This is a genomic window from Streptomyces clavuligerus, assembly GCF_005519465.1.
GTDB lineage: Bacteria > Actinomycetota > Actinomycetes > Streptomycetales > Streptomycetaceae > Streptomyces > Streptomyces clavuligerus.
Genome location: NZ_CP027858.1, coordinates 346,030 through 402,299, shown reverse-complemented (window position 1 = coordinate 402,299; position 56,270 = coordinate 346,030). Strand labels below are relative to the sequence as shown.

Below are 56,270 nucleotides of genomic sequence, written 5' to 3'. Positions count from 1 at the left end.
GCCGGATGCTGTCGGGCCTGTCCCCCCGCACCGTCGTCCTGGGCGTGGCCCTCGGCGGCGTGCTCGGGAAGTTCCTCTCCGACTCCGCGTATGTCGTCCTCATCCCGCTCGGGGCGGTCGCCTTCCGCGCCGTCGGCCGGTCCCCCCTGCTCGGCATGATCGTCGCCTTTGTCTCCATCAACGCCGCCGGGGACGCCAATCCGCTGATCGCCCCCGGCGACGCGCTCTTCGCCTCCGTCGCCACCGAGGCCGCGCAGCTCATCGACAAGGGCGCGGTGGTCCGTCCCACCGACAACATGTACTTCACGACCGTCTCGGCGTTCGTCCTGGCCGGCACCATCGCCCTGGTCGTGGACAAGATCCTTGCCAAACGCGAGCACCACCTCGTCCCCGACGCCGACCTGGAGGCCGCCGCCGCCCGCCAGGTGGTCGCCGCCCAGGTCGACGACGCCACCGAGCTGCGCGCCCTGAAGCTGACCGGAGCGGCCGTGCTCGGCTACGCCGCGCTGATCCTCCTCGCGATGCTGCCCACCGCGTCCCCGCTGCGCGGCGAGTCGGGCGCGATCGTGGAGTCCACCTTCATGAACTCCATCGCCGTCTTCCTCACCGCCTTCTTCCTCTTCATCGGCTCCGTGTACGGGCTGCTCACCGGCCAGATCAAGGGCAGCCGCGCGATACCCCAGTTCATGGCGGAGGGCGTGCGCTCCATCGCTCCGCTGCTCGTCCTCTTCTTCGCCGTGTCGCAGTTCCTCGCCCTGTTCAAGTGGACGGGCATCGCCACCGTCGTCGCGGTCGAGGGCGCCGACTTCCTCCGCGGTCTCGGCGCGCCCACGCTGCTCCTGTTCAGCCTGCTCATCGTCGTGATCGCGATGCTGAACCTGGTGATCACCTCCGGCTCGGCCCTGTGGAGCCTGATCGCCCCCGCGCTGGTGCCCATGCTGATGCTGCTCGGCACCAACCCCGCCACCACCATGGCCCTCTACCGCATCGCCGACTCCTGCACCAACTCCATCACCCCCATGAGCACCTCGTTCATGCTCTGCGTCGGCTATCTCCAGACCCTGCGCCGCTCGGCGGGCATCGGCACCCTGGTCTCCTTCACCCTCCCCGTTGCGATGATCATGCTTGTGGTCTGGACGGCGCTCTTCTTCGCCTGGTACGCCCTGGGCATCCCGCTCGGCCCGGGCGCGCCCGTGCGCTGAGCCGCGCCGTACGCTGACGGCGTGAGCATCGTCCTCGACCTCGGAGGGCTCGGCCCCGCGGATGTCGCGGCCGGGCCCTTCGCCCTGTCGGAACTGATGGCGAGCCTGCATGTGCTCGCCGAACCCGAACACCATCCGGAGGCCGCGGCCTGGACGGCCCGCGCCGCCGTCGCGGACCCCGGGCTCCGCGACGAACTGCTCGTCTTCGCGCCCCTGTGGGCCCGTTTCCGCTGCCGGCTGTTCTTCCCCCGGTCGCTGCCGCTCACCACGGGCCTGGACGAGGAGCTGACGGCGCTCGCGGAGCTGTCGGCCGACGCGTTCCTGGACCTGGTCGCGCCGGGAATCCTCGGCTCCACCGCGCAGCCGGTGCCGCCCGCCCGTGAGCTGCGCCCCTCGGCCACCGCCGCGCGGGAGTACATCCGCCGCTGCCAGCGCCGCTCATACGCCCGGGGCGAGCTGGCGGGGCAGCTCGTGGCCGCGCCGCTGGAGCTGCGCGACCGGCTCCTCGCGGTGCTCCGCGCCGCCGACGCCGCGTTCTTCGCCGAGGACTGGCGCGCCCTCCGGCCCGCTCTGGAGGAGCACTCCCGCGAGGTGCGCCGCCGGCTCGCGGTCCGTCCGCCCGCCGAGGTGCTGACCGAGCTGCTGCCCACGGCGGTCCGGGTCGGCCCCGGGGCGCGGATACGCCTCGACAAATTGCAGAACCACGAGGTCAGGGTTGCTCCCCGACCGCTCGTCCTGATTCCGTCCGCCCGGGTGCGGCCCCATCTGACCGTGAAGAACGAGCATCCGTCGTGCGTCGTGATCCAGTACGCGGCGCGTGGCACCGTCCCCGACGAGCAGCTCACCGTACGCGATCTGCACCACCGGCTCATGGCGCTCACCTCGCCCGCCCGGATGGAACTCTGCCGCCATCTGCTGGGCGAGCCCATCACCACCTCGGAGCTGGCCGCCCGCCTCGGCTCCAGCGAACCGCAGGTCTCCCGCAGTCTGCGGATTCTGCGTGAGGCGGGGCTGGTGCGCTCCACCCGGGACGGCAAGCTGGTGCGGCACCGGCTCGCCACGGATGTCATCCGGCGCCTGGGGCACGATGTGCTCGCGACCGTGGGGCGGTGAGCCGGCCCGCCCGGCGGGGCCCGGCCCTCAGGAGGACGGGCCGGACCGGGCCTCATACGGCCGGGCCTGCCGCCGGACCGGCCGGACCTCAGGGAACGCAGACGACGCCCGCGCACTGGCCGGGTTCGGCGTTGCCGCTCGCCCGGTTGCCCCCGCCGTCGGTGTTGCCCGGCCCGGCGAGGATGCCCCAGCCGTCGTTGTCGCGGGCGATGTTGTCCTGGAGGGTGTGAACGGCCTTCGCGACGTGGATGCCGTCGCCCAGGTTGGCCTCGGCGGTGTTGCGGATCAGCCGGTTGCCGGTCCCGGCCGCCGCCTCCCCGTCGACGGAGATGCCCCGTGAGCCGTTGTGACCGGCCCGGTTGAGCCGCACGGTGTTGTGGAGGGAGTCCTCCAGGGCGATGCCGTCCCCGGTGGTGCGGTCGGCGGTGTTGGACTGGATCAGATTGCGGTCGGCGTGGTTCAGCTCGATGCCGCCGGTGTTCCCGCTGACGTCGTTCCCGGTGATCGTGTTGGAGTCGGACGCCTGGAGGAAGATCCCGCTGTCGCCGTTGTCCCGGAACCTGTTGGACAGGATGCGGTTCCCCGAGGAGTCGGAGACGGTCATTCCGGCGTCCTGGTTCAGGGAGGACGTGTTGTCCTGGACGAGGTTCGCGTTCGAGCCGAGTCGGAGGACGAACGCGCCGTCGCTGCTGTTGCCGACGGTGTTGCCCAGCAGGGTGTTGCGGCTCGCGGCCTCCAGGACCAGGCCGCCGTCCCCGGTGTCGGCGATGTGGTTGCCTTCGAGGCGGTTGTTGTCGGAGTCCTCGACGAAGATGCCCTCGCCCTGGTTGGCGGTGATCGTGTTGTCGGTGATCACATTGCCACCGGCCCCGCCGGTGAGCACGATGCCCCGCTGGGCCTGCCGGTCGACGAGATTGCCGCGCACCCGGTTGTCGCCGTCGGCGCCCGCGAGTTCGACGCCCGCGAGTTCGTTGTCGTGGACGGTGAGCTTCTCGACGGCATTGCCCGACGCCCCGGGCCCGAGCCGCACCCCGTGGTCGAACTGCTCCACCCGGGCGGCGGTGGCACCGCTGTTGGTGACGGTGGTGTTGTCGAAACCGTCGTTGCGGATGCCGACGCCCAGACCGACGCCGTCGACGGTGTGGCCGTTGAGGTCGACCGTGATGCCGCCGCGGCCGATGACCAGACCGTCACCGGGGCAGTCGAGCAGATCGGCGGTGAGGACGGCGTCGGCCGTGAGGGTCTGACCGCAGGAGAGCGGCGCGGCGGCGTGTGCCGCCGCCGGGGGCACGGACAGGCCGAGCAGGGCGGCCGCTCCCGCCGCCGCGAACCACCCTGGGGAAAGCGTCCTGGAGGTATGGATCATGCCGGTTCCTTCTGTCGTGGCGTTGTCGGCCGAGCTTCGGGCCGGATGGGACCCGTGAGCCGCGACGAGACGGATGGCCCGTCCTCCCGCACAGAGTCAAGCGAAAGTCTTCCCACGGCTATGGAGCGGCAAAGAATGACTTGAGGCAGCCGGGTATTGGCCGAATTATGGATATGGGTGCTATGTCCACTCATGTGGGGCGGGCCGCGTACCGCGGGCGCCGCCGGGCTGCGCGCCCCCGGCCGTGTACCCCCGGGCTGTGTACCGACGAGCCCCTCGGCCCCGGTGCCGAACGGCTCCCCGCGTCCCCGGCCCGCGGGGGAGAGCGAACGCCCTGTCCCCGCAGGGCATCGAGGACCTGGTCGCGGACCCGGTCCGCGCCCTGGGCCGCCGCCCGGCGCCGGACGGTCCGCGGGTCCGGGCGGTACGTGGTGCCGTCACAGCTTCCAGGGTCCGTACGACCGCTCGTTCCCGCACCTCCGTGTCATGGACATCCTGCTGCGGTGCGGGCACCCGCACCGCAGCCCGCCCGACCGGCACCCCGACCACGCCGAGCGGTCCGCACCCGGACGGCCCCCCGGCGCGGGGCACCGGTGGGGGCGCCCTCCGGGCTCAGACGGTGACGGTGTGCGCGGCGGTGACGATGGCGCGGGTCACCTCGTCCGGGTGGGACACGGCGACGGCGTGGCTGGCGCCGGGGACCTCCACCACGGTCGCGCCCATCCGCCCGGCCATCCGCCGCTGCCCCGCGACGGGGATCATCAGATCGGCGTCCGCGACCACGTACCAGCTCGGCAGGGTCTCCCAGGCGGGCGCGGCGGCCGGTTCGCCGAAGACGGCGGCGGCCGTCGGGCGCTGCGCACCGTTCATGGCGGCGGCGCGCTCCTCGGCGAGGTCCGCGCCGAAGCGCTGGTGGAACACGTCCTGCTTGATGGTCAGTTCGACGTTGTACTCGTCCGGGACGTCCGGGTCGGCAGGGAGCGGGTGGGCGTCGGTGATGGTGAGGGTGGACTCGCCGTCACCGAACGAGGCGTCGAGTTCGCCGAGGCTTTCCCCGTGCGCCGGGGCGAAGGCCGCGACATAGACGAGCGCCGCCGCCTTCGGGTGTCCGGTGGCCGCCTGGCCCATCACCGCGCCGCCGTAGGAGTGGCCGACGACGACCGTCGCGCCGTCCTGCTCGTCGAGCAGGGCGCGCACCTGGGCTGCGTCGCTGCTCAGACCGCGCAGCCCCAGCTCGGCGGCGGTCACCCGATAGCCCTCGCCCGTCAGCCGCTCGGTGACCTCCTGCCAGCTTGAGCTGTCCGCGAAGGCCCCGTGGACGAGCAGGACCGAGGGCCGGGCGGCGGCGGAGGTGGCGGCGGTCTCGTGGTGCGGGGTGCTGCTGGTCATGGGGTCCTCCATCGGTGGAGAGAAGTGGACGGAACGAGTTGATGGACAGCGCAGCAGAAAGAACGGTCTGTCTACCTGCGGGAAACAACGTAGACAGACCTGTCTGTTAGTGTCAAACCCATGAGCGAGAAACCGTTGCCCGCCCGCGAGCGGATTCTCGGCGCGGCCCTTCGCCTCTTCTACAAGGAGGGCGTCCGCGCTGTCGGAGTGGACCGCCTGATCGCCGAGTCGGGGGTCACCAAGGCGACCTTCTACCGCCACTTCCCGAGCAAGGAAGAGCTGGTCGTCGCCTATGTCCAGAGCGTCGACCGGGACGCCAGGAACCTGATCGACAGCGCCCGGGCCCGGCTGTCCGCGGCTGCCGCGATCGAGGAGTTCTTCAGCGGGCCGGGCGGCCTCGGGGACAAGCTGTGCCGGCCGGGCTTCCGCGGCTGTCCCTTTCTGAACGTCGCCGCCGAGCACCCCGACCCCGAGAGCCCCGTCTCCCGTGCCATCCGCTCGCACATGGACTGGCTCCACGACCGGCTGCGCGCGCTGCTCCAGGAGGCCGGCCACCCCGCCCCCGGGCCTGCCGCCGACCGGCTGATGCTCCTGCGCCACGGCGGCATGACCCAGGTCCAGTTCATGGACCCGGTCCATGCCCGGGGCGTCCTGGAGTCGGCCGTCCGCGAGGTCCTCGCCCAGGTCTGACGGCCGCCTCGGCGGGGTCCGGGCCGGTCGGGGTCGGTCGGGGCGAGGGGGCGGCCCCGGACAGGGCTTCGAGCGGACAGAGGCGCGGGAACGCGTCCGGGCCCGGGGGAGTGCCCCGGGCCCGGTGGGCTGTCAGCGGGTCCGGTGGGCGCCGCCGTTCACATGGAGGACCTGGCCCGTGATGTGGCGCGCCCCGGGCGAGGCGAGGAAGCCGACCGCCGCCGCGATGTCCTGCGGGGTGCCCGCCCGCCCGGTCGCGGTCGCGGCCACCAGCGATTCCCGCCGGGTGTCGGAGAGCCGGTCGCGGAAGAACTCCGTCTCCCCGGTGTACCCGGGGGAGACCACGTTCGCGGTGATGTCCCGGGCGCCCAGCTCGGCCGCCAGATCCAGGTTCCAGGTGGTCAGCGCGGCCTTCGCGGCGCCGTAGGAGCCCGCGCCCTGGTCGGCGGCGATCGAGCCGATCTGGATCACCGCGCCGCCGGGGGCGAGACGGTCGCCGACCGCCCGGGTGGTCAGGACGGCGGTGAGCAGATTGGCGTCCAGATTGGCGCGGAACGCGCGGGCGCAGAGGGCCAGTTCCGCCGCCGTGCCCTCAAGGCCCGTGACGGGCCCGGGGTCGGTGAAGTCGGTGTTGCCGCCCGCGTTGTTGACCAGGACGTCGAGCGTGGCGGGCAGCTCCGCGAGGAGCGCGGTGAGCGCCACCGGATCGGTGTGGTCGCACACCGCGGCGCGGGCGCCGGTCTCCCGTGCGACGGCGGCCAGGGGACCCGGTCGGCGCCCGGTGACGACGACCCGGTCGCCCGCGTCCGCGAAGTGCCGGGCGAGGGCGCGGCCGATGCCCGTACCGCCGCCGGTGATCAGGATGTCGCGAGTCATGAGGAACCCCCAGTGCGGTATGTTCAGGTCTAAATTTAGGTCTGAATCTAACACTGGGGGAGAACGCCGTGACAGAGATTTCCGGTACGGCGGCCACAACGCCCGATGGGCGGGGCCCGGGAGCCCCCGACACCGCCGAGGACATCGCCGCGGCCTGGGAGCGCGAACGGCCCGGCACCCCGGTCTCGTCCATCGGGATCGTCACCCCCGTCTGGCAGTTGGCCAAACTCCTCGGTGACGACCGCCGCCGGGTACTGGCCCACGCGGGCGTGGACGCCGCCACCCTCGACCTGCTGAGCGTGCTGCGCCGGAGCGGCCCCCCGTACACCCTCAGCACCCGTGAGCTGGCCCGCCGCTGTCTGGTGACGGCCGGAGCGGTCTCCCAGCGGGTCGCCCGGGGCGAACGGGAGGGGCTGATCCGCCGCATACCCGGCACAGGGCGGCCCCGTACGGTCCTGGTCACGCTCACCCCGGCGGGCCACGCGCTGGTCGAGGCCACCGTCGACCGGGTGCTGCGCCGCGAGGCGGAACTGCTCGACGGGCTCGCCCCGGCGCAGCAGGACGACCTCGCCGCGCTGCTGCGGGTGCTGCTCCGCACCGTCCAGGACCGGGTGGGCGACCGGGGGCTCACCCAGGTGGGACAGGAGTGAGCCCGGCCGCCCCCCCGTCAGCCGCGGGACCTCATGGCCGGGGCCGGTATCCGCTCCAGTACCCCGCCCGCGAACACGTCGTACAACGGCAGTGTCTCCAGGTGCACATAGCCGATGTGGCAGTCGCACACCGCCAGCGGGCAGGGCCGGGGACGCAGCGCCGCGCGGAACGACCCGTCGTACAGATGGCCCAGCTCCGCGCGGACGAAGTGGCAGCGGCGGACCGTTCCGTCCCCGTCGACGGAGAGCACGGACTCCCCGGTGCGGCAGGGCAGCCCCGCGCTGCGGTGGGGGTGGCGGCTGTAGGGGAACAGCGGGTCGATGGCCGTCCACCGGGCGGCCTCGGCGTCCGTGTAGCCGTGCCCCTCGGCCGCGTTGATCCACAGGTACACCCGCTCCGGCAGCTCGGCGCGCAGCCGCCGCGCCTGCTCCAGATGGCCGGGCAGCCCGACCACGCCCACGCTGAAGCGCACCCCCCGGGCCGCGAGGTCGTGGCACTTGCCGATGAAGCGCTCATAGGGGGTCTGCCCCGGGTGGTAGGTGCACCACAGGGCGAGGGTGTCGAGGTCGGCCCCGTCGACCCAGTCGGTGCGGAAACTGAGGTTGGTCTGGATCGCCACCCGGCGCACCTGGGGCAGCAGGGACAGCCGGACCAGCGTCTGCCGGTACCAGGAGCGCACCAGGCCCTCGCCCCACGGGGTGAAGAGCACCGAGAGCCGGTCCTCCTCCTGGCACGCCACCCAGTCCGCGAAGCGCTCCAGACAGGCCCGGTCGGCGCGCAGCAGCTCGGGCGGGTCGCGCCGCTTCGCGAACGGGCAGTAGGGGCAGTCGTAGTCGCACGAGGCCAGAGGGCCCCGGTAGAGCAGGGTCAGGTCCATGTCGCCGCCCGGCTCACGTCAGGTCGTACGCGGCCATCGCGGCCCGCACCGCCGGGGAGAACAGCTCGGGACCGAGCGCGTCCGAGTGCGCCAGCCCCTCCCCGGTCAGCCGCAGCACCCCGTCGGCCCGCTCCGGTTCCAGCCAGCCCCGCGCGGCGAAGCGGGCCAGCTCCCCGGGGAAGTCCGCCGCCGGTGCGGACCCGAAGCAGGCCGTGTAGGCGCCGGTGTCCATGCCGTCCGCCCGCAGCAGCGACTGGAGGAGATGGCGGCGCCGGGCCTCGTCCCCGGTGAGTTCCCGTCCGTACTCGGCGTGGGCGAAGTCGTCGGCCGGGCGGGAGACATAGTCGTCCAGGATCTCCCGTATCCGTCCCCTGCCCACCGCGTAGTCGAAGGAGTAGTGGACCGTCCGGGTGTAGGACCGGGCCCCGCAGCCGAGCCCGATCATGCCGTCGGTCTGGCAGGTGTGGTCGTCGGCGACCTCCGGCGGCGCGTCCGCGCGCCGGAACATGCGCATCGACCGCTGCTCGTAGCCGTGCGCGCGCAGATGGTCCCGGCCGAAGCGGTACAGCCGCAGCCGCTGGGCGTCCCAGGCGGGGTCCGCCCCGGTGCCCTGGCGGCCCAGACCGGTCAGGGGGCGCACATACAGCGGATAGAGATACAGCTCCTCCGGTCGCCAGGCCAGCGCCGCGTCCAGCGACTGGCGCCAGCTCCGCTCCGTCTGCCCCTCGATGCCGTAGATGAGGTCGATGTTGAGGACGGGGATGCGGGCCGCGCGGACGCGGGCGAGCGCGGCCTCGACATCGGCGCGACGCTGCGGCCGTACCGCCGCCCGTGCCTCGGCGTCGACGAAGCTCTGGACGCCCAGACTGAGCCGGGTGGCCCCGCGCTCCGCCAGCACCGCGAGCCGGTCGGCGGTGGCCGTGGCGGGGGACGCCTCGACCGACAGCGGGACGGCCCGCAGGTCGGCGCCCATGTCCTGTTCGGCGATGTCGCACAGCCGGGTCAGCTCCCCGGCGGTGAGGAAGGTCGGTGTCCCTCCGCCGAAGGCGGCGGTCGCGAACTGCACCCGCCGCCCGTCCCCGAGGGCCCGCCGGACGGCCTTCGCCTGCCGGGCGAGCGCGTCGAGATAGGCGCCGGTGAGGCCGTCGGGGGCGCCGACACGGGTGAACAGATTGCAGAACCCGCAGCGGACCTCGCAGAACGGTATGTGCAGATAGAGCGAGAGCGCGTCCATGGGCTCGTCCGCCCACAGCTCCCGCAGCGCGCGCGGCCTGCCGAAGGCGCGGTAGGCGGTTTTATGTGGATACGCGTAGACGTAGCTCTCGTACGGGCCCGCCGCTCCGCCCTCGGCCGCGGCTGCGGACACGGGTGGGGCCAGGGGCGCGGGGGAGCTGAGCAGGGGCAGTGGCGTGCTGGTCATCGTGCCTCGTCGTCGGGGTGGTCCGGGGCATCGTCGCGATGCAGGAAGAAGTGGGCGTAGGGCACCGTCCACACCGCCTCGTGGCCGATGCGGTGCCCGGTGAAGCCGTCGTCGCCGTAGGTGGTGCCGTGGTCGGAGCAGACGATCGCGAAACAGGGGCGGCGGCTGCTCGCGGCGGCGAAGAGACGGCCGATGTGCCGGTCCACGTACTCCAGGGCGGCGGCGTGACTGGCCCGGGTGTCGCCCGACTCGGGGGCCGCGCCCGGCAGATGGAACCAGTTCGGCTGGTGCAGCGCGGAGACATTGACGAAGAGGAACAGCCGCTGCTCGCGCGGCAGCCCGGCCACGACCCGCTCCGCGCACGCCACCTGCTCCTCGAACGAGGTGGGCGAGGCCACCCCGTACCCCGGTTCCCAGTGCGCCTCGTGGAACAGGCCGGGGAGGACGGAGCCGAGCGCCCCGCGCCGGTTGAAGAAGCCGACGCCGCCGACGCACACCGTGCGATAGCCGACCGCCGCCAGCCCCGAGACCAGGTCCGCCGTCTCGTAGCGGAAGGTGCCCGGCGCGGTCGTCTCACTGCCCGCGAACGACGCGGCGAACAGCCTCGGGTGCCGCCCCGGCACGGCCGGGGTGGGCAGGAAGCCCGCGAACATCGCCTGGTGCGAGGCGTAGGTGAAGCTGCCCGGCGCGTGCCGCTTCTCCCAGCGGCCCCCCGGGAGACGGCGCGCGAGATGAGGGATGCGCCCGGCGGCGGCCAGCTCGGCCGCCACGTCGTACCGCAGGGTGTCGAGCGTGACCAGCAGCAGGTCATGCGTGCCGACGACGGCGTTCATGTCCGGTTCGGCGGCGGGCGCCCGGGGGCCCGGCGGGTCCTGCCCGGCACCGGGCGGGGCTGTGGGCGGCGGGAAGGCCGCCGACTGCGACGAAGACACGGTGGTCCCCTGTTCTGTGTGCGGTGTCCTGCGAGGGGGAACGCGGATGCCCGGTGTGCGGGCGGTCAGCGGGGCGGGTGGGGTCGCGGACGCGGGCGCGCCGGTGGGGAGCCGTCCGCCCCGGGTGCCGGTGGCGGCCGGAGCACCGCGGCGATCTGCGCCCCGTAGGTGTCGAGCCCCTCCGCCCCGGAGCCTGGCAGTCCGGTCAGCCCCGGCAGCAGATCGCCGAAGGCGTTGACCTCGCCCACGGCGAATCGCCGCCAGCCGACACCCGGCAGCAGATCGACGCCCACGCACAGGGTCCGGGGGAAACAGGCGGCGGCCCGCTCGCAGACCCGCAGCACCTCCGCCCACCGGGTGCCCGCCGCCTCCACGGCGTCCCGCGCGGCGGACAGATCCCCCCGCGCCCCGCCGAGATGGAGATTGGTCAGGGGCGTACGGCTGGTGCGTACCACCGCGTGGGTGGCCCGGCCCGCGACCACGACCACCCGAAGGTCGGCCACCCGGTCCCGCAGGGCCGCCTTCGGCAGCCACCGTTCCAGATGCAGACCGTCCGGGGCGAGCCGGTCCACGATCGCCGCCACCTCCGTCTCCCGTTCGTAGCGCCGCACCCGCAGGGAGTTGAACAGCCCCCCGTCGGTGAGTTCCACCGAGGTCGTCGCCCGGACACGGCCGCCGCTCGCCGACTCGACGGCGAGGACCCCGGAGGCCGAGGAGCCGTGCGCCGGCTTCAGGAAGACCCGGGCCATCCGGTGCTCCCGCATCAGGGCCCGGGCGTCCGCCCAGCCGTGTATCCGCGCGCCGTCGGGGCCCGAGGTCGGCGACTGCGGCACCGGGACGCCCGCCGCGCGCAGGACACCGTGGCACAGACGCTTGTCGAAGAGGACGGCCAGCTCCCCGGGGTGGTCCAGCGGCATGCCGCCCGACAGGGTCGAAACGGCCGCCGTGAACCGGCCGTACCACCGGGCCGACCCCTCGACCCGGGTGGGCTCCAGGGGTTCGGGACCCCCGCGCAGCAGCAGGTCGACCTCGGGGTCGTCGCCGGGGGAGTCCACCCGTACCGTCTCGTGCGGCGCGAACCGCGCTCCGCCGTCCCGCAGTACCTGACGCCACGGCACCACCCGCGGCGCGGGCAGCCCGGCCGCCCGCGCCGCCGCCGCGAACAGCGTGACCCGGCGGTCATCCGGATTGCCGACCACCGCGAAGCGCGGCGGCGGACCGAGGCGGCACACCGGGTCCTCGCTCATCGGGCCCTCACTCCGAGATCTCGACGTAACGGTAGGACGTGCCGTCCTCGTCGTCCTCGTCCGGCTCCGCGTCGCCGGAGTCCAGGTCCAGCCGCACCCCCGCCGGTTCCAGCGCCTCCCGCAACCGCTGCTGGAGCTCCTCCCCGATGTAGTGGTGGTGCAGGTCGAGCGCGGTCAGATGGGTCAGCGACTGCCCCGCGAGCAGCGCCTGTGCCCCTTCGTCCCCGAGGGTGCCCATCGACAGGTCGAGCACCTCCAGCCGCGCGACGACGGGCGCCGTCGCCATCGCCGCCGCGACGGCGTCCTGTATCTCGCTGTTCCGCAGCGCCAGATGACGCAGCTTCGGCATCCCGGCGCAGGTCAGATAGGGCTCCAGATCCGCCGGACCGGCCCCGGCGCCGTACTCCGTCGTCCCCAGCCACAGATCCAGGTGCTCCAGCGCGGGCAGTTCGCTCGTACCGATGGCCTGGACGACCTGGAGCGCGAGCCCGCCGGTCTCGACCGTCAGCGCGCGCAGCCGCTCATGGCGCACGGGCGAGAGCAGCAGGCCCTGACCGCCGCGCACCCCGAACTCCTCCAGCGCCGGGAAGCCGGTGAGCAGCCCGGTCACATCGGACTGGCAGATCCAGGAGATCTCGGCCTCCTCCATCACCAGGTCCCCGAGGAACAGGGCCCGCAGCTCCGGCAGCCGTTCGCGCGCGTCCAGGAGTGCCGTGACGATGTGGGACGAGTCCGTGTCGTACGACTCCTCCCACGCGCCGACGACCAGCGCGCGCACCCGGGTGGTGTCCACCGTGTCCAGGAAGCGCGCGAAGAGGTCCACCCACTTCCCGCCCTCGCCGTACGCGTCGACGCCCAGGCTCCAGGCGACGGAGCCGGGCTCGGGGAGCGCCTCCTTCTCCTCCTCGTCGGGGAAGGCGAACGTCGGCAGACCGTACAGCTCCTGAAGGTGTTGCGTGATGGTCATGCGGGTGGCTCCTGACAGGCGGAAGGCTGATTGCCGGTGTGCCAGAAGTTGTACCAAGCGCCACTGACAACGCTCCGTGCCCCCTGCCGGACACCCCTCCCACCTGCGCTGTCATCGCCGACGGCGCTGAGGGGCCCCGGACTTGGGGAGCGCCGGCCGACACGGTCCTGCGGGGTGCCGCGCCCGGCTGCGCGGTCGCCTGTCCGACCCTCGCCGTGCGGGCCGCGGCCCGCACGGGGGGAGGCCCGGGCGGCGGGGCCCCGTCCCCGCCGGGGTGAGCCGCGCCGACCGACCACGGCACCGGCACCGACCACGGCACCAGCACCGGCATTGGTGCCCGGCTCGGGGTCAGGCGGCCGGACGGCCCGGCTGGTCGTGTGTGGCGCAGTGGATTCCGCCGCCTCCCGAGGCCACGGTATCGATCGTCACCTGGACGACATCACGGTTGGGGAAGTGCTCTCGCAGAATTCCGCGAGCGCGGTCGTCGGCCTTCCGGTCGCCGAACCGGGGCAGGAAGACGGAGTCGTTGGCGATGTAGAAGTTGGCGTAGGACGCCAGGAAGTCCTCGCCATAGCCGGTGATCCTCCTCAGATCGGGCTGCGGAAGCTCCACGATCTCGAAGCGCCTGCCACGGGCGTCCGTCGCCGTCGACAGGACGGACTGCGCCTGGTCGGCGGAGCGGGACCAGGAGTCCGGCGGGGTCCCGGGGAAGGCCCGGTCCAGCAGGACCACCCCGGGCCCGGTGAAGCGCACCAGGCTGTCCACATGGGCGTCCGTGATGTCCTCGCCGCGCACACCGGCCAGCCAGACCACCTTCTCCACGCCGAGGCTCTGCTTGAGCTCGGCCTCGATCCGGTCCCTGCTCCTGCCGGGGTTGCGGTTGACGTTGACGATCGAACTCTCGGTGATCAGCAGGGTGCCCTCTCCGTCGGTCTCGAAGGAGCCGCCTTCGGCGACCAGCGGGGCCTCGACCCGGGGAATCCCGTACTCGGGGAGGAGCGCGCGCCCGACGCGCGCGTCGTGGGTGTGCTCCTGCTTGTCACCCCAGCCGTTGAAGTGGAAGTCGACACCGGTGACCCTGCCGTCCTGCTCGACGAAGACGGGGACGGTGTCCCGGGCCCACAGGTCGTCGACGGCCAGCGGGATGACCTCGACCTGGGAGCCGCAGGCCCGCTGCGCCGCCTTCACCTGGGCGGGCCTGGCCATCATGACGACGGCCTCGTACTCCCCGACGGCCCGCGCGATCCGGGCGATGTCCTTGCGGACGTACGGCAGGTCCTCCTCCCAGACCGAGGCCAGGGCGGGCCAGGACATGAAGGTGCGGGTGTGGCTCTCCCACTCGGCTCCCAGCCGCCGGCCGCCGGCCGCCGAGGCCGGCCGGGGGGAGCCCCCGGCGACCCGGGTCCGGGCGCCGGAGTCGGCGGGCCCGCAGGCCGAGGCCCCCAGCACCAGCGTGCCGAGTCCGGCGAGCGCGCGCAGGGCGGTCCGTCGGGTGGGGGAGAGGAAGGACACGGGCTGCTCCTGTCGTGGTGGCCGGAAGCGGAGCCTCCGGCCAAGGCGGACATCAGGGGGACGGGACGGGGTGAGGAGGACCAGCGGCGCAGTACTGGGACAGTCGTGCGGTACCGGGACAGTCCCTGCGGTACCAGGACCATGATGGGCGCAACGGCCCCCAGGGGGCCGCTTGCGTCCGGGGAGGCGGTGGTGCGCCGTGTCGCTACTCTGACACTGACTGAATTTTCAGTCAAATGGAGGTCCGGTCGTGGAGGAAGATCCCGGTAGAGTGCGCGCCATGGCGTCTCGCAGCACTCGGAGCACTCAGATCCTCGAAGCGGCCGCCCGGGTGATCGCCCGGCGCGGGGTCCGCGGCCTGCGCGTGGAGGAGCTGGCGGCCGAGGCGGGCGTGTCCACCGCCCTGATCTACTACCACTTCAAGGACCGCACCGGGGTACTGCGCCAGACCTTCGAGTTCATCAACGACCGTGCCGCGCGCTACACCGCCGTCCGCGACCCGGAGGCTCCGCCCCCCACCCCCCGTGAGGAGCTGGAGGAGGTCCTGCTGCTGGAGCTCCAGGACGACGGGGAGGTGCGGGAGAACAGCGTCGCCTGGGGCGAGCTGCGGGCGAGCGCCGTCTTCGAGGAGGCGCTGCGCGAGGATCTCGCCCGCGCGACCCTGGTGTGGGTCCAGGACGTCGCCGCGCTGCTGGGCCGGGTCCAGCCGCTGGCGCCGGCCTCGTCGCTCGCGGCGGCGGCCGAACGGCTCACCGCCCTGCTGGAGGGGCTCAGCATGCGCTGGCTCAGCGGCGGTATCCGTGCCGACCACGCGCGGGAGCTGATCCGGGGCGCCGTCGACGCCGAGCTGGCGGGCCTCCGGCAGGACTGACGCCGTCGCGGACCGTCCAGGGCGACGCTGCGCCGCCCCACTGGACTGAAAATTCAGTCAGGAGTGATCCCCGGGGCCCTCCGCCGCTTTCGGCGGGAGGCTTCGGGGGCCTGCCAGGGGGGCCGTCACCCCGGGGGCGCGGCAGGGGCGGCACGTCCGCCGCGGCGCCTTCCCGTCCCCCCGGCCTCGTCGGGGCGGAGCGCGCCGAGGACCAGGGACAGGCCGTGGGCGAACTCCTCGTCGGGGTCGTACCCGGGGTCGAGGACGTGCGTGGCGATGACCTCGGTGAGGTGCGGGTGGGTGTCGGGCGGCAGTCCGTCCAGGATGCCGTCCGCGACGTCGCGGAGTTCGCCGGGGTCGGTGAAGGGCAGGCTCAGCTCCTGGAGGACGAAACCGTAGAGGTAGCTGTCGATCACCGAGACGGCGCGCGCGGCCGCCCGGGGCGAGAAGCCGCCCGCCCGCAGCGGGCCGAGGACGGCGTCGTGGTGGCGCAGGGTCGCCGGGCCGGGCCGGCCGCGGGAGTCCATCAGGCCGATGGCCCACGGGTGCCGCCGGAGTGCCGCGCGGGCCGATCCGGCGCGGTCGCGCATGGCCGTTTGCCAGTCCGCGCCCGCCGGCGGGAGATCGATCCGGCCGAAGACCGTGTCGACCATCCCGTCCAGGATGTCCCCCCGGCCGCGCACATGGTGGTACAGCGACATCGCCTCGACGCCCAGCCGGGCGGCGAGCGCCCGCATGGTGACCCCGGCCGCGCCCTTCTCGTCGGCCAGTCCGACCGCGGCGGCGATCACCCGTTCCCGGTCGAGCGCCGCCCGTGTGCCCGGTGCGCGCCGACCGGCGCCCCGCTCCCGTCCGTTCACCACATGTCCTCCGCTGCGGCCCTAGGCAAACTTACGACGTAAGTCTACCGTTACTTACGCTGTAAGTCTGATGGATCGGCCGAGTGTGAGCGGGAGTTGAGGGATGAGCACGGAGCGGGGACGGAAGATCTGTGTCGTCGGGGCCTCGGGGAAGCTGGGGCGGTATCTGGTCCGGCACGCGCTGGACCGGGGCCACCAGGTCGTCGGCGTCTGCCGGGAACGCAGTGTCGGCAAGCTCGACGCGTTCGCGGGCCGGATCACGATCGTGCCGGGAGCCACGAACGACCCGGAGGTGATCCGGCGGGCCGTCGCCGGGTGCGACGCCGTCCTGACCGTGCTCGTCCCCTGGGGGGTGCGGCAGTACGCGTCCGGCACCGCGCGGGCGGTGCTCGACCACGCGGACCCCGGCGCGCGTCTGGTCTTCTCCTGCGGCTGGCACGTCCCGCGCGACGAGCGGGACCGGTACTCCTGGAGGTTCCGGGTCTCCGTCCGGGTCGGTACCTGGGTGGGGCGCGCCCTGCGGGTCGTCGAGGTCGACGACCAGGTGGCGGCGGCCCGCCGGATCTTCGCGAGCGACCGGCGGTGGACCGTGGTCCGCGGGAGCGATCTGGAGGAGGGGGCGAGCCAGGGCCTTCCCGTGTGGAGCCGCCATGTCGGGGACCCGCTCCTGGCCAGCAATCGGACGCGGCGGGTGGACTACGCGCTGTTCATGGTCGAGGCGCTCACCGACGACACCCTCGTCCACGAGGCTCCGGCGATCGTCGGACGCCTCACCCCCAGCGCGCTCGCCCACGCCGGGGGAAGGCCGGCTCCTGACCGTCCATGACGCCCCTCCGGCAGCCGGGTGACCCCGGACACCAGGGCGCTGGACCGCGCGCGTCGCCGAGTGGGAGACTGCCGGCCCGGTCCGCAGAGGTGGTAAGGGGTCCAGATCGTGACACAGGCAGCCGTGGTCACCTTCGACGGGTTCAACGAGCTGGACAGCTTTATCGCGTCCGCGTTGATCAACCGCTGCCGCAGGGACGGCCTGGAGGCGTTCATCACGACACCGACGCCCGTGGTCACGTCGATGAACGGCGTCGAGGTGACCGGCCAGCGCCCGATGGAGTTCGTCGCCGAGGCCGATGTCGTGCTGATCGGCAGCGGGGTGAAGGCACGTGAGGTGGTCGCGGACGAGCGGCTGGTCTCCAGGCTCGTCCTCGACCCGTCGCGCCAGCTCATCGGCGCGCAGTGCTCCGGCGCCCTCGTGCTCGCGAAGCTGGGGCTGCTGGGTTCCATGCCCGCGTGCACCGACCGTGTCAGCCGCCCCTTCGTCGAAGCCTGCGACGTCACCGTGTTGGACGCACCGTTCCACGCCGAGGGGAACATCGCCACGGCGGGCGGCTGTCTCGCGTCCCAGTACCTCGCCACCTGGGTCATCACCCGGACCCTCGGGAGGGACGCCGCACACCGCGTCATGGACTACGTGGCCCCCGTCGGCGAGAACCGGCAGACCGTCGAGCGCGCCCTCAGCGCCGTGCACGCGGGCGAGGCGGTGGCGCGCTAGCGCGTGCCGCCTCCCCGGTGTCCGTGCCGGGCCCGGCGGACGGGACGGTCAGACCAGCCGGGCGAACGTGTCGAGCAGGCCCGCCGCCGCCGTCACGTCGTCGGTCAGCGGGCGGTCCGCGGGATCGTGCGCCAGGACCTCGGCCGCCAGGGCGAAGGCATGCTCCACCGGGAGCACCGGCCCGCCGCCGCTGCCGGGCTCGGTGCCGCTGCCGCTGCCGTGGTCGGTCCGCGGCCCGCGCAGCCGCAGCGCCCGGACCGCGGCGACCAGTTCGCAGCCGACGACCAGCCGATAGGCCCCGGCCGCGCGCAGTGTCTGCCGGGCGGCCAGCGAGGCGAAGCTGGCCTGTTCCTCCACGCCCCGGGAGAGCACGGTGTGGCCGAGGGACGCGGGCGCGGAGAAGGCCCGCAGATCGCCGAGGGCGGCCCCGGCCGCGTACTCCAGGATCATCACCCCGGAGCTGGCGGGCTCCCCGTCCGCGAGGAAGGGGCGGAGCCGGGTGAACCCCGGCTCGTTGAGGGCGGCGAGGCGGGACGTGGAGAGCCGCGCGGTCTGCGTCAGGGCGAGCCGGAAGTGGTCGAGGGCGAGCGCGGGACCGGCGAGGTAGAACCCGCCGTGGTGGTAGGCGGCCTGGTCGGACGGGCAGATCAGAGGGTTCTCGGTGGCCGCGTTGACCTCGGTGGCGAGGGCCGTGTCGAGCGCGTCGGCCGCCTCGTGCGCGGGTCCGTGTATCTGGGGCAGACAGCGGAAGCCGTACGGGTCCTGAATCCGGCCGAGGGGTGGCCGGGGGCGTTCCGGCGCGCCGAGGAGGGCCCGCATCCGGGCGGCGACGGTGTGCACCGGCTGCCCCGCGCGGCGGGCGTGGACGGGTTCGGCGTACGCCTCGTACGAGCCGTCGACGGCCCGGTGGGACAGCGCCGCGACCACCTCCGTCGCCGCGAGCAGACCCCTCAGTTCATCGAGGGCGAGCGCGGCCTGACCGAGGGTCAGGGCATTGGAGCTGATCAGCGCCAGGGCGTCGTTGTTGTCGAGGGGGAGGGGAGCGGGCGGGGGCCCGCCGCGCCAGGGGTGTTCGCCCACGAGGGCGAGGCCGAGCTGCGCGAGGGCGGCGATGTCGCCGGTGCCGACCGAGCCGAACTCGTTGACGACGGGGTACGCGCCCGAGTCCAGCGCCGCGCAGATCGCCGTGACGGCGGCGGGGTTGAGTCCGGCGCCGCCCGCGAGGAGCTGCTGGGCGCGGATCACGAGCATGGCGCGGACCTCGCGCGCGGGGAGTTCGGCGCCGACGGCTCCGGCGTGGGAGCGCAGCAGCCGCAGGCCGTGGTCGGCGGCGGAGGCGGTGGGCACGTCCTCGCCGCGGTTGGCGCCGACCCCGGTGGAGCGGCCGTAGACCCGTCCGGCGCGGGCGAGCCGTCCGGCTGTGTCCCAGGAGGTCCGGGCGGCGTCGAGGGCGTCGGCGGCGGGGACGGCACGGGCGGTCCCGTCGGCGATCCGGACGACGGCGGCGGGCGACAGGGCGAGGCCGTCGAGCACCACGGTCTCAGTGGCCTCAGCCGTCTCAGCCGTCGCGGCGGGCCGGGCCGGGCCGGTGCGGTCGGCGGGAGGCGCGGGGCCATCGGCGGTGGGGACGGGCCCGGGGCGTCCGGAGGTGACGTCCTCCGGTCTGTCCATCATGCGAGACGACATCATGGGCAAAACCCTCCCTACCCAGCCTTCCGGCCTCTTTGCGACGCAGCCGATCTCGCCATTCGGGCGCCGATCGCAGGCGATTGATGCCGGGGCATTGACAAGTTATTCAGTCACCGAGAACTCTGCATGACTATATGCAGCCGGGCAAGGGATGATTAATGATCGAATTCCGGGCGGTGCACAAACGCTTCCCCAACGGCACGACCGCGGTTCACGACCTCACCCTCTCCATGCCCGCGGGCGGGATCACCGTCCTCGTCGGCTCCTCCGGGTGCGGCAAGACCACCACACTCCGCATGATCAACCGGATGGTCGAACCGACCTCCGGCACCATCCATGTCGACGGCAGGGACGTCTGCTCCCAGGACGCGGCCCTGCTCCGCCGCTCCATCGGCTATGTCATCCAGCAGTCCGGCCTCTTCCCGCACCGGACCGTCCTCGACAACATCGCGACCGTGCCGCTGCTGCTCGGCTGGGGCCGCCGCAGGGCCCGGGCCCGGGCGGCCGGGCTGCTGGAGACCGTGGGCCTGCCGCCCGACGCGGGCCGCCGCTATCCGCACCAGCTCTCCGGCGGCCAGCAGCAGCGCGTCGGCGTCGCCCGCGCGCTCGCGGCCGACCCGCCCGTCCTGCTCATGGACGAGCCGTTCGGCGCGGTGGACCCGGTCGTCAGGACCCAGCTCCAGGACGAACTCCTCCGGCTCCAGCGGGACCTGGGCAAGACCGTCGTCTTCGTCACCCACGACATCGACGAGGCCGTACGCCTCGGCGACCGGATAGCGGTCTTCCGCACCGGCGGCCATCTGGTGCAGTGCGCGGCCCCGGCGGAACTGCTGGCCCGCCCCGCCGATCCCTTCGTCGCGGACTTCCTGGGCGCCGAACGGGCCCTCATGCTGCTGTCCCTGATCCCCCTCGGCGATCTGCCCGGCGCCCCCGCCCCGGAGGGCGGGCGCTGGGAACTCGTCCTCGGGCCCGGCCGCAGACCCGAGGGCTGGCGGGACCGCTCCGCCGCCGACGGGGACGGAGCGCTCCTGCCCGTACGGCCGCTGCGGGACGGGGACTCACTGCTGTCGGCGCTGAACGAGTCGGTGGGCTCGCCCTGCGGCCTTGTCGTCCGCGTGGACGCGGGGGGCGCGCTGACCGGGGTCACCTCCCGCGAGGAGATCCATGAACGGGCGGGCAGCGCCCACGCGTCGGCGGCCCTGGCGGCGGACGCGTGTCCACGGGCCGCCCCGCTGCCCCTGGACCACACCCCCGGTGACACCGCATGACCATCGACCGGGAGTGGATCGCCGACCACACCGGCGAGCTGACCGAACTGAGCGTCTCGCACCTCCAGGCCGCCCTGACCGCCGTCCTCCTCGGCCTGCTGATCTCCCTCCCGCTCGCGGTCCTCGCCCACCGGGTGCGCGCCCTGCGCGGACTCCTCCTCGGGATCGCGAACATCCTGTTCACCATCCCCTCCATCGCGATCTTCGTCCTGCTGCTCCCGGTCTCGGGACTCACCCGGACCACCACCGTCACCGGCCTGACCGTCTACACCCTCGTCGTCCTGCTCCGTAACACCGTCGAAGGTCTCGACGCCGTCCCCGCGAAGGCCCGGGAGGCGGCGAAGGCGATGGGCACCCGCCCGCTGCGCATCCTGCTGACCGTCGAACTCCCGCTCGCGCTGCCGGTGGTCATGGCCGGGGTGCGCATCGCCACGGTCATGTCGATCTCGCTGGTCAGCGTGGCGACCTATATCGGCGACGGCGGCCTCGGCCAGCTCTTCACCGACGGCTTCCAACGGAACTTCCCCACCCCCGTGTTCGCCGGGGTCGCACTCACCCTGCTTCTCGCACTGATCGCGGACACGTTCCTGGTGGTGGTCGAGTATGTCCTCACCCCCTGGAACCGGAAGGGACAAAGGGCCTGAGATGGGTGAACTCCTCAAGGACCTCGGCACCTGGCTGACCAGCCAGGAGCAGTGGTCGGGCAGCGACGGGATCGCGAACCGGCTCGGCGAGCACCTGGAGTACTCGCTGATCGCCACCGCTGTCGCCGCCGTGATCGCCCTGCCGATCGGGCTGCTCATCGGCCACACCGGCCGCGGTGCCTTCCTCGCCATCAACCTCGCCTCCTTCGGCCGCGCCCTGCCGACCGTCGGACTGATCGTGCTCGTGTTCCTCGCGAGCGGGCTCTCGATGACCCCGGTGTATGTGTCCCTCGTCGCCCTCGCGGTGCCCTCCGTCGTCACCAACACCTACGCCGGGATGCGCGCCGTCGACCCCGACACCCGGGACGCGGCCCGGGGCCAGGGCATGCGCGCCCACCAGGTCCTGCTGCGGGTCGAGATCCCGCTGGCCCTGCCACTGATCATGACCGGGCTGCGGCTCGCCCTGATCCAGGTGGTGGCGACCGCCACCATCGCCGCGTATGTCAGCTTCGGCGGTCTGGGCCGCTATGTCTTCGACGGGCTCGCCCAGCGCGACCTGGTGCAGGTCCTCGGCGGAGCCGTGCTGGTCGCCGCCGTCGCCCTCGTCCTCGATCTCCTCCTCGCGGCGCTCCAGCGCGCCCTGTTCCGCAATCGCCCCGCCCCGATCGCGTAGGGACCTTCCATGCCCCGTCATCTCCCCGGCCCTTCCCCTTCCGGCCCCGGCTCCTTCCGCGGCGGCCCCTCCCTCCCCGGTTCCTCCCTCCCCGGCCCCTCGCCCCGTGGCTCCTTCGCCCCCCGGCGCGCGGTGCTCGGCGGACTCCTCGGCGCCGCCTCCGTTCCCGCCCTGGCCGCGTGCGGCGGCGGCATCACCTCCCTCGACGGCGGCGGCGACCTCTCCGGCGGGGGCTCCAGCGCCGACGGCATCACCATCGGTACGGCCAACTTCACCGAGAACCAGATCCTCGGCCACCTCTACGCCGCCGTGCTCAGGGAAGCGGGGGTGAAGGTCCGTGTCCGGGCGAACATCGGCAGCCGGGAGATCCTCTTCCCCGCCGTCCGGGGCGGCCAGATCGACCTGCTGCCCGAGTACCAGGGCGCACTCCTGCACCACCTCGACACGAAGGCGGGGGCGACCGAGGAGGGCGAGATGCAGAACCGTATCGCCATGGCCCTCCCCGCCGGGCTCCAGATCCTCCCGTACGGGCTCGCCGAGAACTCCGACGCCTTCGCCGTCACCCGTGAGACCGCGGCCAGGTACGGCCTGCGTACCCTCGCCGACCTCGCGCGGCACAACGGCAGACTGACCATCGGCGCCCTGCCCGAGGTCAAGACCCGGGTGGTGGGGGTCGTGGGCCTGAAGGACGTGTACGGAGTGGAGTTCAAGGAGTTCAAGTCGCTCGACTCCTCGGGGCCGCTGGTCAAGGGCGCGCTGAAGAAGGGCGATGTGGACGTCGCCAATGTCTTCACCACGGACGCCGACATCGCGGCGGAGGGCTGGGTCCTGCTCGGCGACCCCAGGAACCTGATCCCCGGACAGCATGTGGTCCCGCTGATCGCGGACCGCCGGGCCGACTCCCGGGTCCGCAAGGCACTCGCCGGCCTCGGGGCCGTGCTGACGACCGAGGCACTGACCGAGCTGAACCGGCTGGTGGACAAGGAGAAGGAGGACGCGGACGACGTGGCCGCGGCCTGGGCCCGGCAGTCCGGGCTCATCGGCTGACGGGCCCGGGCCGGACACCCGCCGCCGGGCAGGCCCCCGTCAGGACGGAACAGGCACCGGAAGGACAATCGGCAGGCAGTGGCGGCCGGGACGGGGGGCCTGCCCGGCGGATGCGCGGAGCATACGGGAAACCGGCAGGTGAAAGGGGGGAGGGCAGGGCAGGCGGAAGGCCGGAGGACGGCAGGGAAGGGGCGCGTCCGCAGTACGCGCGCAGGACAAAGGAAAACTGACCCCCTGCGAGAGGTCCCCGCATCCCATGCATGGCGGTAGAAAGGAAGGAGGCCCTGCGGTCAGGACACCGCGACAGGGCCGATCCGATCCCATCCCATGCCAGGAGAGCGAGGCCGGTTTCCCGGTCGGCCCCGCCCGTCCGATGCGATCAGGGAGTTGCCTTGTATCTCCGTACCCTGCTGCTGCGCGCGTTTCCCCGTACGACTCCCCGTCAGGACCGCCGTCCGCCCGTGTCCTCCGTCTCCTCCCTCTCCACCTGCCGTTCCGACGCGGGGGCGGGAAGGGGCGCCCCCGTCCGCACGGGGAGCCTCCCGTGCCCGCCGCCCGCCGTCCCGGAGGAGGGGCACTCCCACCGGTGCGGTACGCGGCTGTCGCCCGTCGCGGCGCGGACCCTGCCGCTGACGGCCGCCACCGTCCTCGGGGTGCTTCCGCTGCCCGACCCGGTCGCGCTCGTCGCCGATTGCGAAGGGGAGGACGAGGACGAGAACCCGGTTCCTGACATCGACGAGGGGGAGGCATGCCCGTTCTGTGGTCGCTGGCTGTGCAGTTGCGAGCCGTGGAACGGGGACTGAGCCGCCCCGCCCCTCCGGCCGGCCGGGACGCCCCCGCCCCGGCCGGAGCGGTGCTCGCCACCTGCCGCCCGTGAGAGCCCCCGGGCAGGTCGCGCAGTATCCCAATCAGTCATGGGCATTTCAAGCATGGTCAACTGCCGTATGACCGGGTACGTTTGACGCACGCACAGCGGACACGGAGTTCCGGAATGCGGCGATCCCGCCCGAAGGCTCACCGTGCCGGAGCGCGCCGGGCACCCCGTCACGAGGGACGGACGGCCCGGCCCCGGCGGCCCCTCGTCCGCCACGCTCCGTCCTGTCCCTGAGCCGCGCACCTCCCCCCCGCCGACTGCCGCAGTCGGCGAGCTGTTCCGCCTTCCGCGCCTGCGCCCCCGCCCCCCGTGGGCGGGTGATCCCCAATCCCCCCGGCGCACGGCGCGCTTTCCCCCACACCGGCCGCCGCCCCACGCGCGGCCGGGCGACGAAAGGTGTCAGCCTTCATGCGCCTCAACCCTCTCGGCGGCATAGCCGCCGGCGCTCTCGGCCTTGCCCTGCCCCTCGCCCTGATCCCCGCCACCGCGTCCGCCGCCCCCGAGCCCACGCCCCTGCTCACGGTCGCCCAGGCACCGGCCGCCGCCGAGATCAAGAATCGTTACATCGTCACCGTCAAGGCCGGATCGGACCCCGCCGCCGTCGCCGAGGCGCGGTCGGTCACCCCCGACTTCGTCTATGACTCGGTCCTCAACGGATTCGCCGCCTCCCTCACCTCCGGCCAGCTCACCGCCGTGCGCGGCGACGCCCGGGTCCTGGCCGTCGAGGAGGACCAGAAGGCCGCCTCCACCGCGACGCAGACCAACCCCACCTGGGGCCTGGACCGTATCGACCAGCGCAGCGGCCGCAACAGCGCCTACACCTACACCGGAACCGGCGCCGGTGTCACCGCGTACATCATCGACTCCGGCATCGACACCGGCCACCCCGACTTCGGCGGCCGGGCCCGCAATGTCTTCGACGCCTTCGGCGGCAACGGCGCCGACTGCAACGGGCACGGCACGCATGTCGCGGGCACCGTCGGCGGTGGCACCCACGGCGTGGCCAAGCGGGTCCAACTGCGCGGGGTGAAGGTCCTCAACTGCCAGGGCTCCGGCTCCTTCTCCGCCATCATCGCGGGCTTCGACTGGGTCCGGCAGAACGCCGTGAAGCCCGCCGTCGCCAACGCCTCGCTCGGCGGCGGCTACTCGGCGGCCCTCAACAACGCCGCCACCGCCCTCGCCGACTCCGGGGTCCACACCACCGTCGCGGCGGGCAACAGCAACCAGGACGCCTGCAACTTCTCCCCGGCGAGCGCGCCGAACGCCCTGTCCATCGCCGCGTCGGACTCCGGCGACGCCAAGGCGGGCTTCAGCAACCACGGCCGCTGCACCGACCTCTACGGCCCCGGTGTCGGCGTCGTGTCCACCCGGATGGGCGGCGGCACCACCAGCATGAACGGAACGTCGATGGCCGCGCCGCACGTCGCCGGTGTCGCCGCGCTCTACAAGGCCGCCCGCGGCGAGGCCCCCAGCGCCACGGTCAACGCCTGGCTGATCAACAACAGCACCCCGAACGTGATCCGCGGCAACATCAGCGGCACCCCGAACCGGCTGCTGTTCACCTCCGGCCTCTGATCCGGAGCAGGAGCGCGGCACCCCAGGCCCGGCCGGTCACCCCGGCCGGGCCCCGCGCCGTCCGCGCGGCCCTCCCTCCCCGTCCCGCGGTCCCGTCCCTGTTGTCCCCCCTGCCTCCGGACCCGCTCCCCTCATCCGCCCCCGTTGTGCGCCAGGCCGCCGCCGGGACCCCGTAACCAACCGTGCGGCAGCCGGGTTGACCTGGTATGTCTGCACATGGTCCTGCGGTGCCCACGCCCGTCCGCCCGCGTCGGAGCGATCCGTCGATGCTGCGGGTCGCGTCGGCCTCGCTCGTGGGAACCGCCATCGAGTTCTACGACTTCTTCGTCTACGGCACCGCGGCGGCGCTCGTCCTCGGGCCGCTGTTCTTCCCCGCCTTCTCGCCCCTCGCCGGCACCCTGGCCGCCTTCGGCACCTTCGCCGTCGGATTCATCGCCCGGCCCCTCGGCTCCGTCCTGTTCGGCCACATCGGCGACCGGTACGGCCGCCGCCCCGTACTGGTGGCCTCCCTGCTGACGACCGGACTCGCCACCACCGCCGTGGGCTTCCTGCCCCCGTACACGACCCTCGGGACGGCCGCCCCCGTCCTCCTGCTGCTGCTCCGCTTCCTCCAGGGCATCGGACTCGGCGGCGAGTGGGGCGGGGCCGTCCTGCTCACCACCGAGCACGCGCCGCCCGCACGGCGCGCCCTGTGGGGCAGCTTCCCCCAGATGGGACCGCCGCTGGGCTTTCTGCTCGCCAACGGCACCATGCTGACCCTGACCGCGTCGCTCTCCCCGGCCCAGTTCCTCGCCTGGGGATGGCGGGTGCCCTTCTGGGCCGCCGGTGTCCTGACCCTGGGCGGACTGCTGCTGCGCGCCTCGCTCACCGAGACCCCGCACTTTCGCGAACTGGCCCGGAACGGGGACCGCGCGGACGCACCCGCCCGTGAGGTGGTACGGAAGCACTGGCGGCTGCTCCTGCTGACCGCGGGCGGTCTGTCGGTCGGCTACGCGGCCTTCTACGCGGTGAGCACCTGGTCCCTCGTCTACGGGACGGACCGGCTGGATGTCAGCCCCGTCCTGATGCTGGCCCTGGTGACGGCGGCGGTCGCGGTCATGGGGGTGCTGACGCCGGTGGTCGCGCTGCTCGGCGACCGCTTCGGCCGCCGTCCGATGTGCCTGACGGGCAGTGCGCTCGTGTCCCTGTGGATGTTCCCGTTCATCGCGCTGCTGCACACCGGCCGACCGCTGCTCATGTTCCTGGGCTTCCTGGGGACACTGCTCGCGCTGGTGACGATGTTCTCGGTGATCGCCGCGTATCTGCCCGAGCTGTACGAGCCACGGGTGCGGTGCACGGGGGCCGCGGTCGGGTACAACCTCGCGGGGGTGCTCGGCGGGGCGCTCACCCCCATCGTGGCGACGGCGCTCTCGGGCGGCGAGGGACCGCCCTGGGGGGTGGCCGCCTGGCTCACCGGCATCGGGATCCTGAGCACGGCCTGCTTCGCCGCGCTGCCGGAGACCCGGCCCCGCACGGCGGAGGCGGGCACCGTCGACACCACGGGTGAGGAGGCGGCTCTCGCCTGAGGAACCGGGCCGGGGCCGGGCGGCGCCCTCCAGGGGCTCGGGCTCGGGCTCGGGCCGGGACAGGTACAGGTGTCAGGGGCCCGGGTCCGGCCGGGCGGCGGGGGCCGCCCCGCCCTGCCCGTCGAAGCTCGCGTAGTAGGCGGCGGCCATGTCCTCGTCGCCGTGGCCCTGGGCGGCGGCCCGTTCCAGCCGGGCCGCGTCCGCGTCGACCAGATCGAGCCGTACGCCGTACCGCCGGGCGGCCTCGGCGATCAGCCGGGCGTCCTTGGCGGCGGTGGCGACGGCGAAACTGGCGGGCGACAGCCGTCCGTCGCGGACGAGCTCCGCCTTGAGCCGCAGATAGCCCAGGTCGAGATGGCCGCCCGCGATGACGTCGAAGAAGGTGTCCGGGTCCACGCCGAGGGCCTGCGACAGGGCCAGCACCTCCCCGGCGGCGTTGGTCGCGGTCAGGATCCAGCTGTTGACCACGAGCTTCAGCCGGGTGGCACTGCCCTCGGACCCGTCCTCGCCCGTCCACACCGTCAGGGCGCCGACGGCGTCGAGGACCGGGGCCACCGCCGCACGTGAACCGGTGGGGCCCGCCGCCAGGACCTTCAGCCGTCCCGCCTCGGCGGGCTGCCGGGTGCCGAGGACAGGCGCGTCGAAGAAGACCAGCTCATGGGCGCGGGCCAGCGCGCCCAACTCCCCGATGGCGTCGATGCCGACGGTGGTGGACTGCACCCACGGCGTACCGGGGCGCAGCGCCGGGGCGGCCTCCCGCATGACGCCCAGCACCGCCGGGCCGTCGTGGAGCATGGTGAGGACGGCGTCGCTCCCCTCGGCCGCGTCGGCCGGGCCGTCGGCGATGTGCACCCCGTCCGCGGCCAGGGGCTCGGCCTTGGCGCGGGTGCGGTTCCAGACGCGGACGGTGTGGCCGGACCGGGCGAGGCTGCGGGCCATGGCGGCGCCCATGATCCCGGTCCCCAGGACGCTCACGGTGAGACGGCGGTCGGTCATGGGGTCGGTCATGGAACGATGCCCTTCTGCTCGGTGCCGCCGCGGCACGCGCTGTCGCGGTCCCTGCCGTTGGTGCCGTTGGTGCGACGAGCGGGTGCCGGACCCGGCGCCGCCGGTGTCACCGGGCCGCCGCCGCGTGGACGAGGTCCCGGCCGTGCGCGGCGGTGATGCCGACGCCGGACAGGTCGGGCCGGTGGTCGCCGACATGGACCGCGTCCGCGCCCCGCCCCGCCGCGCTGATACCGCCGTCCGCGGTCAGCCGGTCGACCTCGCCGTCGATCTCGACGGTGACCAGACGGTCCCCCTCGGTGGCGATCCTGCCGCCCACACGGACCCGCCCGATCCGGCCGCCCGGCTTGACGCTCAGGGCGGTGGCGGCGAGTTCGGTCTGCACCCCGCGGACCAGGCTGCTCCCCCTGCCGCCGGACGTGGTGAGGTCACCGCGGATGTCCAGCCGGGGCAGTTCCTTGCTGACCTGCACCCCCACCGCGCCGTCCCCGGTGGTGGTGATCGAGTCGAACTCCGCGTGCCGCAGCGTTCCCTCGTACACGTTGAAACCCCGCGCGCCGACCCCGTGCGTGACCAGCGGGGCACGGATGTCGAGATGGCCGATGTCGCCGAAGTTCACGAAGCCGATCCCGCTCGGGCCCTCGGAGGTGACCGGCGCGGTGGCCTCCCAGGACTCCACCTGCCCCCAGTTGTCCAGGACCATGTCGTTCTGGCCGTAGGTGGTGACCGGCCCCGCCGTGTGCACCCGGTCGGCCGTGGCGCCGGAGATGACGAACACCCCGCCGCTGATCAGATCGGGCGCGCCCGCCGCGATACCGCCGTCGGTGTGGACCTCCCCGGTGCGCAGCAGACAGACATGGACGGTGCCGCCGTCGGCGGAGCCGTTCCAGTCGCCGTGGCCGCCGACGAAGACGCCGCTGCCGCGGATCGGCACATCGGCGCTGCCCGCCGAGATGTCGACGAGGTCGGCGGTGAGGACGGCGCCCCGGTCGGGCTGCCGGTTCCAGAGGGTGAACGCGCCTTGCAGGGCGTCGACGCCGAAGCCGTGCGGCCGGGCCGCCCTGCCCCGGACGTCGGCCGCCTCCACCGTCAGGCCCTCCACCCGGACATGGCCGGAGAGCACCGCGTCCTCGGCGAGCAGGAGCACCTGTCCCCGGGTGCGCACACCGCGCAGGGCCAGGGTGCCGAAGTCGCCGACCTCGGTGTCGTTGCCGATGGCGACCTCGTGCACGGGGCAGTGGACGGTGACGTTCTCCAGGGTGTTGTCCTGGGTGAGGCGGATACCGCGGGCGCCGAACACCAGGGTGCCGCCGCGCAGCCGTACGCCGGGGGCCAGGGTGAGCATGGGCATCCCCCGGAGGGTGCCGTCGACCTCGATCGCCGGGGCCCGCGCCCGCACGGCCTCCATCAGCTCACCTGCGGTGGTCACCCGCGTCCACTCACTCATCCCTGCTCATCTCCCGTGACGCCCCCGGTGCGGCTGCGGCGCGTACGGACGGCTCCGCCCGAGGACGGTCCGTACCCGCGCACGGCGGTCCGTACCCGGCGGTACCGGCGGCATGGCGGGAACACGTCCCCCGTACCCTTGCCTGTCCCCGTGCCGCGCCGTCCGCGGGTACGACCGCGGGCCGTGTCCGCCGTCCTTCTTCACCGTACGACCGGTCCCCTCCGGCCGCGACCGACCGTCGCTCCGGCGCCCACCCGGGCGGATCGCCCCACCGGTCCCGCCGCGCACGCCGCGAGCGGCCCTCGTACGCTCGAACCGACTCCCCGAGCAGGTGAGTCGGTGAACCGATGTCCCGGAGGTTCCCATGCGTGCCGCCTGGTACGAGGAGCAGGGCCCCGCCGCCGAGGTGCTGCGGGTGGGTGAGCTGCCGGACCCCGTGCCCGGACCGGGGGAGGTGCGGGTCCGGGTCACCGTGTCCGGCGTCAACCCCGGGGACACCAAGAAACGGAGCGGCTGGCTCGGCTCGCGCATGCCCCATCCGAGGGTGATTCCGCACAGTGACGCCGCCGGGGTCGTCGACGCCGTCGGCGAGGGCGTCGACCCGGGGCGGACCGGGGAACGCGTATGGGTGTACGGGGCGCAGTCCTACCGCCCCTCCGGCACCGCCGCCCAGTACACCGCGGTCCCCGCCGAGTACGCCGTACCGCTGCCGGACGGGGTGGCCGACGACGTGGGCGCGAGTCTCGGCATCCCCGGCGTCACCGCCCACCGCGCCGTCTTCGCGGACGGCCCCGTCGACGGCCGGACGGTCCTGGTGCACGGGGTGCTCGGCTCCGTCGGGTCCCTCGCCGCCCAGCTCGCCCGCTGGGCCGGCGCCACGGTCATCGGCACCGTGGTGCGCGGCCGTGACCTGCGCGAGGCCGACCCTGCCGGGGTCCATGGAGTCGTCGCCCTCGACGGGGACGACCCGGCCGCCGCGATCCGTGTCCAGGCGCCCGGCGGGGTGGTGGACCGGGTGATCGAGGTCGCCCTCTCCGAGAACGCCCGGCTCGACGCCGCTGTGGCCGGAAACCATACGGTCATCGCCGCCTACGCCACCCGGACCGACCCGGTGGCCCTCCCGTTCTGGGAGCTGCTGTTCAAGAACGTCACCCTGCGGCTCCTCGGCAGCGACGACTTCCCGCCGGGCGCGCGGCACCTGGCCGCCCGCGACCTCACCGCCGCTGCCGCCGTGGGCGCCCTCTCCGTACGGGTCCGGGAGCACTGGCCCCTCGACGCCGTCGCCCGCGCCCACGACAGCGTCGACGCCGGGGGCCGGGGCCGTGTCCTCGTCACCCTCCCACGGGAGTAGGCCCGCCCGGCCCCGGGGGGGAGACAGCGGCGGGACGGGGGAGCGGGCGTATGGGTGCACGGCGGCGCGGGGCGCGGGGCGTACGGGGTACGGGGCGCGGGCGGCGGCGGAACGGCGGTTAGGCTGGCCGCTCATGTCGACATGACAGCCGGGTCCGGCGTCCGGAGCCGGGCGTCGGAAGCCGAGGGGACCGGTGTGGAGCAGCGGCCGAGCGATCTGCTGACCGTGGGCGAGGTCGCGCGGCGGGCGGGGGTCGCCACGTCAGCGGTGCGTTTCTACGAGGCGCAGGGGCTGATCTCCTCGGAGCGCACCACGGGGAACCAGCGCCGCTACCGCCGCCATGTGCTGCGCAGACTCTCGCTGATCCTGGCCGCCAAGCGGCTGGGCGTGCCGCTCGCGGAGGTGGCGGAGGTCTTCGCGGAGCTGCCGGGGGAGCGGATGCCGGGCAAGCGGGACTGGGAGCGCATCTCCCGGAGGTGGGCGGCGCGACTGGCGGCGCGCAGACGGGAGATCGAGCGTCTGGAGCGGGAGATCGCGGGCTGTATCGGCTGCGGCTGTCTCTCGCTGCAACGGTGCCGGGTGCTCAACCCCCAGGACGCGCTGGCGACCGAGGGGACCGGGGCGCGTCGGCTGATCGAGGAGGCGTGATCCACGGCGTGGGGTGTCGGGCCGGTCCGGACAGCCGGCCGGGCGTCCGACCGGGCGTTTGACGGCTGCCCGGCTGAGGGCGGGCGAGGCGCACGGGTGCCCGGTACGGCTGTACGTCCGTCGAAAGCCCGGACGCGTGCGGAGCGACGACACGGGCCCACCCGGTTCCCCACCGGGCACCCGGAGCGCACCGGGCCGCCCGGAGGCCCCACCGGAGGCCCCTCGCCGGCGGACGGCTCCGCAGGCAGCTCACGGACGGCTCAGTGAACGGCTCCGGGGTACCGGCACCGGAGGGGTTACGCCCCCTGGACGGGTGTACGGCCGCGGGCACCGCCGCTGTCGCGCCACCGGGCCGAGGAGACCCGGTGGCGTGCGGACGAGGACGCGCCGCTCCCGGCCGTCGCCGCCGCTGCCCGGCCGCCGTCGCTGCCGACCCGACCCGACCCGGCTAGGCCCGGCTCGGCCCCGAACGGCTCGGCCCCGGCTGTGGCCGGTGGCTCCGATCCCGGTGCGCCGCCCCAGCGCCCGGCACTTTCCGGCGGGGCCACCGGCGGCGCGCTCGCCCCGGACCTGTCTCCCCGCCGGACGCGCCGCACGGCGCACTGCCCCGGGCGGCGGCGCCCCTGCCGAGCCGGACCGGGACACGGTCACGGCCGCCGGCCGGTGCGCGCGAGGTGGAGACGGACGGCGCGCTGGGCGATCGGGCCGAGTGTGTCGATCGCCGCGGCGAGCCGGGCGAGCTGTTCCAGCGCGGCGAGAGCACCGTGCGCGCCCTCGGGGTCGACTCCCTCGTACAGCTCGATGCCGATGAACGCGGCGCTCACGGCGCGGGCGAGACCGGCCGGGTCGGTGTACTCGCGGAGCGGCCCGCTCGCCAGGACCCGGGTGAGCACCTTCTCGATCTCGGCGATCCACAGATCGAGCCCCGCCGCGGTGGCGGGCCCGAGCGCGGGGTGGGTCTGGGCCCCCGCCAGAAGCTGGGCGAGAACGGTGACCTGGCCGTCGGCGCTCTCCCGCGCGTGCATCTCCCGCCCGAAGGACAGGAGTTCGGCGAGTGTGGTGACACGGTCGAGACGGTCGCGGTGGAGCGCGACGCGCTCCTCGGTGGCGTGCCGGCAGGCGGCGACGAGGAGTTCGTCGACCGTACCGAAGTGGTAGAAGACCAGGGCCTGGTTGACGCCCGCCTCGGCGGCGATGCTCCGGGCGGAGGTCTTGGCGATGCCCTGCCGCACCAGCGTCCGCAGGGCTCCCTCGATGAGTTTCTCCCTGGTGCCGCGGCCCTTGTCGGCCCCGCCGCCCCCGCCGCCCGTACTGCCCGCGCCGCTCGCGCTGTCGCGCCCGGTGGCAGGTGCCTTCCGCTCCGGCGGGGTCATGCGCGGGCCTCCTCGCGGACGGGGCGCAGCCCGGGGCGGACGCCGCAGCGGCGGACATCGCGGTACTCCGCGGTGAACGACCCGTGGTAGCCGAACAGCGGCCCGAAGCGGCGGTTGGTGACCCGTACCGAGATCGAGAAACGTCCCGACCGCTCGTCGAAGGTCTCGTGCACCACGGCGTCGCCGCCGATCAGATCCGGGACCCGGACATCGACGGGGCCTTCGCGGAAACGGTGGGTCCCGGAGCGTATGACGAGCCCGCCCCGGCCGTCCGTGGACAGATGGAGGTCGGACGCGAGGTGCTGATGGGTGCCGAGGTAGTCCAGGACGCGATCGCCCCGCGGGCTGAGCACCATCTGCGCGTCGAAGCGGCGGGAGCGGCCGGGGAGGTGGAAGGTGCGGACGAAGCTCACGGTCTCGCGGCCGTGGCTGTCCCGGTACGGGACGTTCTCGATGACGAACGGAACATTCCGGCCCTCGCGCGGTACGAGGATGTTGCGGACTCCGCCGACCGAGAGGAACGGTTTGACGAAGGCGCCGCCGTGCCAGACGCGTTCCATCACCCCCCGCCCGGTGCACGCCTCGCCGCTGTCGAGCCCGACGGAGAACCGCCGTTGCAGACAGGGGTGGAGGCGGTCGAACTCGGGACCCATGACGGTACGGAAGATCGAGCTCATCGGGGCTCCTCGACGAGGGGAAGGGTGTGCAGGACACGCGGCGCGCGCACCGCCGTCGCCGGGGCGCGGCGGCAGCGGCGGGCCGCGGGGGTGAGCGGCGACGGCGGCACGAGAACAGCGGGCACCGCCGCGGCCAGGGCGGCGACCGGCGACACCGCGGCGGCCCCGGCGACGCATGCCACCCGCAGCACCGTCTCGGCGGCCGCGTGGACGAACGCGCGCTCGGGCGTCACCCCGCGTTCCAGCCACAGCCGCAACCGGTCGAAGGACCACGCCGTCGCCCACCCCATCAGCGGACGGAAGACCGCCCGGTCCGCGATCCGGCCGAACCGGCCCCAGCGCGGGGCGTAGTCGTAGCCGGTGAGGAACCGGACCCCGGCGCGCGCCGGGACATAGCGCCAGTAGCCGCTGCCCTCGGCGAGCAGCGAGAGCGGATGCGTGGAACGGAACCGCAGGGCCGAGGTCCGGGTCCCGTCCGGACGGTGCTTCTCCCCGGCCGAGACACCCGTGCCGGACACCTGGACGAACGGCAGCACCCGCGTCGCGTACCGGAACCGCTGCGGGTCACCGGGTGCCGTCGGCAGGGCGGTGATGTCCGTGAACCGCAGGTCCCAGCGCCGGTGCCGCTCCGGCCGCTGGCTCAGCGCCCACACCTCCTCCAGCTCCGCCCGGATGAACGTCTCGACGTAAAGGCCCATGGAAATCCCCCCACGGCAACAGTTTTGAGCAGTCGCTCAAGAACACCTTACTGCGGTGTTGAGCGACTGCTCAATCAGGGTTCCTGTTGTGGGGACCGCACATCCCGGATGAACGCGCCCTCTTGACTGTGCGCCGTCAACGGCTATGGTCCAGACCAAGTGGGTCGAACGATGCTTCCGGGAATCCCCCGACGGCCGGTGCCCCACGCCTGCCGCCGCCCCGGCGCGCCGTTCCGCCCTGTGTGCTCCTCCCCCTCGTTCAAGGAGCTGACATGCAGAGCAAGAAGAAGCTGGCCGTCGCCATCGGCGCGGCAATCGCCCCGCTCCTCGCCGTCTGTCTGCCGGCCGGGACGGCCAACGCGCACGGCTACATCTCCTCGCCGCCGAGCCGTCAGGCCCAGTGCGCGGCCCGATCGATCCCCTGCGGAGCCATCAAGTACGAACCGCAGAGCGTGGAAGGCCCGAAGGGGCTCCGGAGTTGCAGCGGCGGCAACGCCGCCTTCGCGGAACTGAACGACGACAGCAAGGGCTGGGCGGTCACCACCGTCGGCCGTACGACCTCCTTCAACTGGCGGCTGACCGCACCGCACGCGACCAGCACCTGGCAGTACTACGCGGGCGGGCAGAAGGTCGCCGAGTTCAACGACGGCGGGGCCCGCCCCGGCACCACCGTCTCCCACTCGGTCAACTTCGGCAGCGTGAGCGGACGGCAGAAACTGCTCGCGGTGTGGAACATCGCCGACACGCCCAACGCCTTCTACGTCTGTGTCGATCTGAACATCCGCTGACCCGGGCCCGGGCCCCGAGCCCGGGTCGGCGGACCCGGCTCGGGCGCGGCCCCGGGCAGCGGAAGGGACACGCGGCGGGATGCAGCGCCGGCAACGCACCGACCGGGCACCGGGCACCGGGCCCCGTGGACGCCGCCCGCGTCGCGGGGCCCGGTGCCCCGCAGCCTCGGCCCCGCAGCCTCGGCCCCGCAGCCTCGGCCCTGCGGCCTTCCGCCGACGCGGCCCTCAGCCGCGGCGCAGGACCGCCTGGGCCGCGGCGAGGCGCCCGGCCCAGGTCCCGTCCGCCGGTCCGCCGCCCGGCGGGCGGCCCGCGAACCCGTCCGCCCAGGCGAGCAGCCGGTGCAGCCGGGCGTCGGCCGCCGGGGTGACGACCCGGGGCTCACCGACGACGACCTCCCCGCCGGTACCGTCCAGGGCGATGACGGTGCCCTCGGGCACGATGTGCCCACCGGCACGGACACAGGCGGCGGCCACATCGACGGTCAGCCCCGCGGCCCCCACGACGGCCGGCTTCCCCATCGACCGTGCGACGACGGCGGCGTGGCCCGACGGCCCGCCGCGCGCCGTGACGACCCCCTCGGCGGCGGCCAGGCCGTGCAGATCGAGCGGAGAGGTCTCCGGGCGCACCAGGATCACCGGCCCCCACGCGGCCATCCGGACCGCCCGGTCGGCGGTGGTCGCCACCCGTCCCGTCGCGACCCCCGGAGCGGCACCCAGCCCCCGGACGAGGACGGGCTCCGCGCCGTCCACGACGATCCTGGGGGTCCGCACCCGGGAGAGCTGGTGCGGGGACACCCGCAGCACGGCCTCGTCCCGCCCGATCCTCCCGGCCTCGGCCAGGTCGACCGCGACCCGCACGGCCGCCGCTCCGGTGAACCGGCCGGGCCGTGTCTGAAGGAGCCACAGCCCGCCCGCCTCGAAGGTGAACTCCACGTAGCACGCGTCCCGCTCGTGCTCCTCGATCCGGCGCAGCGCCTCCAGCAGCCCCGCCCACACCGTGGGCTCCCGGTCCGCCAGTTCGCGCAGCGGCCGGGTCGGACATCCGCCGGAGACGACGTCCTCCCCCTGCCCGCCGAAGAGGACCTCGCCGAAGGGCACCTCCTCGCCGGTGTTGGGGTCCCGGCTGAACGCCACCCCGCTGCCGCTGCGGCCGTCGCGGTTCCCGAACACCATCGCCTGCACGGTCACGGCCGTGCCGGAGCCGTGCGGGATGCCGTGCAGCTCGCGATAGGTCCGTGCGCGGGGTGTTCCCCAGGAGGAGAACACCGCCGCGACCGCGGCCTCCAACTGACCGGGCGCGTCGTCCGGCACAGGGGCGCCCATCCCCTCACGGATGGCGCTCTCCAGCCGGTGCGCCGCGGCGACGAGGCCCACCGGCCCCAGCCCCGGCCCGGTGCTGGTGCTCCGGGTGGCGCCCTCCCGTATCGCCTGTATCTCCCGCGTCTCCCCTGTCTTTCCTGCCGTCCCGGTGCCCGCTGTCCGCTCCGCCTCCCGGGCCTCCCGGAGACCGTGGATCTCCCGGTCGGCGCCCGCCACGGTCAGGGCCCGCCCACCGGGACCGGCGAGAGCGGCGGCGAACCCCGACAGAAAGCGCAGCCGCGAGTCGAGGGCGAACTCCGGGTCGGCCGTCTCGGCGGCCAGCCCGGCGGTCGCCGCCCCGGTGAGTCCGACATTGAGGACGGTGCTCATCATGCCGGGCATGGACACTCCGCCACCGGAGCGGACGGACACCACGAGCGGTCTCTCCGGGCCGCCGAACACCCGGCCGGTGGCGGCTTCGAGCCCGGCGACGGCGGTGGCCAGCTCGGTGCCGAGCCCCGGCGGGAACCGTCCGTCCCGGAGGAAGGCGCGGCACGCGTCCGTGCCGATGACGAACCCCGGAGGTACGGGCAGCCCCAGACGGTGTAGCAGGACGAGCCCGTGGGCCTTGCCGCCGATGACGTCCGGCGGCGCCCCGAGCCCCGCCGACAGCGGGTGGACCCACCGCCCCGCCCCGGCCCCTCCCTCCGGGTGCTCCGCCGTCCGCCGCCGCGGTGCCGAGGACTCACTCACGGGGGAGCCCCAGGGTCGCCAGCAGATCCTCGTGGAGCTGGAACCAGACGGTGTGGTACGAGGAGGTGGAGTCCGTCACCCGGTCCCGCTCACCGGCCCACGCGCGGGTGAGGGCGACGGTGAGCCGGAACCGGTAGCGTCCGAACCGTGCCAGCGCCGAGGACAGCTCCGTCAGGACGGCGTCGGCGCGCGCGTTCAGGTCGGCGAACCGCCGCAGCACCAAGGCGTCGTAGTCAGGGTCCAGGTGGTCGTTGGGGAGGGAGGCCCCGTCGACGACGCGCAGTTGCCAGGCCGTGCAGAGGTCGAGCAGTTCGGGGTTGAGCACCAGGAACCGGGCGTAGGCCGCGGCCACGGTCCGCTGGGCGCCGGAGAGTTCCAGCTCCTGTGCGATCCGCTCGGCGGCGGCGGCCCGGCCCGCCGCTGTCAGCCCCCAGCCGCCGAATCCGTCCGTCGTCCGTACGGCCAGTCCGGCCACCGCGAGGTCGATCAGCTCCGACTCGGCCTCGGGCTCCGTCAGCCCCGCCGCCTCCGCGACCCGGGACAGCTCCGACCAGCCGGCACAGCGCAGGGTGTGCAGCACCAGCAGCTCGGCGCCGGTCGGATGGGGGGAGCCGACCCGGGTCATGTCCTGGCTCCCGGGAACACCGCCGGGACGGCGGCCGTCGCCGCCGCGTGCGCGGCACCCCGCCCGCCCGCGCGGGCGACGACCGTGCCCCGTCGGACGCGTACCGCGTACTCGGTGCCGTCGTCGGTGCCGGGAAGCCCGAGGGCCGGGGCGAACAGGCCGCGGTCGTCGAGGATCAGCCGGAGGCGCGGCAGGGCCTCCGGCGGGAACACACGCCGCAGACAGCGGGTGACATCGCCGACCCTGAGCCGGACGAGCCGACCGGCCTCGGCGGGGTCGTCCGTCACCACGACCACGGTGACCCGGTCGTCCGGCAGGGCGGAGCGGACGGCCTCCTCGGCGGCGCCGAGACGGCCCGTGCCGAGAAGCGCGATCACGCCGTCCCCGCCGAAGCCGACCCGACGGCCGGTGAGCAGATCCGTCGACTCCTCCGGCGGATGCCACCGGTCCCGGCAGAGCCTGGCCGGGGTGACATACGGCAGATGGGCCGGATTCCAGGCATCGGCGAGGTCGAGACCGGCCAGATGGGCACAGGCGTGGGCCACGTCGAAGGGGTCGCCGACGTCGAACACCGCGTCGAGGGGGGCTCCCGGTCCGCTGACCATCCGCAGCACCAGCTCGGCCAGCCGTACCCGCCGCACCCGAGGCCCGTCCGCCCCGGCGCCCGGGCCGCCGTCGATATCGGCGCCGCCGCCCGTGCCGGGGACACCGCCGACGGCGGGGGCCGCCGGTGCGCCCGACTCCAGCGCCAGGGCGAGCAACAGCGCCTCCAACCTGGTGACCTGCGCGAGCGCACCGCGCAGCGGCGCCTCGTCGAACACCCCGGCGGGCGAGTGCAGCCGCCCCTGACGGACCGTGGGGCCGTCGCCCGCCAGCGGCAGCCCCTCCAGCCTGCTCCGGGCGAACGCCCCCAGCGCCTCGGCCGTGGACGCCGGTGGCAGCACGGCCCCACCGGCCGTGTCCTGCCGCTCGGCCGTGTCGATGAGCACCGCCAGATAGAGAGCGCGCTTGCTCGGGAAGTTCGCGTACACCGCGCCGCGCGTCAGCTCGGCCCGCTCGGCGATCAGGTCGATCTTCGCCTCGGCGTATCCGTGTTCGGTGAACTCCTCCCGCGCCGCCGCCAGTACGGCCGCGCGGGTGCGCTCCTGCTGCTGGGCCCGGGTCAGCCTGACCATGTGCGCCCCCCTTCTCCTGTCCCGAGTTTCAAGATACCCACAGCATCCGGATGATGAGAACATCTGAAATCTCATTCGGCTGAAAATAGATGGACAGGCCGAGAAAGGTCCCTGCGGAGAGGAAGCCGGAGCCAGACCCCGGCTCCGGGCCCGGAGCCCGTGGCCCGGACAGGCCGAGCCCCGTAGTCCGCAGCCCGAAGTCCGGAGAGGCCGGGGCCCGGAGTCCGGAGAGGCCCGGGGGATGTGAAGAGGCCCGGCGGAAAAGGCCCATGGAAACGATCATGAATCGGTAAGACTGGACGCATGACCCCTCCTCCTCCGGAGCTCGCGGCCTCCGACGAGATCCACGCCCACGCCCTCGACCGGCTGAACCTCGCCCTGCGCCACCTCGGGATGTTCGCGGGCGAGAACCCGCTGCGGGTCCTGCTGGACACCCTGCTGTTCGTCGAACGCCGCCCGGAGACCTGGGAACAGCAGGTGAGCGTCTGGCAGGAGCGCGGCATGTGGACCGAGTACGGGATCTCCGGGGTCTTCCGCACCCTGTGGCCGGGCACCCGGTACGACGACGACACCGCCTCGGTGTACGCCGAGTTCGCCCGCCGCTGCGGCTGGCTCGCACCCGACCGCGTCCTGGACGGCCCCGCGTTCGCGGCCCTGCGCGAGGAAGCCCGCCACTGGGCCGCCGAGGACCGCACCTGGACCCGGACGCTGGAACGGTTCGGCGAACCCTCCCTGCTCTGCGGCAGCCCCGCGAATCCCCGCTTCCCTAAAGCCGTCGGATACACCGGTCCGGACCCCGAGGAGCCCATGGTCTGGTTCCACTTCTGGAACGGCACCGCCCCCGGGGACCGGCTCGGGCCGTGCCGGTACGAGGAACCGATGCTAATGGCCCTCCGGTGCGGCGAGCAGGAACCGTTCCGGCGGACCCTCACGTTCACCCCCGAGGGGAACCGCCGCCGACCCGTCGCCTGACACACCCGCCGGGGCACCCCCGAAGAGCGCCCCGACACCCGCGGACGCGTCCCTGAAGAGCGTCCCGGCACAGGTCCCGGCGGGCCCCCCGGGCGCGTCCCGCCCCCGCGGAGCGGGACCTCCGCCACGATGGTGACCGGCACCCCAAGGAAGCCAGAGACCCACGGGCGGGGGAGAGGGCGGTGACGGCGGTTGACCGGGCGGCGGGAACTGCGACAGGCACGGCTGCGCGCACGGCTCGCCCTGCTCTGCGCGGCGGCGGCGCTCGCCGTCCTGGCCGCCGTCGTCGGCGCCGGCGGGCTCCTGATCGTGGCGGGCGGCATCGCCGGCCTGGTCGCGGCGGCCGTCGGCACCTGGTGGGTGCTCGCCCACCGGGGCCCGCTCCGTGTCCTGGGCGCGGCCCTGCTGCTCGCCGCTCCGATCGCCGTGATCGTGCTCTACACCGGCCAGGGCCTGTGGGGCCCCGCCCTGGTCGCCGTCGCCCTCTGGGGCGCGGCGCTGGGCTGCGCCCGGTCCGCGCTGCGGCGGCTGCGCCCCCCGAGCACGACACCCGGCGAGCCCCGGCGGCCCCCCGACCGTCCGGTCCTGCTCATGAACCCGCTCTCCGGCGGCGGCAAGGTCGCCCGCTTCCACCTGGCCGAACGCGCCGAGGCGCTGGGCGCACGGGTCGTCCTCCTGCCCGCCGGGGCCCGGGCGGACGTGGCCGCCCTCGCCCGGCAGGCCGTGGCCGACGGCGCCGACCTGCTCGGCGTGGCGGGCGGCGACGGCACCCAGGCCCTGGTGGCGGCGGTGGCCGCCGAGCACGACCTGCCGTTCCTGGTGATCCCCGCGGGGACGCGCAACCACCTCGCCATGGACCTCGGCCTGGACCGCCAGAACCCCGCCCGCGCCCTGGACGCCCTCACCGACGGCGAGGAGATCCGGATCGATCTCGGACAGGTGGCCGACCGCCCCTTCGTCAACACCGTCTCGTTCGGCGTGTACGCGGAGGTCGTCCAGAGCCCCCGGTACCGCGGCGCCCCGGCGAGCACCGTGCTCGACGCCCTGCCCGATCTGCTGCTCCAGGGCCCCCGGCGGCAGTTGGATGCGACCGCGGACGCCACCCCGCTCCCCGGCCGCCAGGCCCTGCTGGTCAGCAACAACCCCTACACCACCGAGGACCTGCTGGGCGCGGGCCGCAGGGAACGCCTGGACAGCGGGGTGCTGGGCGTCGTCGGCATCCGGGTGGACAGCGCGGCCCAGGCCGCCGAGATCGCGCTGCGCGGCACCCAGGCCGCCGGTCTGACCGCGCTGACCGCCCGCCGGGTCCACGTCACCTCCGCCGCCCCCGGCCTCCCCGTCGCGGTCGACGGGGAGGCCCTGACGCTGCCCACCCCGGTGGACTGCTCCCTGCGCCCCCGCGCCCTGCGGGTGCTGGTCCCCCGCCACCGGTCCGCGGCCCCCGCGCCCCGCCCCCGTCCCGACTGGCGGCTGGTGGCCCTGCTGGCGCTCGGCAGAGCCGTTCCCGGGCGGCCCGAGCGGTCCGGCTGACCGCCGGCGGCACGGCACCCCCGTGGCTCCACCGGCCCCCAAGGGAGCGGGACGCAGCGCGCGCCGAGGACGTGCGCCCGGGAGCCGTGCGGCGCCGTCCCGCACGGAACGCTGCCCCTGCCGCGGGCCCGTACACCCGGAGGTGACCTGCGCCGACAGCCGGGTCACGCGTTTCGCGCGGAGCGTCTAGCACGTCTTTGACCAGCGGCGCAAGCGGCGTTTTACCGTTCTCCAGCACGGTTGCCGCCATGGAGACGACGGCGATCGTCCGATGCGAGTGCGGCCGGCCGGGGCGTGGAGCGCACTCAACCCGCCGCCGCGAGCACCACGCGGCGCTGCTCGTCGCGGTGCGCGACGAGATCGGCGCGGAGACCGTCCAGCTCGTCGGGGCGCCCCTCGTCGAGGGTGCGCAGCACGGGACTCAGCTCCACCAGACTCCGGGCGGCGTTCGCCCCGGCGAACAGGGTCAGTGCGCGGGGCTCCGCGTCCGGCAGCGGCCGGACCTCCCGATAGCCCGTCAGAAAGGTGTCGTGGAGCGGACGGTGCGCCGCCGTCGGCACTCCGCCGTCGGTCAGGTCGCGCAGGGCGTGGGCGATGTCCGCCGCGTACCACGACAGGGCGGCCTCGTCGAAGTCGAACGCCCGGGGCACATCCCCCTCCCAGGCCAGGTTGTCCAGCTCGAAGTCGCCGTGGACGACGCCGTACCGCGCGGGGTCCCGGGGCAGCCCGGCGAGCCGGGAGCCGATCCGGCCCACGGCCGCCGCCAGTTCGGTGTCGTCCGGGTACAGCTCGGCCGCCCGGCCGATCCCGTCCAGCGCGTGCGGGAGTCCGTCCCTGAGCCCGGCGGCGTGCTCATGCGTGTGCGCGAGCAGCGCCCCCCAGGCGTGCGCCTGCCGCTCCGAGAGCGCGTCGAGTCCGACGGACTCACCCGGCGCGCCCTCGACGCACATCGCCCGTACGGTCCCCAGCGTGGTCTGCACGGTCTCCGCCAGCAGCCCCCCGGAGGACCGCACCGGGGCACTCAGGGCGAGTCCGCCGCCGTGGAGCCGTTCCATCAGGGACGCCACCTCCGTGAAGCGGCCGTAGGCCGCGTACCGCTCGGGGACGAACCGCAGATAGCGCTCGGCACCGGGCTCCGGGGTGTCCGGGAGGACGAAGACATGGGACGCGCTCGAACGCCACCAGCGCGCGGTGCCCTCGGCACAACCCCAGCGGGCGGCGACCGCGTCGGCCACCGGAGAACACCACGCATCATCAACAAGACGGGCGAGTCCACTGATTTCCGGGAGAGGCATCATGGAGGGCAGGTTTCACTCCGTCCCCACCCGTCGCAAATTCTTTTTCCTGAGCCGTCGTTCGGCCTCCAGCGCGACCACGTTCGCCGGCGTGCCCGGCAGCGCGGCCAGCGCCTCCTCCGCCTCCTCGGCCCCGGGGAGACCGTGGCGGTGACAGAGCTGGACGGCCTCGCGCAGCCGCTCCCCGGCGGGCCGGTACCGGCCGAGCGCGGCCAGCGCCCGGCCCAGCGCCGTGAGCGCGCGGGCCTCGATCCGGGCGAGCCCCAGCTCCCGGCAGAGCAGCCGCGCCTCGTCGGCGACGGCGACAGCGGTCGCCGCGTCGCCCCGGGCCAGACGGATCTCGGCGATGCGGTGGAGCAGATGGGGTTCCACGAACCGCAGACCCAGCTCCCGGCAGAGCGTCAGGCTCGCCGTGAAGCACTCCATCGCGGTGTCGGTGTTGCCCAGTTGCTGATGGCCCGTGCCCAGATTGACGAGGAGCTGTGCCTCGCCCATGCGGTCGCCGAGCCCCCGGTACAGGGCGAGCCCTGTCGCGGCGGCGCGGATCGCCTCCTCCGGCTGACCGATCGCCATATGGGTGAACGCGAGGCTGCCGAGCACATTGGCCTCACCGGACGGGTTGTCGGCGGACCGCTGGGCCTGCCGGGCGTCCCGTTGCAGGGCGACGATACGGTGGTCGTGGCCGTCCAGGGACGCGGCGATCAGCCCCCGCAGACCCAGGACCTCGGCGAGAAGGACGCGGTTGTCGTCCCGGCGGCACAGCAGGATCGCGCGCTCGACGTGGGCGACGGCCTCGTCCGGGCGGCTGATCTGCCACAGCGCGCCACTGAGCATGTAGAGGGCCGCCGCCTCCGCGTCGAACCTGCCGATGGCACCGGCGCCCCCGGCCGCGTCCCGGCACAGGTCCACGACCTCCCGCCAGGCGTAGGCCCGCTCCAGCAGCGGGTCCAGGCCGAGCAGCACGGCAGCCGCCCGGGCCGCCAGCGCGGGGCCGCGCCGCACCGCCTGGCTCAGCACCGGGAGCACCGCGTCGCGCTCCTGGTCGAACCAGTCGTGGACGGCGTGGTGGTCGGCGAAGACGGTGCCCCGTTCGTCGGTGCCGTCCAGCAGACCGGCGATGCGGTGCCCCGGGCGCACCACCCGGTAGGCGTGGTGGGCCGTGGTCTCCAGCGCGGCCAGCACCCGCGCCAGCGCGGCCGTCACCTCCTCCTCCGGGTCGGTGTCGGCGGACACCCGGCGGGCGAAGAGCCGCAGCAGGTCGTGGTAGCGGTAGCGGCCCAGCCGGGACGAGTGCAGCAGCCCGGTGTGCAGCAGCTCGTCGAGGATCTCCTCAGCCTCGAACTCGTCCGTGCCGAGCAGGGCGGCGGCCATGGGGAGCGACACCGTCTTGGACTCCGGCAGCGACAGCAGCCGGAAGGCCCGCGCGGGCTCCGGGGCGAGCTGGTCGTACCCCAGCCGGAAACAAGCCACCACATCCAGGTCGCCGGTGCGCAGTTGATCGAGTCTGCGCCGCTCGTCGGAGAGCCGCCGCAGACTGTCCGCGACCGCGGCCCCGGGGCGGGCCAGCATCCGGCAGGCGACCACCCGGACGGCGAGCGGGAGATGACCGCAGGTGGCCACCAGATCCCGCGCGGCCTCCGGCTCCGCCGCGACCCGGCTCCGGCCGATCACCGAGGCCAGCAGCTCCAGCGCCTCATCCGGACGGAACGGTTCCAGCTCCACCGCGTGCGCGGGGATCGCGGTCAGCCGCGCCCGGCTGGTGACGACGACCGCACATCCGGAGTACCCCGGCAGCAGTGGCCTGATCTGCTCGGCGCCCGCGGCGTTGTCGAGGACCACCAGCATCCGCTGCTCGGAGAGCATCGTACGGAAGAGGGCGGCGCGCGCGTCCAGTTCGTCGGGCACCCCCGCCTCGGGCACGCCCAGCGCATGCAGGAGCTGCCCCAGCACGGCCCGGGGGTCGGCCGGGTTCTCGGTCACACCGGCGAGGTCGACGAAGAGCTGCCCGGCGGGGAAACGGTCCCGCAGCAGATGCGCCACATGGACGGCGAGCGCGGTCTTGCCGGTGCCGCCGATGCCGGAGATGGCGCAGATGCGGACGGCGGGGTCGCAGGGGGCGGTGAGCAGGGCGGCCAGTTCGGCGACCAGTCCCTCACGGCCGGTGAAGTCGGCGGTGTCGGCGGGAAGCTGCGCGGGGACGGGTGTGCCGGTGCCGGGCGGGGCGGCGGCGCCCAGGGGGGTGCCGGTGCCCACAGCGGTGCCCGGCGCGCCCGGCGCGGCGGGGGAGCCCGTGACTCCCGGCAGGCCCGTGACCCCCGTGGCGCCGATGGCCTCCGGGTCGGCGGGTGCGGCATGCGCCGGGCCGGGGAACCCCGCGTTCCCGACCGGCGGAACGACACCGCCCCGAGGTCCCCCGTGCGGTCTGCCGGGGGTGGTGCTGTCCGGGTCGCCGGAAGCGCCCCCGTCCGGGGCGGAGTCCGCCGTGCCCGGGGGAGCCGGGTCGGTGATTCGGCCCGGGCCCGGCCCGCCCTGCCGTCCCCGGGCCCGGTCCGGAACGCCGCCGGGCGCCGGAGGGCCGCCGGACGCCGTACGGCCGCCCGCCGCCCCGTGGACCGGGGCCGCGGACCGGGCGGGCAGCAGCTCCGGGTCCGAGCGCAGAATCCTTTCGTACAGTTCGGACAGCCGGGGGTCCGGGTCGATGCCCAGCTCCCGGGAGAGGACGGCACGGGCGTCCCGGTAGACCTCCAGCGCCTCGGCCTGCCGTCCGCACTGGTAGAGCGCGCGCATGAGCAACAGCCGCAGACTCTCCCGCAGTGGGTGCTCGCCGATGCGTAGCGCGAGATCCGTCACGGCCGTCTTGGCGTCGCCGAGTTCGAGATCCAGCTCCACCCGGGATTCGAGCACGGTCAGATACCGCTGGGTCAGCCGCTCCCGCCAGGTCTGGGCGAAGGGGCCGGACAGGCCGGTGAGCGGAGGCCCCTGCCAGCGGTCGGCCGCCCGCCGCAGCAGCGCCTGCGCCCGTTCCGGGGTACCCGCCCGCCGGGCCTCGGCGGCGGCCTCCGCCTCCTCCTCGGCGAGCGTCACGTCCAGGGCCCGCCCGCCCCCCGGCAGCCGCAGGGCGTAGGAGGAGCCGACGGAGACGAGCAGACTCGGGCCGCCCGCGGCGCGATGGCCGGGTTCGAGGACGGTACGGAGCCGGGAGACATAGGTACGGACCGTGGTCGGCCCCGCCTTGGGGCACTCCTCGCCCCACAGGCCGTCGATCAGCTCGTCGACGGAGACGGGCTGGCCCCCGGTCAGCAGCAGCATCGCCAGGGCGGTGCGCTGCTGGGGGCCCGCGAGCGCCAGTTCCGCACCGTCCCGCCAGCCACGCACCGTCCCCAGGAGGGTGAAGGCGAACAGACCGCTCTCGTTCACGCGTCGACGTCCTTCCCGGATTCGCGTCGTTCAGTCTCCCATGAGCGCTGATCACTCATCGACCACCAAGGGAGCGGCCGAGGCCGCCGGGGGAGCGGACGACCGTCGCACGGAGTGACCGGAACGGGGTGTCCGGGTCCGGGGCGGTGGGTGTCGCCGTCGCCGGGGAACCGGTCGCCGCCTGTCCGGATGGACGGTCGGAGGGAGCGGCCCCGAACCGCAGCGCGGAGGGCGACTCCTTCGGCAGCCAGAAAAGATGACGCTCCGTCATGTCGAACGGACCGTCCTCGCGTTGAGGAAATATTGATCAACTCCGGGCAGAGTTCCGGACGCGTGGTCGCCCGGAGAGATTGGGTTCGGCCACCGGGGGTTCCGTCGGCGCGCTCGTCGCGCCGGAGCCCAGGGGAAACCGGCCATCCGCGGCCGGGCCGATCGGGGCGGGGCAGCCCCGGTGGGCCCGCGCGGGCGGCCTCGTACCGCCTGACTTCCTGTTCCACCCACCGTGCGCGGCAGGCCCGCGGGAGACACCCGCGGACACCTCTGCGGACACGTTCGCGGGACACACCCGGGCGCACGCCTCCGGGGGGCGGACCCGCAGGGCGTGCCGCGCCCACGAGAAGAGGAATCGATCATGGGTAAGAGCTTCGGGCGATGGGCCACGGCACTGCTCGGCGCGACGCTGTTCACCGCGCTCGGCGCCGGTACCTCCCACGCGGCCATCCCCTTCGACCAGCCCCGCAGCGGCAAGATGACCTGGTACAACGACAAGGGGACGGGCGCCTGCGGCACTCCCATCGACGCCGCGGGACAGGAGCTGGTGGCGGCCCCCGCCGCCTGGTGGAGCACGGGCAACCCCAACAGCGACCCCCTGTGCAACGGGGTGTCCGTCCAGGTCACCTACAACGGCAGAACGATCACCGTGCCCGTGCGGGACAAGTGCCCGTCCTGCGGGTCGGGGCACATCGACCTCAGCCTTCCCGCCTTCCACAAGCTGGCCTCGCCGGACCTCGGCGTGGTCTCCGGCATCACCTGGAAGTTCGTCGGGGGCGGCGGCAACCCAGGCAACCCTGGCAACCCTGGTAATCCGGGCGGATGTTCCGGCGCACCCGCCTGGACGGCCGGGACCTGGTACCCGGCGGGGGCCGTCGTGAAGTACCGCAACGGCGGCCACTACATCGCCGAGCACGGCAACCCGGGCTACGACCCGACCGTCAGCACCTGGTACTGGGAGCCCCGCAGCTGCTGACGCCTGCCGCGCCCCCGGGCCCGGCGCACCCGCTCCCGCGCCGGACCCGGGGGCGCGCGGGCCCTGCTCCACCCGCGCCGGCCATGGCCCGCGTGTCCTCCCCGGCCTGCCCGGAGCGGGCGCTCCGCGCGTCCTTCCGGGCCTGGGCGCTCCGCGCGTCGGTCCCCCTGCCCGGGACGGCTGTTCCCGCGCTGCGGCGGCGCAGTCCGGGACGGTGCCCACGCGGGCGGACCGGCGGCGGCGCTCCTGCCGTCGAGTCGTGCTCATGGCCCCGACCGTAGAGGCCCGGCGCGGTGGACGGCGTCATACGGGAGAGCCCACTCGCGCGTCCTCCCGTGGTATGACTCCGGGCCCGCTGTCCCCCTCCGGGCCCGCTGTGTCCCCCGTGCGGGCCGTGCGTCCGGGCTCCGCCCGGGAGAATGCCGCATGGCCGCCCGGGGCGCGCCCGGCCGCCGCCCTGAGTGGCCGCCGTGTCGCCGCGCCTGGCCGCCTGACCGCCGGGTCGAACAGAGTGGTGTCATTGGTGCGCCAAAGTGGCTTGCGGTGGCGCCATCATGGTGCCATAGTGGCGTTATGGACCTCACTCCGTATGTCGACCACCTCCGGCACGAGTTGGCCGTCGCCGCCGAGGCGGGTGGTGACGAAGCCCGGGCGCTGGCCGAACGGCTCACCACGCCGCTGGAGTCCGCCGCCCGGCTCACCCTGCTGAACGCGCTCTCCGCCGCCATGGACGAGGTCACCCGCGAGTTCGCCCCGGGCTCGGTCGATGTGCGACTGCGGGGGCTGGACCCGGAGTTCGTGGTGAACCTGCCGCCGGGGGGCGACGCGGGCGACACCGCCGGACGGGCCCCCGCGGCCCCGGGGCATCGGTCCGTGACCCCGCCGACGGCGGCCGCCGAGGGGGACGACGGCGGCACGGCCCGTATCAACTTCCGGCTTCCCGCCCATCTCAAGACCCGGGTCGAGGACATCGCGAGCCGGGAGGGCCTGTCGGTCAACGCCTGGCTGGTCCGCGCCGTCGCCACCGCGCTGGAGCCCGCCGAAGGGGGCCGCGGGACCGGGCGCGTCCGCAGCCGGGGAGGGGAGAGCTTCACCGGCTGGGTGCGCTAGCGAGCCCCGCGGTCCGGCCCGCCGGTCCTTGCGGCGCCCGCCCCCGCCGGCCCTGGGGAGTCGCCCGCAGTCCCCGCCCCGGGCGGCGGTTCTCACGGCCGCTCCCGGTCCTTTCCGCAGGCCGTCCCCGGTCCGCCCGCACGGCGGCGGCGCGGCGCGTCACCTTCCCACCCGTCCACGGCGGGGGCGGCCTCCCGCCCTCCGCCGGGACCTACCGCAGAGTCATCACGACGGGATAGCCATGCCACATTTCGATACACCGGAACCGATCTCCGTGACCCTCTCCGTCGATGTCGGCGCGGTGCGGATCACGGCGGGCGACCGCGCCGACACCACGGTCGAGGTGCTGCCGGACAGCGGAGCCGACGACGCCGACCTGCGGGTCGCCCAGCAGACCAGGGTCACCTGTGAGAACGGTGTGCTGCTGGTGAAGGGGCCCCGGCAGCGGTCGCTCTTCGGCAAGGTCGGGGCGGTCTCGGTGCTGATCGAGGTCCCGGCGGGGTCCTCCGTGCGGGGCACCGCCTCCGTGCTCGACCTCATCTGCGAAGGCCCGCTGGGGGAGTGCCGCTTCCGGACCTCCACCGGCAGCATCCGGGTCGCCGAGGCGGACACCGCGGAACTGCGCACCGGCCTCGGGGATGTCACCGTGGACCGCGTGACCGGGACCGCGGAGATCATCGGGGCGGGCCGCGTCGTCGTGGGCGAGCTGGGGTCCACCGCGACGATCAAGAATCTCAACGGGGAGACGGTCATCGGAGAGGCCGACGGCCATCTCCGGGTGAACTCGTCCAACGGCCGGATCTCCGTCGACGTCGCCCGCTCCGGGATCGACGCCAGGTCCGCCCAGGGCGGCATCCGGGTCGGCGCGGCGGCGGGCGGCCCCGTCGAGCTCCAGACCGGCGCCGGGGATCTCGATGTCGGCATCCCCCGCTCCGTCACCGCCTGGCTGGATGTGAACTCCCGTCTCGGCAAGGTCCGCAACGCGCTCGGACCCGCCGGTGAACCGAGCGGCTCCGAGCGCACCGTCGAGGTACGGGCCCGGACCAGCCTCGGTGACATCGTCATCCGCCGCGCCTGACCGGGCGGCGGTGGCCGCACCCCGAAGACCCCTGTACGCCCCGGGCCATATCGATCCACCTCGAAGGGATATCTGCGTGATGAGGTACATGAGGGATCTCCTGGCGGTGTCGCGGACGAGTGCCCCCGCCCCCGGTAACGGACGACCGGCGGCCGCGCGGACGGACGGCCGACGGACCCCGGGGCGGACGAACACGGCGGCGACGGACGGCGACCGGGACGGTATTCGGTTTGAATACCGACCGGCTGGTGAGCGATACTCCACTGCCTTCCATCAATCTCTGTCTTGTTCTGATCGTTATATGGCCGCTTTGCGGTCGCAGTTTCGGGGGGAATCTGCCCGATGGGCGCAACCGTGCGTGCCGTCCGTGCCCTGGCCCTGCTCGCCGGGTTCCATCTGCTCGGCGTCCTGCTGCTCGCCGTGCTCGGTGGCATCGACTATCTGCTCTACCTCTTCGTCCCCGCCGGAATCGCGGCCAAGCTGTACGTGATCTCCGTCCTGCTCGCGATCCCCGTGATACGCGGCATGTTCATGCTCCGGGTCCCCCGGGGCGGGGAGCCGGACGGAGTCCGCGTCACCGAGGCGGACGAGCCGGAGCTGTGGCGGACCGTACGGGAACTCGCCGAGCAGGTCGGCACCCGCGCCCCCACCGAGATCGTCCTCACCGCCGAGGTGAACGCGGCCGTCCTGGAACGGACACGTCTCCTCGGCCTGTTGCCCGGCCCCCGCACCCTCTTCCTCGGCGTACCGCTGACACAGGGCCTCGGCGAGGCCCAGCTCCGCGCCGTCATCGTCCATGAGCTGGGCCACTACGCCAACTCCGACACCCGCCTCGCCGCCATCACCGTCCGCGGCCGGGCCCAGATCCTGCGGACCGTCCGCCACTTCGAGGAGCGTGCCGGGAACGCCGCCGAGCGCGAACGCGAGAAGCTGCGGAAGAAGGCCCGCAAGGCCGAGGCCAAGGGGCGCACCCCGCAGGAGGTCCCCGGCGAGGACACCCCCGGCCGCGCGGGCGTCACCTATCGGGTCATGGCACGGATCTACACCGCGTACGCGCGGTTCTTCCTCCGCGCCACCCTGACCGACGCGCGCCGCCAGGAGTACGCGGCCGATCTCGCCTCCGCCCGCATCGCCGGGCGCGAGGCCACCGCGTCCGCCCTGCGCGAGATTCCGGCGCTGGCCGCCGCCCACGACTTCTATCTGCACCGGTACGCCACCATGGGCATCGAGGCCGAGCTGCTGCCGCCGCGCGGCGAGTTCTTCGGCGGCTTCGGGCATCTGCTCTCCGCCCGGGCCCTGGAACTGCTGCGGATGCGCGGCGAACTCCCCGACGGGACCGTCTCGCCCTACGACTCCCACCCGCCCCTCGCCGACCGGGTCCGGCGCGTCGAAGCACTGGACGACGACGGACGCACCGACGAGAACACCGGCACCGCCCTGGCGCTGCTCGCCGACCCCGGACACACGCTGACCGCGCTGGAGGACGCCGTCCTCGCCCCGGGCATACGGGCCCTGCCCCGCGCGCGGGACTGGCAGGACCTGCTGGAACGGTCCATGCACAGCGGCCTCGCCGACCACCGCTCCCCGCTGCACCAGGCCCTCGCCCGCTACACCGGCCGCCCCGCGACGCTCTCCGCGCTGCTCGGTCTGATCGACGAGGGACGGCTCTGGAAGCTGGCGCAGCGGATGCCGCTCTCCGACGAGGCCGCGCGGGCCGAGGGGCGGGCCTTCCGGGAGTTCGTCCGGCCCTCCCTGCACTCCTCGGTCAGCGGGATGGTCCTCGCGGAGCTGGGCTCGCACAACCTGCTGCGCTGGGAGTTCTCCTGGAGCGAGGCCGCGCGGGCCCGGTTCCCGAAGAGCGCCGACGGCCAGGAGCAGGACCTCGACGCCGCCGTCGGCGCGGCCGTCGCGGACGCCCCCGACACCCGCCCGCTGCGCGCCCTGCTGCCGGGCTCCTGACCCCCGCGCCCCCGGCCCTTCGGGCCCCGAGGTCCATGACCGGCGACGGCTCCCCGTCACCCCTCCCCGCTCTCCTGAACGTCACCCCTTCCCCACCCCTCATGAAACGGACGACTGTTCCTTGTCCACAGTGCTCTGGGTCGTACTGACCCCCATCGTCCTCGGCCTGGCCGCGGTCGGTGTCTGGTTCCTCAAGGCCGTCGTCCAAGGCGCGATCGAGGGCTGGCGCTCGGCCTCCGACGAGGACGCGGACGGCTCCGGGACCCCCGAGGAAGTGCTCGCCGAGGGCTTCCTCCCGGCCGACCGGCAGAACACCGAGTTCTCCTGCCCCGAGCCGGAGGCCCTGACCCGGGCCGTCGGCGCCGCCCGCGCCGGCGACTGGCAGCCCACCGCGGCGCTGCTCGCCGGGACCGGACGGGACTGGGAGCACCGCGCCCGGTACTCGGAACGGCTGGCGGGAGTCGCGGCCACGGACGACACCTGGCTGCTCGCCTGGGAGGCGGCCCGGCCGGACGACCCGGACGCCGCCCTGGTCCGTGCGCGCAGCACGGTGCGGCTGGCCTGGAAGGTCCGGGGCGGGCAGCGGGCCAAGCACACCACGCAGGAGCAGTTCGACGGCTTCCACCGCACCCTGGCCCGCTCCCGCGAGGAGAACGCCCGCGCCGCCGCCCTGAACCCGGACGATCCCAGCCCGTACATCAACGAGATCTGGACCGCGCTGGGCCTCGGCTATCCGCAGGCCGACATGGACCGCATCTGGGACGAGATCACCGCCCGCGCGCCGCACCACTACGAGGCCCACTTCTCGGCGCTCCAGTTCTGGTGCGCCAAGTGGCGCGGCTCGAAGGAGCTGGCGACGGAGTTCGCGAAGCGCGCGGCCGACGCCGCTCCGCCGGGCTCGCTGATCAAGGTCTTCCCGCTGATCGCCCACTATGAGCACGACGAGTCGGACGACGCCGACGTCGAGCGTTCCCCCGAGATGCGGGCCCTGGTCGACGCGGCCCTCGCCGACGCGCACGCCGCCGACCCCGGCCATCCGCGACTGGCGGAGGTCCGCCATCTGCTGGCGTACTACCTCTCGCTCCAGGACCGTGACGAAGCGGCGATGGAGCAGTTCCGTCTGGTGGACGGCTATGTGAACGCGCTGCCGTGGCGCTACTGGGACGACGGCGCGGAGCGCTACTGCGCCCTGCGCGACGAGACGGTGGCCAGGGTGCTGGAGAACCGCTGACACGGGGGAAGGGGCCGCACGTTACGGTGTGCGGCCCCTTCCTGCTGTCCGGTGCCGGGTGGCTCAGCCGTCGCCCCGCCGGGACTGTTCGATGAGGTCGACCGTCGCCCGGGGGTCGGTCACCTCGACCACCAGCCGGGCGAACCGCTGGTCGGCCAGCTCGATGACGACGGCTTTCGACGCGTCACGCACCGCCCAGAAGACCCGTCCGTCGTCGGTGTGGAACGTCCCGGCGGTGATCACCCCGGGGACATGGGTGCCGGGCGCGCGCAGCCCCTTGGGCTCCCGGACGATCCCGGGGTCCGCCGTCGCGCCGCGGACATGGGCCAACGGGATGGCCAGCCGGTTCTTGAGGGCCCAGAACTTGTCCAGCCCCTCAAGCTCCACGATCAGGTCGTCGCCGTCGATGCTCACCAGTGCCATGGATACTCCTCGCGGGTGATGGTTCAGTGGTGGTCGAGCAGCCGCGCCACAGCGGCGCGGGCCTCTTCGGTCCCGGGGTCCGCCGGGCCCGACCGGACCCGGATGCGCAGCCCGAGCAGCGCGGCCGTCAGCGCGCCCGCCGGGCCGCGCCCCCCTGTCGGGTCCCGGGCGGCCAGTGCCGCGTCGAGCGCGGCGAGGGCGCGGGAGACCAGCCCGGCGACCTCGGGGTCCTCCGGGGCGCGCTCGGCGGCGGCGAGCAGCAGCAGATCCAGACCGGAGGCCCGGCCCGGCTCCCCGACGGCCGCGCGGAACCAACCGTCCGCCCCGCTGTCCGCGTCGATCCGCTCGATCAGCGGCGCGACCTCGTGCTCCAGCGACCAGCGCAGCGCCGCCAGATAGAGCCCTCGTTTGCTGCCGAAGGTCTTGTACAGGCTGTTGCGGTGCAGTCCGAGATGGGTGACCAGGTCGTCGATGGAGACCCCGTCGTACGACCGCCCGGCGAACAGCCCCGCCGCCAGGCGTACCACCTCTGCTTCGTCGAATCCCCTGGGTCGTCCCATGGCACGACGGTACGCCTTTCAGGAACGATCAGTCAAGAACGAGCGTTCCTCAAAAAAGGGAAGACCCCCGGCCGCCGTCGGGTACGGCGACCGGGGGTGGTGGCCGGTGGTGACGGCCGGTGTCCGGGCTCAGTCGCCGGACATCGCGGCGGCGATCCGCAGATGCCGGGCGGCGTCGGCGGCGCGCCCCTGCCGCTCCAGCGTCCTGCCGAGCATCAGATGGGCGTAGTGCTCCACCGGGTTCAGCTCCAGGATCGCCCGCAGCTCCGTCTCGGCCGGACCCAGCCGGGCGGAGTGGTAGTAGGCGCGGGCGAGCAGCAGCCGCTGCGCGATCTGCTCCGGGGCCTCCGCCACCAGACCCCGCAGAATCCGCGCGGCCGTCCCGTACTCCTTGGCCTCGAAGAACATCTGCGCCCGGTCCCACCGCTCGGCGGCCGTACCGAACTCATAGTAGGTCTCGTCCACGGGTGCTCCCTCATCTCCTCGTCGGATGGGTGTCGAATGTCCTGACGACGGGGTCAACCGAAGTGGTTGGTTGAATATTCCACTACTCTCCTCGCGTGGGGGCTGACGGCAGCCGCCCGTACAGGAATAGGTTGAGCGCCATGAGCAATCTCGATCGTCAGGCCGCCCCCTCCGTCTGCGGCGGTCGCGGCTTCGTCGTCGCGGAACCCGTCCGTGAACTCCTCAGCCCCCGCCGGGTCCTCCTCGGGGAGTCCACCGAGGTCCGCAGGCTGCTGCCCAACCTCGGCCGCCGGATGGTGGGGGCCTGGGCCTTCGTCGACCACTACGGCCCGGACGACATCGCCGACGAGCCCGGCATGCAGGTGCCGCCCCACCCCCACATGGGGCTCCAGACCGTGAGCTGGCTCCACCAGGGCGAGGTCCTGCACCGGGACAGCACGGGCGGTCTGGCCACCATCAGGCCCCGTGAGCTGGGCCTGATGACCTCGGGCCGCGCCATCAGCCACTCGGAGGAGAGCCCGCGCCCGCACGCCCGCTTCCTCCACGGGGCCCAGCTCTGGGTGGCCCTGCCCGACTCCCACCGGAACGTCGAACCGCACTTCCAGCACCACCCCGTGCTCCCCACGGTCACGGCCCCCGGCCTGAGCGCCACGGTCATCCTCGGCACCCTCGACGGCGCCACCTCCCCCGGCACCACCTACACCCCGATCGTCGGCGCCGACCTCACCCTCACCCGGGGCGCCGACCTCCGCCTCCCCCTCGACCCCGACTTCGAGTACGCGGTCCTCTCCATGTCCGGCGAGACCCACGTCGACGGCGTCCCCGTCCTCCCCGGCTCCATGCTCTACCTCGGCTGCGGCCGTACCGGACTCCCCCTGCGCGCGGAGTCCGACGCGGCGCTGATGCTGCTGGGCGGCGAACCCTTCGAGGAGGAGCTGATCATGTGGTGGAACTTCATCGCACGAAGCAATGACGAGATCACCCAGGCCCGTTCCGACTGGATGACCACCACCCGCTTCGGCGAGGTCCATGGCTACGACGGAGGTCCGCTGGCGGCCCCGGAACTTCCGCCGGGCGCGCTGAAGAAGCGGGGACGGGTGCGCTGACCTGGCGTTCGCCGAACCCCGCCGCCGTCGCTGTCCCGGTGGACGCGGACGGGGGCCGGGCCGCGGGTGGGGTTCGGCGCCGGACTCGGGGTGTGCGGAGTGAGGGCTTCCGGTGGTATCCGGCCAATCCTGTCGATCGACAGCGGACGGCCGGAGAGCCTGGCTAGCCTTGGCCGTCTCACGTCCGAGGTGATGCGATATGTCTGCGATCGAAGTCGGCGAAAAGAATCCAGCCGAGACCCCCCATCCGACCGTGCCGGTCCGTATCCCCCTGGGGGACGACAGCCTGTCGGCACGCACGGCCGCCCTCGTCGCACGCGCGGCGGGCCACCGGTTCGACATGGCGGTGGAGGACCGCGCCGCGGCGCGCATGGACGAGTCGGTGCGGCTGCGCGACGACCTCGTCGCGACCTGCCGTCCGATCTACGGTGTGACGACGGGTTTCGGGGACAGCGCGCGGTTCCAGGTCAGCCCCGAGCACGCGGGCGCGTTGCAGCGCGGCCTCATCACCTACCACCTCAACGGGACCGGCCCGGCCACCGAATCGAGTACGGTACGGGCCACCATGCTCATCCGGGCGAACAGCCTCGCCCGCGGCTACTCGGGCGTCCGCCGCGAGGTGGTGGAGCTGATCCTCGACTTCCTCAGACACGACATCGTTCCTGTCATCCCCGAGCGCGGGTCGGTCGGCGCGAGCGGTGATCTGGTGCCCCTGTGCTATCTGGCCGAAGCGCTCTGCGGCGGCGGCGAGGTCCGATGGGACGGCAGGGTCCTGCCGGCGGCGGAGGCGATGGAGGCCCGCGGTCTGCGCCCCGTCGTGCTCCAGGCCAAGGAGGGTCTGGCGCTGATCAACGGGACCGCGTTCATGTCGGCCTTCGCGGTCCACGCCCTCGACGCGGCCGACCGGATCGCCGTCGCCGCCGATGTCTGCACGGCCCTGGCCGTGGAAGGACTGCTCGGCAACCGCGGGCACTTCCACCCCGGCATCCACCGGCAGAAGCCGCACCCGGGACAGCTGCGCTCGGCCGCCCGTATCCGCGCGCTGCTAGCCGGCTCCCTCCTCTGCGGGGACAGGCCCACCGTCGAACAGCCCCGCACGGACGTCATCCACCGGAACACCCTCCCCCTGGCCCGGAACATCCAGGACCCGTACTCGATCCGCTGCATGCCGCACGTCAACGGCGT

Annotated in this window: 50 protein-coding genes (2 of these 50 only partly in view); 26 read left to right on the top strand and 24 right to left on the bottom strand. The window is 73.9% G+C overall.

Translation table 11 applies throughout. The features are described 5' to 3' along the window. Positions 1 to 1,202 carry the 3' portion of an AbgT family transporter gene (locus CRV15_RS01575; protein ID WP_009998084.1) on the top strand. 373 nt of this gene lie to the left of the window's left edge, so 1,202 of the gene's 1,575 nt are visible here — the last part of the coding sequence; the start codon falls outside the window, past its left edge; the stop codon is at positions 1,200 to 1,202. 21 nt (positions 1,203 to 1,223) lie between these two features. Beyond that, complete coding sequence (locus CRV15_RS01570; RefSeq protein WP_009998085.1) at positions 1,224 to 2,315, top strand: ArsR/SmtB family transcription factor; 1,092 nt, start codon at positions 1,224 to 1,226, stop codon at positions 2,313 to 2,315. A gap of 88 nt (positions 2,316 to 2,403) precedes the next feature. Here the strand turns inward: CRV15_RS01570 and CRV15_RS01565 are convergent, their stop codons facing one another. Then, positions 2,404 to 3,681, bottom strand: a complete 1,278-nt coding sequence (locus CRV15_RS01565; RefSeq protein WP_003956956.1) for a right-handed parallel beta-helix repeat-containing protein — start codon at positions 3,679 to 3,681, stop codon at positions 2,404 to 2,406. 612 nt (positions 3,682 to 4,293) lie between these two features. Further along, positions 4,294 to 5,070, bottom strand: a complete 777-nt coding sequence (locus CRV15_RS01560; RefSeq protein ID WP_003956955.1) for an alpha/beta fold hydrolase — start codon at positions 5,068 to 5,070, stop codon at positions 4,294 to 4,296. A gap of 120 nt (positions 5,071 to 5,190) precedes the next feature. Between CRV15_RS01560 and CRV15_RS01555 the strand changes: the two genes are divergently transcribed. After that, positions 5,191 to 5,760, top strand: coding sequence for a TetR/AcrR family transcriptional regulator (locus tag CRV15_RS01555; protein ID WP_003962615.1), 570 nt, complete (start codon positions 5,191 to 5,193; stop codon positions 5,758 to 5,760). A gap of 132 nt (positions 5,761 to 5,892) precedes the next feature. Here CRV15_RS01555 and CRV15_RS01550 read toward each other — a convergent pair whose 3' ends face one another. Next, complete coding sequence (locus CRV15_RS01550) at positions 5,893 to 6,636, bottom strand: SDR family NAD(P)-dependent oxidoreductase (protein ID WP_003962616.1); 744 nt, start codon at positions 6,634 to 6,636, stop codon at positions 5,893 to 5,895. A gap of 68 nt (positions 6,637 to 6,704) precedes the next feature. Here CRV15_RS01550 and CRV15_RS01545 point away from each other — a divergent pair, with 68 nt between their 5' ends. Beyond that, complete coding sequence (locus CRV15_RS01545) at positions 6,705 to 7,286, top strand: MarR family winged helix-turn-helix transcriptional regulator (protein WP_003962617.1); 582 nt, start codon at positions 6,705 to 6,707, stop codon at positions 7,284 to 7,286. Positions 7,287 to 7,303: 17 nt separating this feature from the next. On the opposite strand, the gene CRV15_RS01540 is transcribed toward CRV15_RS01545, so the two are convergent. The 6 genes from CRV15_RS01540 to CRV15_RS01515 form a co-directional block, all read right to left on the bottom strand. Continuing rightward, positions 7,304 to 8,164, bottom strand: coding sequence for an STM4011 family radical SAM protein (locus tag CRV15_RS01540; protein WP_003962618.1), 861 nt, complete (start codon positions 8,162 to 8,164; stop codon positions 7,304 to 7,306). 13 nt (positions 8,165 to 8,177) lie between these two features. Then, positions 8,178 to 9,584, bottom strand: a complete 1,407-nt coding sequence (locus CRV15_RS01535; RefSeq protein WP_003962619.1) for an STM4012 family radical SAM protein — start codon at positions 9,582 to 9,584, stop codon at positions 8,178 to 8,180. Further along, positions 9,581 to 10,417: an STM4013/SEN3800 family hydrolase gene (locus tag CRV15_RS01530; protein ID WP_169445894.1), complete on the bottom strand. Its 837-nt coding sequence runs from the start codon at positions 10,415 to 10,417 to the stop codon at positions 9,581 to 9,583. Before CRV15_RS01530 ends, CRV15_RS01535 begins: the two co-directional genes overlap by 4 nt. Before the next feature lie 164 nt (positions 10,418 to 10,581). Continuing rightward, complete coding sequence (locus CRV15_RS01525) at positions 10,582 to 11,763, bottom strand: STM4014 family protein (RefSeq protein ID WP_003962621.1); 1,182 nt, start codon at positions 11,761 to 11,763, stop codon at positions 10,582 to 10,584. A 7-nt stretch (positions 11,764 to 11,770) separates the two neighbouring features. Continuing rightward, positions 11,771 to 12,730: an STM4015 family protein gene (locus CRV15_RS01520; RefSeq protein WP_003962622.1), complete on the bottom strand. Its 960-nt coding sequence runs from the start codon at positions 12,728 to 12,730 to the stop codon at positions 11,771 to 11,773. A gap of 348 nt (positions 12,731 to 13,078) precedes the next feature. Continuing rightward, the gene (locus CRV15_RS01515) at positions 13,079 to 14,242 is read right to left on the bottom strand and encodes an agmatine deiminase family protein (protein WP_003962623.1); all 1,164 of its coding nucleotides are present in this window, start codon (positions 14,240 to 14,242) and stop codon (positions 13,079 to 13,081) included. Between the two features lie 280 nt (positions 14,243 to 14,522). Between CRV15_RS01515 and CRV15_RS01510 the strand changes: the two genes are divergently transcribed. Further along, positions 14,523 to 15,113 carry a TetR/AcrR family transcriptional regulator gene (locus CRV15_RS01510; protein ID WP_003962624.1) on the top strand — a complete coding sequence of 197 codons (591 nt, stop codon included), beginning with the start codon at positions 14,523 to 14,525 and terminating at the stop codon, positions 15,111 to 15,113. Positions 15,114 to 15,238: 125 nt separating this feature from the next. Here the strand turns inward: CRV15_RS01510 and CRV15_RS01505 are convergent, their stop codons facing one another. Beyond that, positions 15,239 to 15,976: a TetR/AcrR family transcriptional regulator gene (locus CRV15_RS01505; protein ID WP_003962625.1), complete on the bottom strand. Its 738-nt coding sequence runs from the start codon at positions 15,974 to 15,976 to the stop codon at positions 15,239 to 15,241. A 100-nt stretch (positions 15,977 to 16,076) separates the two neighbouring features. Between CRV15_RS01505 and CRV15_RS01500 the strand changes: the two genes are divergently transcribed. After that, on the top strand, positions 16,077 to 16,799 hold the full coding sequence (locus CRV15_RS01500; protein WP_003962626.1) for an NAD(P)-dependent oxidoreductase: 723 nt from the start codon (positions 16,077 to 16,079) through the stop codon (positions 16,797 to 16,799). 108 nt (positions 16,800 to 16,907) lie between these two features. Then, entirely contained in the window at positions 16,908 to 17,519 is a 612-nt protein-coding gene (locus CRV15_RS01495; RefSeq protein ID WP_003962627.1) for a DJ-1/PfpI family protein, read from the top strand. Positions 17,520 to 17,567: 48 nt separating this feature from the next. On the opposite strand, the gene CRV15_RS01490 is transcribed toward CRV15_RS01495, so the two are convergent. Further along, positions 17,568 to 19,193 carry an aromatic amino acid ammonia-lyase gene (locus CRV15_RS01490; RefSeq protein ID WP_009998091.1) on the bottom strand — a complete coding sequence of 542 codons (1,626 nt, stop codon included), beginning with the start codon at positions 19,191 to 19,193 and terminating at the stop codon, positions 17,568 to 17,570. Between the two features lie 173 nt (positions 19,194 to 19,366). Here CRV15_RS01490 and CRV15_RS01485 point away from each other — a divergent pair, with 173 nt between their 5' ends. From CRV15_RS01485 to CRV15_RS01455, 7 genes are all read left to right on the top strand, one after another. After that, positions 19,367 to 20,476 (top strand): ABC transporter ATP-binding protein, encoded by a 1,110-nt coding sequence (locus tag CRV15_RS01485; RefSeq protein WP_003959170.1) that lies wholly within the window; start codon positions 19,367 to 19,369, stop codon positions 20,474 to 20,476. Then, positions 20,473 to 21,120, top strand: a complete 648-nt coding sequence (locus CRV15_RS01480) for an ABC transporter permease (protein ID WP_003959171.1) — start codon at positions 20,473 to 20,475, stop codon at positions 21,118 to 21,120. The genes CRV15_RS01485 and CRV15_RS01480 overlap by 4 nt, the downstream gene beginning before the upstream one ends. Position 21,121: 1 nt before the next feature. Continuing rightward, positions 21,122 to 21,793: an ABC transporter permease gene (locus CRV15_RS01475; protein WP_003962629.1), complete on the top strand. Its 672-nt coding sequence runs from the start codon at positions 21,122 to 21,124 to the stop codon at positions 21,791 to 21,793. A 9-nt stretch (positions 21,794 to 21,802) separates the two neighbouring features. After that, a complete protein-coding gene (locus CRV15_RS01470; RefSeq protein WP_003959173.1) occupies positions 21,803 to 22,840 on the top strand; it encodes an ABC transporter substrate-binding protein in 1,038 nt (345 codons plus the stop codon). Positions 22,841 to 23,232: 392 nt separating this feature from the next. Beyond that, positions 23,233 to 23,643, top strand: coding sequence for a hypothetical protein (locus CRV15_RS01465; RefSeq protein WP_230864190.1), 411 nt, complete (start codon positions 23,233 to 23,235; stop codon positions 23,641 to 23,643). A gap of 479 nt (positions 23,644 to 24,122) precedes the next feature. Next, entirely contained in the window at positions 24,123 to 25,289 is a 1,167-nt protein-coding gene (locus CRV15_RS01460) for a S8 family peptidase (RefSeq protein WP_003962631.1), read from the top strand. 266 nt (positions 25,290 to 25,555) lie between these two features. Continuing rightward, a complete protein-coding gene (locus tag CRV15_RS01455; RefSeq protein WP_009998093.1) occupies positions 25,556 to 26,854 on the top strand; it encodes an MFS transporter in 1,299 nt (432 codons plus the stop codon). Positions 26,855 to 26,926: 72 nt separating this feature from the next. Here the strand turns inward: CRV15_RS01455 and CRV15_RS01450 are convergent, their stop codons facing one another. Beyond that, positions 26,927 to 27,850, bottom strand: coding sequence for an NAD(P)-dependent oxidoreductase (locus tag CRV15_RS01450; protein ID WP_029183137.1), 924 nt, complete (start codon positions 27,848 to 27,850; stop codon positions 26,927 to 26,929). A 118-nt stretch (positions 27,851 to 27,968) separates the two neighbouring features. Then, complete coding sequence (locus tag CRV15_RS01445; RefSeq protein WP_003962634.1) at positions 27,969 to 29,306, bottom strand: hypothetical protein; 1,338 nt, start codon at positions 29,304 to 29,306, stop codon at positions 27,969 to 27,971. Positions 29,307 to 29,670: 364 nt separating this feature from the next. Here CRV15_RS01445 and CRV15_RS01440 point away from each other — a divergent pair, with 364 nt between their 5' ends. Further along, the gene (locus CRV15_RS01440; RefSeq protein ID WP_003962635.1) at positions 29,671 to 30,657 is read left to right on the top strand and encodes an NADPH:quinone reductase; all 987 of its coding nucleotides are present in this window, start codon (positions 29,671 to 29,673) and stop codon (positions 30,655 to 30,657) included. A gap of 141 nt (positions 30,658 to 30,798) precedes the next feature. Next, positions 30,799 to 31,305, top strand: a complete 507-nt coding sequence (gene soxR, locus CRV15_RS01435; protein ID WP_003962636.1) for a redox-sensitive transcriptional activator SoxR — start codon at positions 30,799 to 30,801, stop codon at positions 31,303 to 31,305. Between the two features lie 647 nt (positions 31,306 to 31,952). Here soxR and CRV15_RS01430 read toward each other — a convergent pair. From CRV15_RS01430 to CRV15_RS01420, 3 genes are read right to left on the bottom strand one after another with little or no spacing between them, the layout of a single operon-like run. After that, on the bottom strand, positions 31,953 to 32,678 hold the full coding sequence (locus CRV15_RS01430; protein WP_003962637.1) for a TetR/AcrR family transcriptional regulator: 726 nt from the start codon (positions 32,676 to 32,678) through the stop codon (positions 31,953 to 31,955). Continuing rightward, positions 32,675 to 33,355 carry a DUF4166 domain-containing protein gene (locus CRV15_RS01425; RefSeq protein ID WP_003962638.1) on the bottom strand — a complete coding sequence of 227 codons (681 nt, stop codon included), beginning with the start codon at positions 33,353 to 33,355 and terminating at the stop codon, positions 32,675 to 32,677. Before CRV15_RS01425 ends, CRV15_RS01430 begins: the two co-directional genes overlap by 4 nt. Further along, positions 33,352 to 34,053, bottom strand: coding sequence for a hypothetical protein (locus tag CRV15_RS01420; protein ID WP_003962639.1), 702 nt, complete (start codon positions 34,051 to 34,053; stop codon positions 33,352 to 33,354). Before CRV15_RS01420 ends, CRV15_RS01425 begins: the two co-directional genes overlap by 4 nt. Positions 34,054 to 34,325: 272 nt before the next feature. On the opposite strand from CRV15_RS01420, the gene CRV15_RS01415 reads away from it, so the two are divergent. Continuing rightward, entirely contained in the window at positions 34,326 to 34,841 is a 516-nt protein-coding gene (locus CRV15_RS01415; RefSeq protein WP_003962640.1) for a lytic polysaccharide monooxygenase auxiliary activity family 9 protein, read from the top strand. A gap of 225 nt (positions 34,842 to 35,066) precedes the next feature. Here CRV15_RS01415 and CRV15_RS01410 read toward each other — a convergent pair whose 3' ends face one another. The 3 genes from CRV15_RS01410 to CRV15_RS01400 are packed head-to-tail and all read right to left on the bottom strand — an operon-like array spanning position 35,067 to position 38,693. Then, a complete protein-coding gene (locus CRV15_RS01410; protein ID WP_003962641.1) occupies positions 35,067 to 36,893 on the bottom strand; it encodes a pyruvate, phosphate dikinase in 1,827 nt (608 codons plus the stop codon). Beyond that, positions 36,886 to 37,518: a hypothetical protein gene (locus CRV15_RS01405; protein ID WP_003962642.1), complete on the bottom strand. Its 633-nt coding sequence runs from the start codon at positions 37,516 to 37,518 to the stop codon at positions 36,886 to 36,888. Before CRV15_RS01405 ends, CRV15_RS01410 begins: the two co-directional genes overlap by 8 nt. Beyond that, the gene (locus tag CRV15_RS01400) at positions 37,515 to 38,693 is read right to left on the bottom strand and encodes a TetR/AcrR family transcriptional regulator (RefSeq protein ID WP_009998095.1); all 1,179 of its coding nucleotides are present in this window, start codon (positions 38,691 to 38,693) and stop codon (positions 37,515 to 37,517) included. The genes CRV15_RS01405 and CRV15_RS01400 overlap by 4 nt, the downstream gene beginning before the upstream one ends. Positions 38,694 to 38,996: 303 nt before the next feature. Here CRV15_RS01400 and CRV15_RS01395 point away from each other — a divergent pair, with 303 nt between their 5' ends. Both CRV15_RS01395 and CRV15_RS01390 read left to right on the top strand, forming a co-directional pair. After that, positions 38,997 to 39,665, top strand: coding sequence for a hypothetical protein (locus tag CRV15_RS01395; RefSeq protein ID WP_003962644.1), 669 nt, complete (start codon positions 38,997 to 38,999; stop codon positions 39,663 to 39,665). Positions 39,666 to 39,857: 192 nt separating this feature from the next. After that, positions 39,858 to 41,195 carry a diacylglycerol/lipid kinase family protein gene (locus CRV15_RS01390; RefSeq protein WP_003962645.1) on the top strand — a complete coding sequence of 446 codons (1,338 nt, stop codon included), beginning with the start codon at positions 39,858 to 39,860 and terminating at the stop codon, positions 41,193 to 41,195. A 305-nt stretch (positions 41,196 to 41,500) separates the two neighbouring features. On the opposite strand, the gene CRV15_RS01385 is transcribed toward CRV15_RS01390, so the two are convergent. Beyond that, a complete protein-coding gene (locus tag CRV15_RS01385; RefSeq protein ID WP_009998097.1) occupies positions 41,501 to 42,430 on the bottom strand; it encodes a phosphotransferase enzyme family protein in 930 nt (309 codons plus the stop codon). A 75-nt stretch (positions 42,431 to 42,505) separates the two neighbouring features. After that, complete coding sequence (locus CRV15_RS01380) at positions 42,506 to 45,907, bottom strand: AfsR/SARP family transcriptional regulator (RefSeq protein WP_003962647.1); 3,402 nt, start codon at positions 45,905 to 45,907, stop codon at positions 42,506 to 42,508. A gap of 631 nt (positions 45,908 to 46,538) precedes the next feature. On the opposite strand from CRV15_RS01380, the gene CRV15_RS37820 reads away from it, so the two are divergent. From CRV15_RS37820 to CRV15_RS01355, 5 genes are all read left to right on the top strand, one after another. Further along, complete coding sequence (locus CRV15_RS37820; protein ID WP_003962648.1) at positions 46,539 to 47,153, top strand: cysteine/serine endopeptidase inhibitor; 615 nt, start codon at positions 46,539 to 46,541, stop codon at positions 47,151 to 47,153. A 573-nt stretch (positions 47,154 to 47,726) separates the two neighbouring features. Then, a complete protein-coding gene (locus CRV15_RS01370) occupies positions 47,727 to 48,263 on the top strand; it encodes a hypothetical protein (RefSeq protein ID WP_003962649.1) in 537 nt (178 codons plus the stop codon). 241 nt (positions 48,264 to 48,504) lie between these two features. After that, a complete protein-coding gene (locus CRV15_RS01365; RefSeq protein WP_003962650.1) occupies positions 48,505 to 49,341 on the top strand; it encodes a DUF4097 family beta strand repeat-containing protein in 837 nt (278 codons plus the stop codon). A 342-nt stretch (positions 49,342 to 49,683) separates the two neighbouring features. Then, positions 49,684 to 51,300: a M48 family metalloprotease gene (locus CRV15_RS01360; RefSeq protein WP_003962651.1), complete on the top strand. Its 1,617-nt coding sequence runs from the start codon at positions 49,684 to 49,686 to the stop codon at positions 51,298 to 51,300. Between the two features lie 130 nt (positions 51,301 to 51,430). Further along, positions 51,431 to 52,531: a hypothetical protein gene (locus CRV15_RS01355; RefSeq protein ID WP_003962652.1), complete on the top strand. Its 1,101-nt coding sequence runs from the start codon at positions 51,431 to 51,433 to the stop codon at positions 52,529 to 52,531. A 63-nt stretch (positions 52,532 to 52,594) separates the two neighbouring features. On the opposite strand, the gene CRV15_RS01350 is transcribed toward CRV15_RS01355, so the two are convergent. The 3 genes from CRV15_RS01350 to CRV15_RS01340 form a co-directional block, all read right to left on the bottom strand. Beyond that, positions 52,595 to 52,954 carry a hypothetical protein gene (locus CRV15_RS01350; RefSeq protein WP_003956305.1) on the bottom strand — a complete coding sequence of 120 codons (360 nt, stop codon included), beginning with the start codon at positions 52,952 to 52,954 and terminating at the stop codon, positions 52,595 to 52,597. A 23-nt stretch (positions 52,955 to 52,977) separates the two neighbouring features. Next, entirely contained in the window at positions 52,978 to 53,514 is a 537-nt protein-coding gene (locus CRV15_RS01345; protein ID WP_003956306.1) for a TetR/AcrR family transcriptional regulator, read from the bottom strand. A gap of 129 nt (positions 53,515 to 53,643) precedes the next feature. Beyond that, complete coding sequence (locus tag CRV15_RS01340) at positions 53,644 to 53,979, bottom strand: tetratricopeptide repeat protein (protein ID WP_003956307.1); 336 nt, start codon at positions 53,977 to 53,979, stop codon at positions 53,644 to 53,646. A gap of 140 nt (positions 53,980 to 54,119) precedes the next feature. Between CRV15_RS01340 and CRV15_RS01335 the strand changes: the two genes are divergently transcribed. Together CRV15_RS01335 and CRV15_RS01330 are read left to right on the top strand one after the other, a co-directional pair. Then, positions 54,120 to 55,085, top strand: a complete 966-nt coding sequence (locus tag CRV15_RS01335; RefSeq protein ID WP_003956308.1) for a pirin family protein — start codon at positions 54,120 to 54,122, stop codon at positions 55,083 to 55,085. Between the two features lie 199 nt (positions 55,086 to 55,284). Then, positions 55,285 to 56,270, top strand: the 5' portion of a protein-coding gene (locus CRV15_RS01330) for an HAL/PAL/TAL family ammonia-lyase (protein ID WP_003962654.1). 694 nt of this gene lie beyond the right edge of the window; 986 of the gene's 1,680 nt are visible here — the first part of the coding sequence; its start codon is at positions 55,285 to 55,287; its stop codon lies off the right edge, out of view.

What these genes read in the sequence shown, in the direction of transcription:
- CRV15_RS01565 (WP_003956956.1), bottom strand. Translation starts at nt 3,681, where the DNA reads ATGATCCATACCTCCAGGACGCTTTCCCCAGGGTGGTTCGCGGCGGCG.
- CRV15_RS01560 (WP_003956955.1), bottom strand. Translation starts at nt 5,070, where the DNA reads ATGACCAGCAGCACCCCGCACCACGAGACCGCCGCCACCTCCGCCGCC.
- CRV15_RS01555 (WP_003962615.1), top strand. Translation starts at nt 5,191, where the DNA reads ATGAGCGAGAAACCGTTGCCCGCCCGCGAGCGGATTCTCGGCGCGGCC.
- CRV15_RS01550 (WP_003962616.1), bottom strand. Translation starts at nt 6,636, where the DNA reads ATGACTCGCGACATCCTGATCACCGGCGGCGGTACGGGCATCGGCCGC.
- CRV15_RS01540 (WP_003962618.1), bottom strand. Translation starts at nt 8,164, where the DNA reads ATGGACCTGACCCTGCTCTACCGGGGCCCTCTGGCCTCGTGCGACTAC.
- CRV15_RS01535 (WP_003962619.1), bottom strand. Translation starts at nt 9,584, where the DNA reads ATGACCAGCACGCCACTGCCCCTGCTCAGCTCCCCCGCGCCCCTGGCC.
- CRV15_RS01530 (WP_169445894.1), bottom strand. Translation starts at nt 10,417, where the DNA reads ATGAACGCCGTCGTCGGCACGCATGACCTGCTGCTGGTCACGCTCGAC.
- CRV15_RS01525 (WP_003962621.1), bottom strand. Translation starts at nt 11,763, where the DNA reads ATGAGCGAGGACCCGGTGTGCCGCCTCGGTCCGCCGCCGCGCTTCGCG.
- CRV15_RS01520 (WP_003962622.1), bottom strand. Translation starts at nt 12,730, where the DNA reads ATGACCATCACGCAACACCTTCAGGAGCTGTACGGTCTGCCGACGTTC.
- CRV15_RS01510 (WP_003962624.1), top strand. Translation starts at nt 14,523, where the DNA reads ATGGCGTCTCGCAGCACTCGGAGCACTCAGATCCTCGAAGCGGCCGCC.
- CRV15_RS01500 (WP_003962626.1), top strand. Translation starts at nt 16,077, where the DNA reads ATGAGCACGGAGCGGGGACGGAAGATCTGTGTCGTCGGGGCCTCGGGG.
- CRV15_RS01490 (WP_009998091.1), bottom strand. Translation starts at nt 19,193, where the DNA reads ATGATGGACAGACCGGAGGACGTCACCTCCGGACGCCCCGGGCCCGTC.
- CRV15_RS01485 (WP_003959170.1), top strand. Translation starts at nt 19,367, where the DNA reads ATGATCGAATTCCGGGCGGTGCACAAACGCTTCCCCAACGGCACGACC.
- CRV15_RS01480 (WP_003959171.1), top strand. Translation starts at nt 20,473, where the DNA reads ATGACCATCGACCGGGAGTGGATCGCCGACCACACCGGCGAGCTGACC.
- CRV15_RS01475 (WP_003962629.1), top strand. Translation starts at nt 21,122, where the DNA reads ATGGGTGAACTCCTCAAGGACCTCGGCACCTGGCTGACCAGCCAGGAG.
- CRV15_RS01470 (WP_003959173.1), top strand. Translation starts at nt 21,803, where the DNA reads ATGCCCCGTCATCTCCCCGGCCCTTCCCCTTCCGGCCCCGGCTCCTTC.
- CRV15_RS01460 (WP_003962631.1), top strand. Translation starts at nt 24,123, where the DNA reads ATGCGCCTCAACCCTCTCGGCGGCATAGCCGCCGGCGCTCTCGGCCTT.
- CRV15_RS01455 (WP_009998093.1), top strand. Translation starts at nt 25,556, where the DNA reads ATGCTGCGGGTCGCGTCGGCCTCGCTCGTGGGAACCGCCATCGAGTTC.
- CRV15_RS01450 (WP_029183137.1), bottom strand. Translation starts at nt 27,850, where the DNA reads ATGACCGACCGCCGTCTCACCGTGAGCGTCCTGGGGACCGGGATCATG.
- CRV15_RS01445 (WP_003962634.1), bottom strand. Translation starts at nt 29,306, where the DNA reads ATGAGTGAGTGGACGCGGGTGACCACCGCAGGTGAGCTGATGGAGGCC.
- CRV15_RS01440 (WP_003962635.1), top strand. Translation starts at nt 29,671, where the DNA reads ATGCGTGCCGCCTGGTACGAGGAGCAGGGCCCCGCCGCCGAGGTGCTG.
- soxR (WP_003962636.1), top strand. Translation starts at nt 30,799, where the DNA reads ATGACAGCCGGGTCCGGCGTCCGGAGCCGGGCGTCGGAAGCCGAGGGG.
- CRV15_RS01430 (WP_003962637.1), bottom strand. Translation starts at nt 32,678, where the DNA reads ATGACCCCGCCGGAGCGGAAGGCACCTGCCACCGGGCGCGACAGCGCG.
- CRV15_RS01425 (WP_003962638.1), bottom strand. Translation starts at nt 33,355, where the DNA reads ATGAGCTCGATCTTCCGTACCGTCATGGGTCCCGAGTTCGACCGCCTC.
- CRV15_RS01420 (WP_003962639.1), bottom strand. Translation starts at nt 34,053, where the DNA reads ATGGGCCTTTACGTCGAGACGTTCATCCGGGCGGAGCTGGAGGAGGTG.
- CRV15_RS01415 (WP_003962640.1), top strand. Translation starts at nt 34,326, where the DNA reads ATGCAGAGCAAGAAGAAGCTGGCCGTCGCCATCGGCGCGGCAATCGCC.
- CRV15_RS01405 (WP_003962642.1), bottom strand. Translation starts at nt 37,518, where the DNA reads ATGACCCGGGTCGGCTCCCCCCATCCGACCGGCGCCGAGCTGCTGGTG.
- CRV15_RS01400 (WP_009998095.1), bottom strand. Translation starts at nt 38,693, where the DNA reads ATGGTCAGGCTGACCCGGGCCCAGCAGCAGGAGCGCACCCGCGCGGCC.
- CRV15_RS01395 (WP_003962644.1), top strand. Translation starts at nt 38,997, where the DNA reads ATGACCCCTCCTCCTCCGGAGCTCGCGGCCTCCGACGAGATCCACGCC.
- CRV15_RS37820 (WP_003962648.1), top strand. Translation starts at nt 46,539, where the DNA reads ATGGGTAAGAGCTTCGGGCGATGGGCCACGGCACTGCTCGGCGCGACG.
- CRV15_RS01370 (WP_003962649.1), top strand. Translation starts at nt 47,727, where the DNA reads ATGGACCTCACTCCGTATGTCGACCACCTCCGGCACGAGTTGGCCGTC.
- CRV15_RS01365 (WP_003962650.1), top strand. Translation starts at nt 48,505, where the DNA reads ATGCCACATTTCGATACACCGGAACCGATCTCCGTGACCCTCTCCGTC.
- CRV15_RS01360 (WP_003962651.1), top strand. Translation starts at nt 49,684, where the DNA reads ATGGGCGCAACCGTGCGTGCCGTCCGTGCCCTGGCCCTGCTCGCCGGG.
- CRV15_RS01350 (WP_003956305.1), bottom strand. Translation starts at nt 52,954, where the DNA reads ATGGCACTGGTGAGCATCGACGGCGACGACCTGATCGTGGAGCTTGAG.
- CRV15_RS01345 (WP_003956306.1), bottom strand. Translation starts at nt 53,514, where the DNA reads ATGGGACGACCCAGGGGATTCGACGAAGCAGAGGTGGTACGCCTGGCG.
- CRV15_RS01335 (WP_003956308.1), top strand. Translation starts at nt 54,120, where the DNA reads ATGAGCAATCTCGATCGTCAGGCCGCCCCCTCCGTCTGCGGCGGTCGC.